This window comes from Rhizobium sp. RHZ01, assembly GCF_014851595.1.
GTDB lineage: Bacteria > Pseudomonadota > Alphaproteobacteria > Rhizobiales > Rhizobiaceae > Rhizobium > Rhizobium altiplani.
The window spans coordinates 111,587-160,915 of sequence record NZ_JACUZZ010000012.1 but is presented as its reverse complement, the minus strand read 5'-3'; the positions used below and the strand labels follow the sequence as shown (position 1 = coordinate 160,915).

Sequence of the window (49,329 nt, the reverse complement as noted above, 5' to 3'; positions counted from 1 at the left end):
GACCCGGCCTGTGGTCGCGGATGGGCTGCTCTCGGCTCAGCCGGACGCCTTGTCGGGCACATCTACATCCACAACGGAGATGATTCAGGCTTCGTTTGCGAACCCGACTGACTTCTTCAACAGCCTGTTAGAAGCGTCCCATCCAACTTCATAGGCAATCGTCGTCTCCCAAGCCCCACTGCCCCAACCCTCTCGCGAAAGCTTAGCGCGTTTCGCCTTCGAGGAAAATCGCCTTGCAGCACCGGTTCTGCGGGACTATGCACTGCGCCATGGATATGATCTTCGACCAGGCCCGGATCGCAGTAAACCGGCATCGCGCCCGTCTCCACCATGACCCTAAGGCGACCTTCCTTCTCGATATCGCCGCGGAAGAACTCGGCGAGCGTCTTGCCGTGGTCGAACGGACCTTCGAACATGCGGTCGAGCTGCATGGCGCCACCGGGGCTGCGGCCCGCGCTGCGATCGCAACCGGCAAGGTCAGGCAACTGACACGGGTCGAAAGCGAGCACGCCTATGCGGAAGCGGGCGAGGCTATCATCGAGGCTGCTCTGGAAGAGGTTCCCCTGGAGCCACAGTCGGCAAACCTCGTGCTGGCCCCGCTCAGCCTTCACTTGACCAACGACACGCCGGGCGTCTTCATCCAGATCCGTCGCGCCTTGAAACCCGATGGGCTCTTTCTTGCCGCGATCCCTGGATCGGGCACATTGCAGGAGCTGCGCGAGATCCTGCTGGCGACAGAAATCGAAATGACCGGAGGTGCGAGCCCACGGGTCATCCCTTTCGCCGACGTGCGCGACATCGGCGGTCTCATGCAGCGCGCCGGTTTCGCCCTGCCCGTGATCGATGCAGAGACCTATACGGTCCGCTACGACTCGATCTTTCCGCTGATGAAAGACCTACGGGCGATGGGAATGACCAATCCGCTTCTTGCGCGCAGCCGCAAACCTCTGACGCGCGCCTTCTTCCTACGGGCGGCTGAAATCTATGCCGAGCGATACGCCGATCCGGACGGCCGGATCAGGGCAACCTTCTCGATCATCTATGTCTCGGGATGGGCACCGCACGAAAGCCAGCAGAAGCCGCTTCGCCCAGGATCGGCGAAGGTGAGGCTCGCCGATGCGTTGAAGGTCGAGGAGCATAAGCTGAAGCAGTAGAAATCGGCTCAGTTCGGGAACTGGTTGGCGATATTGCTCAAGAGGCCGTTGATATCGCCACCAAGCGCCCGCGCTCCACCGATGAGAGCCACGGATATGAGGGCCGCAATCAGGCCGTATTCGATCGCGGCCGCGCCACGGACGTCTGCCAGAAATGCCCTTATTAGTCGCATGCCAACCTCGGCGCTAAAGCGGCAGTCCTTCATCACGTTGCGTCTGCCGCGGCAGCAACGCCAGTATCAGCAACCAGCTCCGCTTCCGTAACCCTGAACCACGCAAACAGAACCCGGCGTTTCCTGAAGCACGCTGCGGCGGATCGTGTAGCGTTTGCCGTTCTCGGTCTTCGGTATCGAGCCCGTTGTCATCGTATCGAATTCCGACGGCGCGCTGGCAAAGACGCTCGACCTGGACTTGTCAGCAAGCATCGGCGTCAAGATCAAAGTCAGGGCAACAACGGCCGTGCCAAACAGCAGCGCAATATTCAGCACTCCCGTTCTGCTCGAGCCAGTCGAGGCCTGTTCTTTCTCTCTAACAGCTTTCCAGAAATCGTCGTCCATGCGTCAAGCCTTCTACACACACGCCAGTTGCTTGATTGAGGCCGATATTTGGCAGAAGGTGTTAAACGATCGATTAATATCCACACCCAAATTCGACGCTTACTGGATAATAATCAGAAGTTCCTAAAGTAAATCCTGCAACATCGGGATCAGGGGCTCGTCAGCGGGCGGCATCGGGTAGTCGCGCAGAGCTTGCGGCTTCACCCATTTCAACGCCTGCCCCTCTTTCCCGTGCGGAATTCCTTCATAGCGCCGGCAGACATAGAGCGGCATCAGCAGATGGAATTTCTCATAGGTATGGCTCGCGAAAGTCAGGGGCGCCAGGCAGGCGACCTTGGTCGTGATCCCGAGCTCCTCGTGAAGCTCGCGCACCAACGATTCCTCCGGCGTCTCGCCCGGCTCCACTTTGCCACCGGGAAACTCCCAAAGCCCCGCAAGCGATTTTCCCTCGGGGCGTTGCGCCAACAGAATTCGCCCGTCGGCATCGATCAGGGCACAAGCGGCAACGAGAAGGATGTTTCGGGCTGCCTCGCTCATCGTGACGGCTCCTGCCGCCAGTAGGAATAGCGGTAGGCTTCACGGAAGCCGAGCCGTTCGTAGAGTGCCAGGGCCGGAGCGTTCGTCGCCTTCACCTGCAACCAGGCGGAACGGGCAGTGCGCATCCTGGCCCAGCGCAGGGCCGATGTCAGGATTTCCATGCCAAGGCCCTCGCGGCGGCGCTCTTTGGCGACGGAGAGCGACATGATGCCGGCGAGGTCGTTGTCCTGAACGCAGAGAACGGTCGCAAGCGGCCCCGTTTCCGCATCTTCGATCATGAACAGGCCCGACGGCGGCTTGATCGCATTGATGATTTCGGCGAGCGCCGGCTTGAGCTTGGACGAGACGCCGTCGGTTGCCAGATTGGCATCCACGAAGCGGCCAATATCGTGAGTCGGCAGATGATCGAGCGTATCCGGCAGTTCCGCATGCGCAAGATCGCAGGTCATGACGATCGTCTCGTCGAAGGATGACCACTGCTGTTCCCGCACGAGGTCGATCAATACCGGCGAGGCGAGCGGCGTCTGACGCAGAACTGCCGGGCGGCCATAGGCTTCGAACTTGCGGCCTGCCTTGGCAAGACGGATTTCGACATCGCGGTGATCCGAAGGATCGAGCGGCACGATCGAATTCAGCCGATTGGACGGATGCCCCGCCGTCAGCCGTATCTGCCAACTGCCGTCGTACTGCACGGATGAGGCTGGCCAAGCCCGGAAGCCGACAGCCTCCAGCCTGCGCACGAGTGGCAGATTTGCCTTCTTGGATAATGCTTCAGTCAATGAAAAATCAGCTCCGGTAGTCACCGTTGATGGCGACATACTCCTTTGTAAGGTCGCACGTCCAGACCGTGGCGGTGCCGTTTCCAAGACCGATGTCGACCTTCACAGGAATATCCTGCTTTTTCATGACGTTGGTTGCAGCTTGCTCGGAATAGACGGCGTCGCGCTCGCCGTTGACGGCAACACGCACATCGCCGAACCAGATAGCCAGCCGATCGCGGTCGGCCATTTCACCGGACTTGCCGACGGCCATGACAATACGGCCCCAGTTGGCGTCCTCGCCGGCGGCCGCGGTCTTGACCAGCGGCGAATTGGCGATCGACAGCGCGATCTTCTTGGCCGCGGCATCGCTTTCGGCCCCAGTCACCGTGATCTCCAGCATCTTCGTCGCACCTTCGCCGTCGCGCACGACCTGCAGGGCAAGATCCTTCAGAAGATCATTGAGCGCAGCGCGGAACGAGGCAAGGCGGGCGTCATCGGCGCTCTCGACCCGAGCCTGACCGTCCTCGGCAGCCGCGCCGGTGGCAAACAGCATCAACGTATCAGAGGTCGAGGTATCGCTGTCGACCGTCATCGAATTGAACGTCGGATCAACGCCCGCGGATAGGAGCGATTGCAGGGCGGCGGGAGCAATATCGGCATCGGTGACCACGAAGGAAAGCATGGTCGCCATATCAGGCGCAATCATGCCGGCGCCCTTGGCAATGCCATTGATCGTCACCTTCACGCCGCCGATCTCGGCACTGCGGGTGGCGACCTTCGGATAGGTGTCTGTGGTCATGATCGCCTTGGCGGCCTCGAACCAGAAGTCACCGGTCGCATCCTTGTGCATCTGGTCGAGAACGCCAGAGAACTTCGTCGCGTCCAGCGGTTCGCCGATGACACCGGTCGACGCGAGGTAGACCTCGTTCTCGCCGCAACCGACGGCAGCCGCTGCCGACTTTGCCGTCAGGGCAGTCGCGTCGCGCCCCTTCAAACCAGTGAAAGCATTCGCATTGCCGGAATTGACGACGACAGCCCGTGCTGTGCCATGCGGCAGGTTTGCGCGGCAGAAATCGACCGGCGCCGAAGGGCACTTCGAGCGCGTAAAAACGCCCGCGACTGCGGCCGGCTTGTCGAACACCATCATCAGTACGTCGGTGCGGTTCTTGTACTTGATGCCGGCTGAGGCAGTGGCCATGCGCACGCCGCGCAGGGCGGGCACATTGGCATAGGATTTCGGAGCGAGCGGAGAAACGGAACCGGACATGGCAATCGACCTGGTGGCTGGAAGGATTTTCAGGGCGAAGTATAAGCCGGCTCGCCCTGCGGAAATACGACAACTGCTATAGTGAAGGGCCCGGAAGAACCGGGCCCTAAACTTTGGATTTTACTGCTGCGGTTGCGCGGCGGGTTCATCACCCGGCTGCGGCTGCTTGTTGGCGTCGTCATAGCCCTTGCGCAGCGCTTCGTCGGTGATCTCGACCTTGGACTTTTCCTTGGCAGAGGCGAGAAGCGCAAGGTACTTGTCGCGCATGACGAGCTGGCGAACCTGGTCCTTGACCTGATCGAAGGCTGGTGGAGCGGCGTCGCGCTTATCTTCGACCAGGATAACGTGATAGCCGAAATCGGTCTTCACGGGGGTCTTGGTGTAGGTGCCCTTGTCAAGGGCGAAGGCGGCCTCTTCGAATTCCTTGACCATGCGGCCCTTGGTGAAATAGCCGAGATCGCCACCGTCAGCCTTGTTCGGATCGGTGGACTTTTCCTTCGCCAGATCCGCGAAGCTCTTGCCGGCGTCCAGCTGCTTGATGACGTCCTTGGCCTCGTCCTCGGTCTTCACGAGAATGTGGCGGGCGTGAACTTCTTCCTGCTTCGGAAGTGCTGCGACTTCCTTGTCGTAGCGCGCCTTGACGTCCGCGTCGGTCACCGTGTCGACGACGTGCTTCTTGAAGTAGGCGTTGTGCAGTTCGCGATCAGCGAGATACTGCATGCGCTTCTTGAATTCGGCGTTCTGGTCGAGCTTTTCGGCCGTTGCGTCCAGCGCCAGCAGCTTGACGTCGATGGCGGCGGACAGGGCGGCGATCTTCTTCTGGTCGTCCGGCAGCTGGGCGAGCTGCGGGTCGAGATTGGCAACGGCCAGATCGAGATCGGACTGATGAATCTCGACATCGCCGACCTTGGCGACGACGGCATCCGGCTTGTCTTCCGCACGGACCGGCGCCTGGAACGCAACGAAGGTTGCGAACGCCATCACAGCGATTTTGTTGTAGTTCAACATCAAATAACCCTTCACAGTTACACCCACCGGCTTCAGCTTCGTGAATTCAGCCTGAAACAGCCATCAACACTGGAATGTGGCCTTTGTATATCAGCCAAATCCGTTGACATCATTCGACCCCCCTCTTATCTGTCACGCAACCTCGCGTCCAGAACAGTTTCCTGGCGTTTCGAGACGTGTGCCTGAAATTCGGCCGGGCAGCGGATAAGAAAAGCCGGGGAATATTATTGAGAAAGGACCAGTCATATGGTCAGCTTTGGCGGTATAGCCCGCAAAATATTTGGCTCTGCCAATGATCGCCGCGTGCGGTCCTTCCAGCCGAAAGTCGCAGCCATCAACGCCATCGAAGAAAAGACGAAGGCTTTGAGCGACGAGCAGCTGGCTGCCCAGACCGTCGAATTCCGCAAGATGCTGGCAGACGGCAAGACGCTCGACGACATCCTTGTGCCTGCGTTCGCCGTTGTGCGCGAGGCTTCGCGCCGCGTTCTCGGCCTGCGACCTTTTGACGTACAGCTGATCGGCGGCATGATCCTTCATGACGGCGACATCGCGGAAATGAAGACCGGTGAGGGCAAGACGCTTGTTGCCACGTTGCCGGTCTACTTGAACGCACTCGCCGGCAAGGGCGTCCACGTTGTCACCGTGAACGACTACCTCGCCCGCCGCGACGCCGCGACCATGGGCAAGATCTATGGCTTCCTCGGCCTGACCACGGGCGTCATCGTCCACGGCCTGTCGGACGAGGAGCGTGCTGCCGCCTATAACTGCGACATCACTTACGCGACCAACAACGAACTCGGCTTCGACTATCTGCGCGATAACATGAAGTACGAGAAGAACCAGATGGTCCAGCGCGGCCACAACTTCGCGATCGTCGACGAAGTGGACTCGATCCTCGTCGACGAAGCGCGCACGCCGCTGATCATTTCCGGTCCGCTGGACGACCGCTCCGACCTCTACAACACGATCGACGCCTTCATTCCGCAACTGAGCGAAGGCGACTACGAGATCGACGAAAAGCAGCGCTCAGCCAACTTCTCCGAAGAAGGCACCGAGAAGCTGGAAAACCTGTTGCGCCAGGCTGGCCTGCTGAAGGGCCAGTCGCTCTACGACATCGAGAACGTGGCGATCGTCCACCACGTCAACAACGCGCTCAAGGCCCACAAGCTGTTCCAGCGCGACAAGGACTACATTGTCCGCAACGACGAGATCGTCATCATCGACGAGTTCACCGGCCGCATGATGCCGGGCCGCCGCTACTCGGAAGGCCAGCACCAGGCTCTGGAAGCCAAGGAAAGGGTGACCATCCAGCCGGAAAACCAGACGCTGGCGCAGATCACTTTCCAGAATTACTTCCGTATGTACGGCAAACTCGCCGGCATGACCGGTACGGCGCAGACGGAAGCGGAAGAATTCGGCAACATCTACGGCCTCGAGGTTGTCGAAGTGCCGACCAACCTGCCGATCAAGCGTACCGACGAAGACGACGAGGTCTATCGGACCTTTGAAGAGAAATACAAGGCTATCATTGCCGAGATCGCGGACGCTCAGAAGCGCGGCCAGCCGGTTCTCGTCGGCACGACCTCGATCGAAAAGTCGGAACTGCTCGCCGAGATGATGCGCAAGCAGGGCTTCAAGGACTTCCAGGTCCTGAACGCCCGCTACCACGAGCAGGAAGCGTATATTGTCGCGCAGGCCGGCGTGCCGGGTGCGGTAACGATCGCCACCAACATGGCGGGCCGCGGTACGGACATTCAGCTCGGCGGCAACCTTGAAATGCGTGTCGAACGCGATCTTGGCGAGATCGAGCCCGGCCCCGAGCGCGACGCAAAGATCGAAGGGATCCGCGAAGAGATCAAGCAGCTCAAGGAGCAGGCACTTGCCGCCGGTGGCCTTTATGTCATCGCGACCGAGCGCCACGAGAGCCGCCGCATCGACAACCAGCTGCGCGGCCGTTCCGGCCGTCAGGGCGACCCTGGCCGTTCCAAGTTCTACCTGTCGCTTCAGGACGACCTGATGCGCATCTTCGGTTCCGACCGCATGGATAGCATGCTGCAGAAGCTCGGTCTCAAGGAGGGCGAAGCCATCGTTCATCCCTGGATCAACAAGGCTCTGGAGCGCGCGCAGAAGAAGGTCGAAGCCCGCAACTTCGACATCCGCAAAAACCTCCTGAAATACGACGACGTTCTGAACGATCAGCGCAAGGTGATCTTCGAACAGCGCCTCGAGTTGATGGAAGCGGCCAATATTTCCGAGACCGTCTCCGACATGCGCCGCGAGGTCATCGACGATCTCGTCGAGAAGCACATCCCCGAGCGCGCCTATGCCGAGAAGTGGGATGCCGTTGGCCTGAAGGAGCGGACAGCAGCCTTGCTCAACCTCGATCTGCCGGTTGAGGACTGGGTTAAGGAGGAAGGTATCGGCGAGGACAGCATTCGCGACCGCCTGACGGAAGCATCCAATGCGGCTTTCACGGAAAAGGCCGAACGCTTTGGCGACGACATCATGCACTATGTCGAGCGCTCGATCGTCATGCAGACGCTCGACCACCTGTGGCGCGAGCATATCGTCAACCTCGACCACCTGCGCTCCGTCATCGGCTTCCGTGGCTACGCACAGCGCGATCCGCTGCAGGAATACAAGTCGGAAGCGTTCGAGCTCTTCACCTCGCTCCTGAACAACCTGCGTGAAGCCGTCACCGCACAGCTGATGCGCGTCGAACTCGTGCAGCAGGCGCCGGCGGAGCCGGAACCTCCGTTCATGCAGGCGCACCACCTCGATCCGAATACGGGCGAAGACGATTTCGCGCCCGCGTTCCTGGCCTCGGAAGTGGTTGTCGCCCCGGAAAACCGCAATCCGACCGACCCGTCGACCTGGGGTCATGTCGGCCGCAACGAGCCTTGCCCCTGTGGCTCCGGCAAGAAGTTCAAGCATTGCCACGGCGCCTTCGCACAGGCTTGAGCCGGCCGGTAAGCTAGAAACAAGGCCCTCGCGACGGAAACGTCGCGAGGTTTTTTTTGTCCGCCCAGTTGTCGCTCGCGCCCAGCCCCTTCACAACTCCTGATTTAATAATCAGCGCACACTTCAGCCACAGAACTGTCGCTTTGTTCGCCGAGTTTGCGACCATATTCGTTTTGATTGCCGAGGAAGAGATGAACGCTTGCGCCCGAGCGGTTCCCTATTTCAGCCAGTGGGAAACGGCGTCGATGACGCTGCCTGTGCTTGAAAGCGGCTCGTCTGCATTATTGAGCGATCCGCTCTGGCACCAGTCTGGCGCCGAGACGGTCGAAGAATATGCCCGCTGGGCGGTCAATATCTGCGGCATGGCATGCCTGAAGATGGCACTTGCCGCACGCGGCGAGATGCACCGGACCATCGACCTGGCACGGGCCTGCACTGCTTTTGGCGGGTACGTCGTCAACGAGGCGGATCAATCGATCAAGGGATTGATCTATGCGCCGTTCGTCACCTTCGTCGGGCGGGCCTTCGGCCTCAAGGCCGAAACGATCACCAATCTGCCGACCACTGATATTCCCGATTTGCTTCGCAGGAACACATTCTTCATCGCCTCTGTCAACAGCCAGATCCGGTGGCCGGATCGCGAGCCGCCGTCGCGCGGCGGCCATCTCGTACTGGTAACGGCGGCATCGCCCGGAACGATCCGTTTCCACAATCCATCCGGCCATGACGCTCAAAGCCAGGCAGACGTCGTACTGCCGCTCCCAACCTTCGACCGCTTCTTCGCCAATCGCGGCGTGGCCATCATTCTCTGACAACCTCAACAGACCCATCCGAGCAGAAAATCATCATGCCGAACACGCGTTCTACGGAAACTGACCGGCCCACAGCCTCGCGCCTGCGGGTCGCTGTCCTCTTCGGCGGGCGTTCGCCCGAGCACGATGTCTCAATCCTGTCGGCAACCAATGTCGTCAATGCGCTCGATCGTGACCGCTACGACGTTCTTCCCATCTACGTGACGAAGGAAGGGCGGTGGTTGCTGATGGCACGGCAGACGGAACTGTCGACCGCAGCAACCGTCGGCGACGCTCCGGAATTGACGCTGCTGCCCGGCGGTCGGGGCCGCCTGCTAGCCATTCCCGCCAATGCAGCTCCATACGAAGTTCCGCCGATCAACATCCTGTTTCCCGTCCTGCATGGCATGCACGGCGAGGACGGATCGGTACAGGGACTGGCCGCCGTCGCCCGCGTGCCGCTCGCAGGCTGTGGCATCCTCGGCTCGGCAACGGCCATCGATAAGGATATCGCCAAGCGCCTGTTGAAGGAGGCTGGTCTACCGGTCGCGAAGGCCGTCTGCATCGAACAAGGCGCGGAGCCGCCCTTCGCTGATGTTGTAAAAAAACTCGGTCTTCCGCTTTTCATCAAGCCCGCGCGCCAGGGCTCTTCCGTCGGCGTCAGTAAGGTAGCCGACGCCGACAGCTACGCCGCCGCCCTCGCCGAAGGCTTCAGGCACGACCGCAAGCTGCTGGCAGAGGAATTCATCACCGGCCGCGAGATTGAATTCAGCGTGCTCGAACACGCCGATGGTTCGCTCTTCGTATCACTGCCCGGCGAGATAGTGCCCGCCGAAACCCACGGCTTTTATAGCTACGAGGCCAAGTATATCGACGAGAATGGCGCAGCGCTCAGAGTTCCCGCGCAACTGCCGAAGGAGATCGGGGAAGAACTGCGCCGCACAGCGACCAATGCCTTCAAAGCGCTCGGCTGCGATGGAATGGCGAGGGTCGATTTCTTTCTCACGCCCGACATGTCCTTCGTCGTCAACGAACTCAACACCATACCCGGCTTCACCAATATTAGCATGTATGCCAAGGCCATGGCCGCCAGTGGCGTCAGCTATGCCGAGGTTCTCGACCGACTGATCGAACGTGCGCTTTGCCATGCAGGCAGCTGATTTCTGGCGTTCCAGCCGTTGGCACGAATGACGGTGTCACAACCGTTTCTTAACGCCGTTCTGCCAAGACTTCGACGACGATTTGCCTGAAGAGTTTTGCGTGTTTGTGATGGCGGTCATTGAGACGGCGGAAAAGATGCTGCCTGCGGGTCTGCGCCCGGCGGGAAGTCGCCTGCTGCGCTCGTTTGTGACCGCTCTGACTGCGCGCGGCGATAAGGCTACAGCTCAGCGCATGGCGCTGACCGCCTTTTCCATCCGCATCGTCAGCGCCGCCCTCGCCTTTCTGTCGCAAATCGTATTGGCCCGCCTCATGGGCGAATATGAGTACGGAATTTTTGTATTCGTCTGGGTGCTGATCGTCCTCTTCGGCGATCTTTCCTGCCTGGGCTTCCACACCGCCGTCGTGCGGTTCCTGCCGCAATACAAGGCGGCCGGCTCTTTTGAGAAGATCCGCGGACTGACCGGCACCGCCCGCATCTTCGGATTGCTCTCCGGCACGGCCGCTCTTGTCATCGGCATGATCGCCCTGCATCTCTTCCGCGACAGGATCGAGGGTTATTATGTCATCCCGATCTTCCTCGGACTGGTCGCCATGCCGATGATCGCCCTCGGTGATATTCTCGAAGGCACGTCGCGGGCCAATCACTGGCCTGTCATGGCGTTGAGTCCTGCCTACATCGTACGGCCGGTCCTCATCATTCTCTTCATGCTCACTGCGATCGGGCTTGGCGCGCCGCGCACCGCGATGACGGCGATGCAGGCCGCACTCATCGCGACCTATGTCACCACCGTCGGCCAATACGTCGCAACGCTCTTGCGACTGCGCCGCCATTACCAAGAGGGTCCGCGCGAGGTCGACTTTCTCGGTTGGCTTGGTGTCGCCTTCCCAATCTTCCTTATCGAGGGGGTCAGCTTCCTGTTGACCAATTCTGATGTGGTCGTGGTCGGCATCTTCCTCGAACCGCACGACGTCGCGATCTATTTCGCCGCCGCCAAGACGATGGCGCTGGTCCACTTCATCAATTTCTCCGTGAAGGCGGCATCCGGTCCGCGCTTTTCAAGCCTCATCGCCGAGGGGACACGCGAGCAGCTCGCGGCTGCTGCGATCGACGCCGCGCGATGGACCTTCTGGCCCGCGCTCGCCATCGGCCTGGCCGTTGTCGCCGCCGGCCATTTTCTGCTCTCGCTCTTTGGCGGCGCTTTCACCGCTGGCTATATCGTGATGGCAATCCTGCTGGCGGGCATCCTCGCCAAAGCCCTGGTCGGACCGGCGGAAACGCTGCTGATGATGGCTGGCAAGCAGAACGTCTGCGTTCTGCTCTATGCCGGAGCGCTGGCAGCGAACATCAGCCTCAACCTGCTCCTCATCCCAAGACTGGGTATCGAGGGTGCGGCGATCGCCACGGCCTCGGCCATGGGCGTCGAAGCCATCCTCCTGCATTTTGCCGTCCGGCGCGCGCTTGGAATTATGCTTTTCGCATTTGCCACGCCTCCGGCCAAAACAGACATGGAAGCCTGATATAATGGTGCGCATTCCTCCAGCTACCGAAACGACCGATGTCACGACGAACCGCATGGTTCACGAGCTAGCGGCTCTCGATTTCGACATGCCACGGCCGGATGCGCGCGTTGAAGTCGGCCGTCCGGGCCGTGAACTCTGCCTCTATTCCGGCAAGCTCGGCTACGAACTGCAGGAAGAGCTCGATTTCCTCTCCAACCGAGCGATGGAGCCGAATGTCTTCTTCACCGGTCGCTTCCTCGCCCCGGCCATGCCGCGGCTGGATGATAGAGAGGTGAACTTCGCCCTGTTGCGGGATCTGAGCGACACGCGAAGCCGGATGCGCTTCCTGATGCCGTTCTCCATCGAAAAACCCGGCTTCGCCGTCGGCCCCTCGATCGTACGGGTCTGGTCGAACGGCTTTGCACCGCTCGGCACGCCGCTGGTCGATACCGAGGATGCAGGCGAAACGCTGGACAATCTCTATGACGGCCTGACCCATCGGGACCTGCGCCTGCCCCCAATTCTCGTGCTGCCGGATGTCAGGCTGAACGGGCTCTTTGCCCGCATGGCAAGGGCGGTCGCCATCGGCCGCAACCTGCCGATCACCATCGCCAATCCCTATCAGCGCGCCATGCTGCAGAGCGACGAGGAAGCAACCGTCTATCTGCGCGACGCAATTTCTTCGTCGCATCTGAAGGAGATGCGGCGGCAATGGCGTCTGCTCGAGGACTTGGGCACGGTGGTTTATAACGTCGCCCGCCAGGCGCGTGAAGTCCACGCGCGTTTCGAAGAGTTCCTTGCGCTCGAGGCCGGCGGCTGGAAGGGCAAGAAGCGCAGTGCGCTGGTGACCGATCGCTACCACACCGCCTTTGCCCGAGAGGCGGTTTCCAACCTCGCCGCCGTCGATGCCGTTCGTGTCCACACGATCGACCTCAACGGCAAGGCAATCGCCTCGATGGTGGTCTTGATGATGGGCGGCGAGGCCTACACCTGGAAGACGGCCTACGACGAAGCCTATGCGCGCTATTCGCCAGGCAAGTTGCTGATGGGCGAGGTGACCGAATGGCACCTTGACGACGCCAACATCGTTCGTTCCGACTCCTGCGCCATCCCCGATCACCCGATGATCAATCGCTTCTGGAAGGAGCGGGAGGAGATGGGCACGATGGTAATCGGGCTGAACCAGAACGGCGACCGGGACGTGCGCCAGGTGGCCGCCCAGCTCCATATGTACAGCAGCACCCGCAACGTCGCGAAGATGCTGCGACAGAAGATCATGTCACTCGCCCGGCGTGGAAAGTCTCCCCAGTGACGTCAGGTCACGCCAAAGCCGTCAGCCGGCAGCGGCCCGCTCCCTGAGCAGGCGCCGGATGACCTTGCCTGTCGTGGTCAGCGGCAGTTCCGGGACAAATTCCACTTCGCGCGGATACTCGTGCATCGAAAGCCGCAACTTCACCCATTCGCTGATCTCGGACGCCAGCTGTTGGCTTGGCTCGAATCCTGGCGCCAGCACGACATAGGCCTTGACGATCTCGGTGCGAACGGGATCGGGCTTGCCGATGGCTGCGGCCAGCTGCACGGCGGGATGGCCGATGAGGCAGTCCTCGATTTCGGCTGGCCCGATCCGATAGCCTGAGGAGGTGATGACATCGTCATCCCGCCCGAAGAAGGTGACGTAGCCGTCCGCATCCTGGCGCCCGATATCGCCTGTCAGAAGCCAATCGCCGACAAACTTCCGGTCGGTCGCCCCGACGTCGTCCCAATAGCCGAGAAACATCACGGGATCCGGGCGGCGGATGGCAATCTGCCCAGCTTCACCAACAGGAAGCTCCTCGCCGGCTTCGCTGACGATGGCCACACGATGCCCGGGCACCGGGCGTCCGATTGCGCCGGGACGACTGATTCCGATCGCGGCGCTCGACGAAAGCACGAAATTGCACTCCGTCTGGCCGTAGAACTCGTTGACCGTAATCCCGAGCGTCCGCTTGACCCACTCCAGCGTTTCGGCACCGAGCGACTCGCCCGCTGCGCCGATGGTGCGCAAGACGAGATCATATTTGGCACGTGGATCTGGCACCGATTTCAGTAGCCGCAAGGCCGTCGGCGGAATGAAACCGTTGCGCACCTTCATTTCGGCCATGATGCGATAAGCCATGTCGGCATCGAATTTCTGCGCCGGCGAGGAGACGACGGGAACACCGAGCAACAGGCTGGGCAGCAGCGCATTCAGCAAACCGCCAGCCCAGGCCCAGTCCGAAGGTGTCCAGACCTTGTCTCCGGCCTGCGGAAATCCCTCATGGGCAAACTGCATGCCCGGTATGTGCCCCGCCAGCACCTGATGACCGTGAAGCGCGCCCTTCGGCGGACCGGTCGTTCCCGACGTGAAGATCATCAGCGCCGGATCGTGGGGCGCGGTTTTCGCGACCTCGAACACCGGGGGATGGCTTTCGACCAGCGCTGAAAAGTATCGCACGCCCTGTCGATCGCCGTCGACGCAGATCACTTCGGAAAGGTCAGGTAGTCGCTCGCGGATATGGCTGATGCGGTCGAGCCCGAATGTGTTGGTGATGACGACGAAAGCGCCCGCGGTCCGCAGCCGGTATTCCAGCGCCTCGACGCCGAAGAGCAAGGCCAACGGCAGTGCGATCGCGCCGATCTTGTAGATCGCAACATGGGCGATAACGGTCTCGAACGACTGCGGCAGGAGCAGGGCGACCCGATCACCTTTCGTTACCCCCAAAGACACCAGCGCATTGGCGAGCGACGCCGACCGGTCGGCCAGCTCGCGGTAGGTCATGGAGAGATGATTGCCGTCAGGGCTGAAGTGCTCAAGGCAAACGCGATCAGGCGTCCGCGCCGCCCATTCGTCGCTCACCGCGCGGCCGATATTGAAATCCTCCGGTATTTCCCAGGCGAAATCACGGTAAAGGTCTTCGTAGCGATCGCGCTGCGGTAGTCTCATCGGCGAAAATCCAGTCAAATGCTGCAGCAGCTAACACCGAGAGCCCGGAACACGCAAGCGCGAGACCTTGCGATGGCTTCTCGATGGTCACAAAACTTTTGTGTGAGGAGCAGACACTTTCAAGCTTGCCGCGCTAGATCAAAGGGCGCTGGGTAGCGACTCGTTTGGAGCAATTTCATGGATTACGTCAAATTTGGCGGCACTGGCTTGGAAGTGTCGAAGATCTGCCTGGGTTGCATGACCTTCGGCGAACCTGGCCGTGGCAACCACAGTTGGACACTCGGCGAAGAAGACAGCCGGGCATTGATCAGACAGGCGCTCGATCTCGGCATCAACTTCCTCGACACCGCCAACACCTATTCGGACGGCTCCTCGGAGGAGATCGTCGGGCGCGCGATCCAGGACTTTTCAAAGCGGGACGAGATCGTGCTCGCGACCAAGGTCTTTAACCGCATGCGTCCGGGGCCGAACGGCGCCGGCCTGTCGCGCAAGGCGATCTTCGACGAGATCGACAACAGCCTGCGTCGCCTTGGCACCGACTATGTCGACCTCTATCAGATCCACCGGTTCGATTATACGACGCCGATCGAAGAAACGCTGGAAGCCCTGCATGATGTCGTGAAGGCAGGCAAGGCGCGCTATATCGGCGCCTCCTCCATGTATGCCTGGCAATTCGCCAAGATGCTCTATACCTCGCGCGCCAATGGCTGGACGCCATTCGTCAGCATGCAAGATCATCTGAACCTGCTCTACCGGGAGGAAGAGCGCGAAATGCTGCCCTTCTGCCAGGATCAGAAGATCGCCGTCATTCCCTGGAGCCCGCTCGCCCGCGGTCGGCTGACGCGCGACTGGGATGAGAAGACGACCCGCAGCGAGACGGACGAATTCGGCAAGACGCTCTACAAGCAGGCGGAAGACGCCGATCGTACCATCATCGGCGTTGTCGGAAAGCTGGCCGAAAAACATGGTGTCTCCCGTGCCCAGATTGCGACCGCCTGGATCCTGCAGAAAAGCGCCGTCACGGCGCCGATCATCGGTGCGTCGAAAGCCAAGCACTTGGCCGACGCCGTCGCCGCACTGTCCGTAAAGCTGGCCCCAGAGGACGTCGCCGCGCTCGAGGAACCCTATGTTCCCCACAGGGTCGAAGGTTTCAAATAACGCGACAGTTTGGAGTGTTGCCGGTCGCGGACGTTGAGCCGGCGACCGCGGCCACTTCCGTTCAAGGATATTGCCATGACGACGATCCCCTTCGAAGCGCGCCGCTTTCAATCCACGGCCGCCTACTACACGCGCTATCGCGTTCCCTATCCCGATCAACTCATCGGGCAGGTTGCCAAGCGCGCCGGCCTCGTGGCCGGCGAGCGTGTGCTTGACCTTGGTTGCGGCCCCGGTCAGCTCGGCATTGCCTTCGCGCGGCTGGCCGGAGCAACGGTCACTGGCCTCGATCCGGAACCGGAAATGCTGGAGGCGGCGCGGACGGATGCAGCCGCCGTCGGTGTCAACGTCACCTTCATCAAGGGCTCTTCATACGATCTCGGCCCGCGCTTTGCGCCGCTCAACATGACGGTCATGGGGCGTTCGTTTCACTGGATGGACCGCCTGGAGACGCTGAAGGCTCTCGATGAAATCACCGTGACTGACGGTTGCGTGGTGCTGTTCGGCGATCGCCACATCTCCTCGACGCCCGACTGGCGGCAGGCCGTCAACGAGATCGCCGAGAGCTTCGCACCGGAGCGCAATGCCAATCGCGAACGGCGGAAAAGCCCGGATTGGATTGAGCATGAAAGCATCCTCCTTCGCTCGCCCTTCGGTGATCTGGAGCGGATCTCCGTTGTGAGGGAGCGCAAGCTCTGCCTCGACGATATCGTTGGCCGCGCCTTCTCGACCTCGGTGACATCGCCACAGGCGCTTGGCGCAAAGACGGCAGCCTTCGAGGCCGAGCTTCGCGCCACCCTCCTCAAGCTTTCGCCCGAGGGCAGCTTCCTGGAGGTGGTGGAGATCGGCGGCCTGATCGCACGCCGCGGCTAGCCCTCGGTCCTGTTCTCAAGGGAAAGTGCATCGCGAGTCGCATAGAGAAAGCTGTCGGAGAGTTCACGGCTCTCGACGGCTCGCGCCAGGATCACCGCACCCATCATCGCTGCAAGTGTCGTAAAGCCCTTCTCGCGCCGTTCGTCTGGCGTTTTACCGGACACAATCTCGGACAGAATATCAACGAGCATCGAAAGCCCATCGTTGAATGTCTCGCGCATCGCACCGTGACTGCGACTGACTTCCTGGGCAAGCGAAGCGAAAACGCAGCTGCCGCCTGGGTCGTCGACGCTGCAGCGCGACAGATAGTGATTGAGCAGCGCATCGAACGGCCGCTCCGGCGCCGACGCGATGATCTCGTTCCAGCGAATCTTCACCTTCTCGATCAATGCGCGGCTCACTTCCAGCGCCAGCTCTTCCTTGGATTCGAAATGGCCGTAGAACCCGCCATGCGTCATCCCGGCAGCCTTCATGATCTCGGCGACGCCTATGCCGTCGAAACCCTTTTCGCGAAACAGCACCCCGGCAACCGTCAGGATCTTCTCGCGATTCTCGGCAAATTTTTCTCGGCTGACCCGCATTCGGTTCTCCGCAATTGGCAGCTTGACAATTTATATGACGTCCATCATCAATACGCAACAATTATGATGACCATCATCTAAAAGCTTCCGATAGTCTCCGGCAACCTCAAAACGGAACGGCCACATGGTATCGACTGCACTTGCTTCATCTCTGGCGCGACGCAACATCCACTATGGATGGGTGGTCGTTGCAGCAACCTTCCTGACCATGCTGGTGACCGCTGGCGCAATGGGCGCCCCCGGCGTCCTCATCAAGCCGCTCCAGGACGAGTTCGGTTGGGAAACTTCGCAGATATCTTCCGCGCTCGCCGTCCGGCTGATTCTGTTCGGGCTTATGGGACCGTTCTCGGCCGCTTTCATGAACTATTTCGGCATCCGCAAGGTTATCGTCTTCGCCATGGTCCTGATCGGCGGCGGCTTCGTCGGCTCGCTCTTCATGAGCGAACTCTGGCAGTTGCTCCTGCTCTGGGGAATCGTCGTCGGCTTCGGCACCGGGCTGACCGCAATGGTGCTCGCCGCAACCGTATCCGCCCGCTGGTTCACCAAGCATCGCGGCCTCGTGGTAGGCATGCTGTCGGCGAGTTCTGCGACGGGACAGCTGGTCTTCCTGCCACTGATGGCGGAGTTGACGGAACGCTACGGTTGGCGCGCAACAGTCTTTCTGGTCTGCGGCATGATCATGTTCGCCGCACTCATCGTACTGGCCTTCATGCGCGACCGCCCTTCCGACCTCAACCTGCCCGCCTTCGGCGAGGCACATATCACGCCACCGCCGCCAACCGAATCCGGGCTGCTGGCGATGCTGGCAACGCCGGTCACGGTTCTCAAGGAAATCTCCGGTACCTCGACCTTCTGGATCCTGTTCGCCACCTTCTTCATCTGCGGTCTCAGCACCAACGGCCTGATCCAGACGCATTTCGTCACGCTCTGCGGTGACTTCGGTATCATGCCGGTGGCTGCCGCCAGCGTTCTTGCCGTGATGGGCATTTTCGATTTCTTCGGCACGATCGGCTCCGGCTGGCTGTCGGACCGCTTCGACAATCGCTGGCTGCTCTTCTGGTATTACGGTCTGCGTGGCCTGTCGCTGCTGTTCCTGCCCTTCAGCAATTTCAGCTTCTACGGACTGTCGATCTTCGCGATCTTCTATGGCCTCGACTGGATCGCCACCGTGCCGCCGACCGTCAAGCTCGCCGCCGACCGTTTCGGTCGCGAAAAGGCGGGCCTCGTCTTCGGCTGGGTTTTCACAGGCCATCAGCTGGGAGCAGCGACCGCCGCCTACGGCGCCGGCTGGTCGCGCACTGAACTGCAGAGCTATCTGCCCGCCTTCTTCATTGCCGGCGCCTTCTGCCTTCTCGCTTCCGTCCTCGCGATCACGCTGAAGAAGTCCGCCCTCCATCAACCCGCCGCCGCCGTCGCGCATTGATACCGTTTCCGGCCGAACGTCGCGAGCCGGAAACTCCAACAAATCAAGCCGAGAACTTCGCCCGCCGTCTTGCGCGCGCGGGCGAACGCATGCTAGACAGCCGCCTCGTCGGTATCCGTTGCCCCATTGGCGGAATTGGTAGACGCGCTCGACTCAAAATCGAGTTTCGAAAGAAGTGCTGGTTCGACCCCGGCATGGGGCACCATCCCGACAATACGCCAGTGATTTGACTTCATATTTTTGGTGTTTTGTCTCAAGCACGCAAAACCTCGAAATCAGTCTCACAAGGCGGACAGCCCTTTGGCTTGCGCATTGATCTTCCCGCAGGCATCCTCGAACGGATCACGCATTGGCACCAGAGGCGAGGCGCCGAGGAGAAGAAGGGCTTTCAGATGTTGCCATCCGCCTTCCTCGCCCAGAACCGTCGCATAGGGTGTCATCGGCTCGCGTAGCTCACCAGCATACAGGCGTTCGTATTCCGCGAAATTTCCGAAATTATCGCGATTGCTGTCAGAGGGGTGGAAGGTTTCTGCCGCAGCGCCTTCAGCAAGGATTACTTGGTGTGTCGCGAGCAGGACGGCGTAATACTCAATCGTCATATCGTCGCGCGGTGCGATCGGCGCGATTGTTGTGCCGTTTACGAGATCCTTCACCCGGATAAGTACGCCATTCAGGAACAGAGCATGGCCGGGTGACAGGTAGAGATCGGAATGTGGCGTGCCATCGCCCAGTGCATCACGTGCCACTCGAATCGGTACGACGCCTTCCTGCCAGCACGCGCCTCGCTTCGTAAATACCTGCCGACCGACCCACTTGATAGGGCTGGTTTCTCCTTCCAGAAGAACAACGCGATCCCCCGTCTGCAGGTCCTCGACACGCTTTTCGCCGCAATCCGTAAGGATTGACGTCCCACGCAGAAAGCACTGTGCACCCCCCGACTTGCCATTCCCGCCGGAGTTCCCGTTCCCGTTACCCCATCCCAAATGCAGGCCCTCGGCTCTCACCGGCAAAGACGACGCTGCCATTGCAAGGGCTGCCACGCTTGCAACGCGAGCGCCGGCAGCGGCCGCCACTCCCAGAAACCGTCGGCGCGCGGTATTGCGTGGCAGATTCGGATCTTGGAAATAAGGCATCCTGACGCTCCTTGCTACGAACAGCGTTGGACAATCGATAATACGCCTTCCACCTTTTCTCGCTAAGTCGGTAGAAAGGCTTAGTACGAAACGTGCTCGTCCAGGGACTGGAGCCTCTCGTCCAATGTAGGGGCTGTGAGGCGCGCTTTAGCCGATGAATTCGGGCCCGCGACAGACATCGCGGAGAAGGACATAACGATCCCGTAAGCTATTGCTATGTCTGATAATTTCGAAGGGTCATAATTTCGCGCGCTTGCCACACCCCGGCATGCGGCAGCCACTGGCAGATGCCACGCAAGATCAGCGCTCGATCCGCTCCGCCCGCGTCTCGGCAAGACGAGCGGCATCGCATGACATGCTTTAGTGGAAGCTCCCAACGAAAACGACGCCCAAGGAGATAAAGATCACCGCCCCCACAAGCGCGACAAGCTTCCCGATTGCGCCGGGGACCTGGACACCTGAGGCCTCGACCTTGAATGCCAGATAAAGCGGGAACGCCACGAAGAAGATCGAGATCCACTTCGGACGCATGATCGTCGCATCGACGGCGAGCATGATCCCGTAGACCAGAAACATGCTGATGACGAGCATCCGGCCGATGACCCTCGTCCATTCGCTGCTGGTGCCAAGGATCGTCCGGATATGGCCACGATAGACAATGGCGAGGATAGCGAGCGTCAACGCCGAACATTTGACGATCGCTCCCAACAGCTCCCAGGCCGCAACCACTTGCTCGGGCATCCCGGCGCTAGCGGCTGCCCGCAAATTTTTCAGCGTGTCGCCGGTCGCCAAATCCAGATGGGTCACGATCCAATAAACATGCGGGGCCGCGACGATGAGACCAACCGCGATGGTCACCGCCAGCCGCCAGTTGAAGACCAATCGCCGCAGGCCAGGTTCGAGAAGGAGCGCTGCAACCGTCGCGACCGGGACGATCGCAAAGTTGTACTTGGCAAGGAATCCCAACCCGGCTGCTGCGCCGAGAAGTGCATAATTGCCGGTCGACGGTCGTTCCGCCATCAATGCCAGTACGTAGAGAAAGAACGCGACGACAGCGAAGGCGCCGACGCTGTGAGTTAGATCCCGCTGCGAGAGCAGAAAGACCACAGGCAGGCTCAGGAAGCCGATGGGGGCGATCCATGCAGTTTCGCGCTTGCCCATCACCTTGCGGGCCGCGAGACAGAGAAAGATGCAACTCAGCAGCAGCGTCCCGTTCTTTACGAAAGCCAGCGTGTCGACAGAGGCGCCGAAGATCTTGGCGAAATAGTAGAATAGCCAGTCGTAGAGCGGCGGCTGGTCGCCGTAGCCCAGTTGCAAGGCATGCGAGAGCCTGATCTGCTCTGCCTCGTCGGACGCCAGATCGCCGCCACGCAAGAGTCGAAGAACGAAGCTGGCGCTAAAGTATGTGGCGAGCAGGAGCACGGGCAGGAGTGTGCTTAGACGCGTGGCACGCCGGGTGGAAAGGTATGAACTATCAACAGTATCAGTCAACTTCTGCCCCGTATGCGCCCGGTCTAAACGAGTATTCAGGACGAAGATATGCAACTACTCTAATGGAGAGTATAGCGCTTCACCTGCAATTTCAGGGGTTCTCCAGCATCGTTCAGAAGCTGGGTGTTGCCGCAGGGCAACGCTTTCTCATCTCGTCGTTTGCAACATTGCTGCCTCAATCGGGCTCTACCCAGCAATTGGCCCGACGCGGCAAATCAACTGTTTAATTTCTTCGGCGTTTCGGCCACACTGCGCCCGCCAAGAGGGAAAGCGCACGCGTGCATCAGGAAGTATCGCTTATTGCAACAGTTGCCGTGAGTTTCGTCTGCGCGGCGATACTCGGCTATCTCGCCGATCGAGTGCGTCTGCCGCCGCTTGTCGGATACTTGTTTGCAGGCATCGTGATGGGCCCTTTGACGCCCGGCTTCGTCGCTAATGCCGAGCTTGCCAGCCAGTTGGCGGAGATGGGCGTCATCCTGTTGATGTTCGGCGTTGGCTTGCATTTTTCGACCGCCGACCTGCTTGCCGTGCGCGGGATTGCCGTGCCGGGCGCAATCGCGCGGATCGTCGTCGTTACCCTGCTCGGTATCGGGCTCGCCAGCTGGTGGGGCTGGAACCTTGGGGCGGGAATCGTCCTTGGACTCAGCCTGTCAGTAGCAAGTACGGTTGTGCTGTTGAAAGCCCTGGAGGAGCGGAACCTGCTCAACTCCGCCAGCGGCCGCGTCGCCGTCGGCTGGCTGATCGTCGAAGACCTTGCCACGGTCCTGGCACTGGTGCTTCTGCCTGCCGTCGCCGAATTGCTCGGTGGTCATGCGACCGCGGGCGGCCTTGCACACAACGCCGGGCTGCCGCTTCCGCTGACGATAGCGCTGACGCTGGTGAAGGTTGGTGCCTTTGCGGTCATGGCAATCTTTCTAGGGCCGAAGATCGTCCCTTGGCTCCTGACGCTCGTGGCGAGAACCGGTTCGCGCGAACTTTTCACCCTGACGGTCCTCGCAATAGCGCTTGGCATCGCGTTCGGCTCGGCGAAAGTCTTCGGCGTTTCGTTTGCGCTCGGCGCCTTCTTCGCAGGCGTGGTGATGAGCGAGTCCAACCTCAGCCATCGGGCCGCAGCCGATTCGCTGCCGCTTCAGAACGCCTTTTCGGTGCTGTTCTTCGTCTCGGTCGGCATGCTGTTCGATCCGTCGATCCTGGTGCGGCAGCCGATGGCTGTCATCAGCGCGCTGGCGTTGATTGTCGTCGGCAAGACCATCGTCTCCTTCCTCATCGTCGTCATGCTTCGCTATCCGATCGGCATGGCACTGACCGTGTCAGGCGGACTGGCGCAGATCGGCGAATTCTCGTTCATTCTCGCCAGCCTCGGCGTTTCTCTCGGGCTGCTGCCAAGTGACGGGCAGGACATCATCCTCGCATCCGCCATCATTTCGATCACGCTCAATCCGCTCGTCTGCTTGGGTGCCGAAGCGCTGCATACCCATGTGCACACCAGATGGCCGGTGCTCAGCAATCGCTTCGGTCGCCGCCGGCACGAGGCACTCGGCCGCGAGCTTGAAAAAATCCGAGCGATCAACGAGGCCCGCGAGCACAAGCATCAGCTCGAGATGGAAGAACTTATCGAAACCTTCCCGCTGTTTGCCAAGGTCGATGAAGATTCGCAGGAGGAGTTGCTGCTCCTCTTTCGGCCGAAATCGGCCTTGCCGGGCGAACGCGTGGTGCGCAAGGGCGACCGAGGCGATGGCATGTATTTCCTGTCATCGGGCGCAGTGGAAGTACAGCTACCGGGCGAGCCGATCCGGCTGGAGCCGGGCGCGTTCTTCGGCGAGATGGCGCTGCTCAGCGGCGGACGACGCACCGCGGACGTCGTTGCCGTGGATTTCTGCCAGTTCTTTGTGCTCGAAAGACGTGATTTCAACATGTTCACGGCAAAGCATCCCGTTCTGCGTCAGGCCGTCAGCGAAATGGCGCGCGAACGAACCGAAATGAACGTCATGCGGCAGAAGACAGATCAGCCCTCCAGCGTCGACTCCTGAGCTCATCGCCGCCGTTTGATCACGAAGATTTTTGGCACGTCACCCTACGAACGACACAGCAAGCATTTACAGCGGCGCAGACGCCCCATAAAGCTCATGCGCTCGAAGCGAAAGGATCGGAATGCTCCGCAGACTCTACGACTGGACCATGTCACTCGCGGGCCGGAAATCGGCCGAAGTCTGGCTCGCCGTTATAGCCTTCGTCGAAAGTTCTGTCTTTCTGGTTCCTGCCGACGTTCTCTACCTGCCGATGGGGCTCGCAAAGCCGGAACGCGCCTATCGCTACGCGCTGGTCGCAACCGTTGCATCCGTCCTGGGCGGCATCGCCGGCTGGGCGCTCGGCTACTATGCCTATGATGCGATCGCTCGCCCGGTTCTGGAATTCTACGGAAAGCTTGGCGCCTTCGAGCAGCTCAGGCTCTATATCCACGATGAGTGGGAAATCCTGCTGTTGCTGCTCGTCACCTCCGGCCTGGCGCATCTGCCGCCGATCAAGGTCGTGACGATCCTTGCCGGCGTCATTCACATGAACCTCGGCTTCTTCGTTATTTCCGCGATCATCGCACGCGGTGCCCGCTTCTTCTTCCTCGCCTGGCTGCTGCGCCGCTATGGCGAGCCGATCCGCCACTTCATCGAGAAGCGCCTTGCGCAGGTTACAGGCATTGTTGCCGCCGTCGCCATCGCCCTCGGGATTGCCTATAAACTACTTGCCCACTGAGCTATTCGCGCGGAGTCCGTTCATGCCTGCCTCGTTTTCCCTTGCTCGCCCGGTCGTCGGCTACTCGCTGGTGCTCGCACTAGGCATGGCGGTCGTCGTCGGAACTGCGCTTGGTTTTCAATATATCGGCGGCTACATCCCCTGCGCGCTCTGCCTGCTGCAGCGCCAGCCCTACTATTACGGCATTCCGGTCGCGATCCTCGGCGCGGTTGCCTCCGCAGTCGGCCTTCCGAGCTGGATCGGCCGGGCATTCCTGCTTGCCGCCGGCATGCTTATGATTGTCGGCGCCGGCATGGGCGTTTATCACTCCGGTGTCGAGTGGCAGTTCTGGGAAGGACCGGCGACCTGCTCCACGACGGCAGGCAGCATGACGCAGAATGCCGGCGACCTGCTGGGCGAGCTGAACAGCATCAAGGGCCCCTCCTGCACAGACGCCGCGTTGCGCGTCCTCGGCCTCTCCTTCGCAGGCTGGAACGTGATCACAAGCCTTGTCCTGGCGGCTTTCGCCTTCGTCGGCGTCCGTAAGACGGCCTGAGCCTGTCTGAGTAGAGACTGATCAGGGCTGCAGTTCGCTATCCCAGTAGAGGTAGTCGAGCCAGCTGTCGTGCAGGTAGTTCGGCGGGAAAAGCCTGCCGTTATTGTGCAGGTCTTGCACCGTCGGCTGGTACGGCTTCTGATTCGGGAACATGCCTGCCTGCTTCGGCAGCTTGCTGCCTTTTCTCAGATTGCAGGGGGAGCAGGCAGCAACGACATTTTGCCATGTCGTTTCGCCGCCATGGGCACGCGGGATGACGTGGTCGAAGGTCAGGTCATCGTGCTCGCCGCAATACTGGCATTCGAACTTGTCGCGCAGGAACACGTTGAAGCGCGTAAAGGCCGGGTTGCGGGAAGGCTGGACATAGGTCTTGAGGCAGACGACGCTCGGAAGCCGCATCGAAAAACTCGGCGAAGATACCGAATGCTCATATTCTGCAATGATATTCACACGGTCGAGAAATACCGCCTTGATCGCGTCCTGCCAGGACCAAAGCGACAAGGGGTAATAACTCAGGGGCCTGTAGTCAGCGTTCAGGACGAGCGCTGGCAGGGCCTGGGGGGAGACTGCAATCGTCAAGGGACTCTCCTGATCGATTCGGCATCTGCCCTCTTATATTAGGCCGGTTGTGACGGCATTGTGAAGTCTAATAAATTCAGGCATCAATCCTTGTATTTACTGCACGGTCACTCAGTCGACCGGCAGCATACCGCGACCGAGCTTGACGGCGTAATAGGCCCAGAATAGCCTCGCCGCGATCGATCGCCACGGTGACCATCCACCCGCCATGAACGCCAGCTCGCGAGCAGCTGGGCGAGCGCCGAGATCGAATGCCGCAGCCACGGCGTTCTGCAGGGCGACGTCGCCGGACGGAAAAACGTCCGCATGGCCGCCGCAGAACATCAGATAGACCTCGGCGGTCCAGGGACCGACGCCTTTGAGAGCCGTAAGCTTGGCCAGCGCCTGGTCGGGCGGCAGCGCAGAAAGCGCTGCAAGGTCGAGACGGCCCGAGGCAACCGCCACGGCAATGCGCGACAGCGTTTCGGCCTTGGCGCGCGAAAGACCGAACTCCCGCCAGGCCTCCGGATGGAGAAGCACATAATTATCAGCCGTCAGCACGCCTTCGCTCGGCCGCATCCGTTTCCAGATCGCTTCGGCGCTGGCTCTCGACACCATTTGCGAGACAATAATGTGCGCGAGCCCCTCGAATCCCGGTTCGCGCAGCCGCAAAGGAAGCGGGCCAGTCTCGGCCGCAATGGCAGCAAGTCTCGGATCCAGGTGAAGCAGCTTCTCCAGCCCTTCTCTCACGTCATCGTCGCTGCGAATGATCAACACGCTTCCTCGCGATCCCATCGAATCCGTGGCAGAAGAAAGCATGACCGCGATTCCCCGTCAAAAGCCTGTCTTTCGTTTTGCGCCAAGCCCCAATGGCCCGCTGCATCTTGGCCATGCACTTTCTGCCTTTCTGAACAGAGACATGGCGGCGTCCGCAGGCGCACGCTTTCTGCTGCGTATAGAAGACATCGACCTGACCCGCTGCACACCCGAATTCGAGGCCGGCATTTACGCCGACCTCGAATGGCTCGCCATAGACTGGGAACGACCCGTGCGGCGGCAGTCGGAGCATTTCGCCGAATACCAGTCGGCGCTTGACCGGCTGGTCGACCTCGGCCTCGCCTATCCCGCCTTCATGACGCGGGGAGAGATCAAGACGCGCGTTGCCGCCGCCGAAGCCAATGGCACCCCCTGGCCGCGAGACCCCGACGGCTCGCCGCTCTATCCCCCCGACGATCGTCAACGCGCCGATTTCGACCGACGGCAGCTTCTCGCATCAGGCGTGAAACACGCCTGGCGGCTCGACATGAGCAAGGCTTTGGAGGCTGCCGGCGAGGCTCTTTTCTGGGAGGAAACAGGATACGGCGACCGTGGCACCATCGCCGCAAATCCAGGCGCGTGGGGAGACGTTGTCCTGTCGCGGTCGGATGCGCCGTCGAGCTACCATGTCTCGGTCGTCCTCGATGACGCGCTGCAGGGGATCACCCATGTGGTCCGTGGGCTCGATCTCTTTCACTCAACCTCGGTGCATAGATTGCTGCAGACGCTGCTCGGCCTGCCGGCGCCTGTCTACCATCACCATCGCCTGATCACCGATGAGGACGGACGCAAGCTTTCGAAGAGCCGAAGCGACACGGGGCTTTCCGAACTTCGCGACCGCGGCCTGTCACCGGCCGATATCCGTCACCTTGTCGGGCTTTGACGCCTTGGCCTGACCTCTGCCCAGGAAATTGTTCTTGAAGATCGCACGCACGCGGAACTTCAGGAGGGCGGCATTGATCTCGGCGCCGACAATGAAGATGACGCCGACCATATAAAGAAAGATCAGCACGATCATCACCGATGCCAGGCCGGCATAGGTCGCCGTATAATTGGCGAACGTCGCGAGGTAGTACGCGAAGATCAGGGCTCCCACCAGCCAGAGCAGCAGCGTTACCAACACGCCTGGCGCCACGTCGAATACCCGGCGCCGGCCCGCCGGCAGCCATAGGTGAACGACGAAAAGGCCGATAGTCAGCATGAACAGCGTGCCGTAGACGCGCCAGCTGAAAACAACCTCGAGCGTGTCGGCAAACAGCGGAAACCAATAGCGCGCGTAGTTCAGGGCAATCGGCACCGCCACCAGCAGGACGCTGACGGCGGCGAAAATGACCACGGCGATCATGACAAAACCAAGGCTTGCCAGGCGGGTGAGATACCACGGCCGCGTTTCCTGGACACGATAAGCGCGATTGAGCGAGATGCGCAGCGCCTCGACTCCGTTCGAAGCGAAGTAGGCCGCCGCCAGCACGGACACGGTCAGCAGGCCGCCGCGCGGTATCGTCAGAACCTGGATTACCTGATCGACAAGCGGCTTGGCGATCGCCTCGGGCCAGGTGTCGAAGATGAGATGTATCGCCCTGTCCGAGAACTGGTCAGCGCCCAGGAAGGTCGCCAGTGTCGTCCCAAAGATTAGAAATGGAAAAACGGCGAGAAGCGTCGACAACGCGACATGGCTCGCCATCGCGAAGCCGTCATCCTCTATAAGGTGGCAGATAGCGTCGTAGACCACATCATAGAAGATGCGCATTATCTTCGGCATTCCGTCTCCCGGCTTTGATCGTTGTGTCGCCCGTTCGAATATGGGAAACCACTCCTATTTTGTACAGGAATCATTCCATGTCGGATCAGCGCACCATCATCGTGACCGGATGCTCTTCCGGGATCGGCGCGTACTGCGCCCGCGCGCTGAAGGCCGATGGCTGGCGGGTCTTCGCCACCGTGCGCAAGTTCGATGATCTGGCCGCCCTCCAAGCCGACGGCATCGAGGCCCTCCGCATGGACTATACGCGGCCCGATACGATCTCGGATCTCGTGCGCGACGTCAGCGAGCTGACGGGCGGACGCATCGACGCGCTGTTCAACAACGGCGCCTACGGGCAGCCCGGCGCCGTCGAGGACCTGCCGACCGAGGCTCTGCGCGCCCAATTCGAAACGAACGTCTTCGGCTGGCACGAGTTGACACGTCAGGTCGTGCCGCTAATGCGCAAGCGTGATCAGGGGCGGATCGTCCAGTGCTCGTCGATTCTCGGTGTCGTGCCGTACCGCTTCCGCGGCGCCTATACCGCCTCCAAATTCGCTCTCGAAGGCCTCAGCATCAGTCTTCGCATGGAACTGCAGGGTAGTGGCATTCACGTGAGCCTGATCGAGCCGGGCCCGATTGCGTCTCGCTTTACGGCAAATGCGCTCGTAAAAATCCACGAGCACATAGACGTCAGGAACTCGGTCCATGCGGCAGATTACCGCCGCCAGCTTGCGCGTCTTGACGGCTCGGGGCGCCCCAATCGACATAAGCTTGGTCCGGAAGCCGTTTATACCGTACTGAAGCACGCATTGAACTCGAACAATCCGAAACCACATTACCCCGTAACCACGCCGGCAAAGCAGGGCATGGTGTTGAAAAGGCTGCTGCCTGCAGACCTTTTCTATCGCCTGATGCGCTGGGTGGACTAATCAGGAAAGCCAAAGCCAGCATGTCCACGGTCACCTATATTCTCGCGATTATTGTCATGGGCATTGTCGCCATCGTACTGATTCGCGGTCTTTTCAACATGATGAAGGGCGGCAATCCGAACCTTTCCAACAAGCTGATGCAGCTGCGCGTGCTCCTGCAGGCGATCGCAGTGCTCCTCATCATGCTGACACTCTGGCTGACCGGCGGCGGCCGCCCTAGCTAAGGCGGAGAAAAAGAAGGGGGTAGACATGGTAAGGCTCAACAAGATCTACACGAAGACCGGCGACGACGGCACGACGGCCCTGGTTTCCGGGCCGCGTCGGCTGAAATACGATCTGCGTGTCGAAGCCTACGGCACCATCGATGAAGCCAACTCCGCGATCGGCGTCGCGCGGCTTCACATGCAGGGCATGCCGGTCCTGGACCGAATGCTGACACTGATCCAGAACGATCTCTTCGATCTCGGCGCCGATCTTGCAACGCCGGACGATGGCAAACCGCCCGCACACGAGCCGCTGCGTATCGTTGAAAGCCAGGTCTCGCGGATCGAGAACGACATCGACGAATTGAACGCTGACCTGCAACCTTTGAGATCTTTCGTGCTGCCGGGCGGTCACTCGGCTGCCGCTCATCTTCACCTCGCCCGCACGATCGCGCGCCGCGCCGAGCGGCTGATGGTCGAGCTTGCCCGCACGGATGGCGAGGTCGTCAGCGATGCCGCGTTGAAATACGTCAACCGCGTTTCGGACTTCCTGTTTGTCGCGGCCCGCCACGCCAATGACCGCGGCCATGCGGATGTGCTTTGGGTTCCGGGAAAAAACAGGTAGGCTCCTTCCCGACTATGTGGCGCGAACGCCGGGGCAGGCTTCATGTTCATACCGCTGCACGATGCCAATACGCTGAAGCATATCAAGGTCCAATGGGTGACGATGGCGCTGATCGCGGTGGATTTCGCGGTTTGGCTATTCACCGGGGTGGTCGCCAACGAGTCCGCGTCGCAGGCAACGATTGTCGGCCTGGGCTACATTCCCGCGGTTGCGTTTAACCACGCCAGGCTGGCGCCGGCGCTGGCCCTTATCCCGGAACCGCTAACCTACATCACCTATTCCTTCGTGCATTCCGGCTTCTGGCACCTTGCGCCGAACATGGTTTTCCTGTGGGTCTTTGGCGACAATGTCGAAGATGCGATGGGGCACTTCCGCTTTCTTATTTTTTATCTGCTCTGCGCGGCCGCCGGCGCTCTCGTCCATGGCCTTGTGGGGCCGACATCGGAAGCGCCGCTCGTGGGCGCCTCGGGCGCGATCTCAGGCGTGGTCACCGCCTACGTCGTCTTGCATCCCCGCGTGAAGGTCTGGGTGCTGGTGCTGATGCGCGTCCCGCTGCCCTTGCCGGCCTTCGTGCCGCTCCTTCTCTGGATCGGCCAGCAATTCGTGATGCTGGTCTTGGAACCCGACGGCAGCATCTCCTGGGGCGCCCATGTCGGCGGCATCGTCGCCGGCGGCCTGTTGGTCCTTCTGATGCGTCGCCGCGGCGTCCCGTTATTCGATCGGGAGGTCGTCACGCCCAGGGCTGTCAAAAACCGGCCAGCCGCCAACCCGACGATGGTCGTGACGCCCGGCCAACAGCTGCGCCCGCGCCTGCCTTGGGACAAGCAATAACTCCAATATTGACGTGAACGTAAGCGTAATATATCCACGGGATCAATTTGCCTATCTGCGCCATGGAAGCGTTGTGTTTGGAGGAAAAACGCGTATCCATGTCGCCATTCGACAATCGGAGCAGCGCCGAAACGCGCATTTTCTTGGCGAAAGAGTTGAAGGAAGGACCCCATGAAAATTCTCGTCCCCGTGAAGCGGGTGGTTGATTACAACGTGAAGATCCGCGTGAAGCCGGATGGCACAGGCGTCGAACTCGCGAATGTGAAGATGTCGATGAACCCGTTCGACGAGATCTCGGTCGAGGAAGCGCTGCGGCTGAAGGAAGCCGGCAAGGCCGAGGAGGTGATCGTCGTCTCGATCGGCCCGGCCAAGGCCGAAGAGACGCTGCGCACAGCACTTGCCATGGGTGCCGACCGCGCCATCCTGGTGGAGACCGACGATGCCGTCGAGCCGCTCACTGTGGCCAAGATCCTCAAGGGCGTCGTCGACGCCGAACAGCCGGGCCTGATCATCACAGGCAAGCAGGCGATCGATGACGACAGCAACCAGACCGGCCAGATGCTGGCGGCGCTGCTCGGCGCGGCGCAGGCGACCTTCGCCTCGAAGATCGAGATCGAAGTTGCTGGCCCTGGGGGCAAGGCCCAGGTGACCCGCGAGGTCGATGGCGGCCTGCAGACGATCGAGGTCAAGCTGCCGGCCGTCGTCACATCAGATCTGCGCTTGAACGAGCCGCGCTACGCCTCGCTGCCGAACATCATGAAGGCGAAGAAGAAGCCGCTCGACAAGAAGACGCCGGCCGACTTCGGCGTCTCCACCGCGCCGCGTCTGAAGGTATTGAAGACCGAGGAGCCGTCCGGCCGCAAGGCAGGCGTCAAGGTCAAGTCGGTCGCCGAGCTGGTCGAGAAGCTTAAAGTCGAAGCCGGCGTGCTTTAAAGGTTCGAGAAAGGGAGATATATCCATGGCCATTCTTCTTCTGGCTGATCACGACGGCAGCCACCTTTCAGACCAGACCGCCAAGACGCTGACGGCTGCCGCCAAGATCGGCGGCGAAGTGACCGTGCTTGTCGCCGGCGCCGGCGCCAAGGCCGCGGCCGAACAGGCTGCCAAGCTCTCGGGCGTGTCCAAGGTGCTGGTTGCCGAGGACGCAAGCCTTGCCAACAATCTGGCCGAGCCGCTGGCCGCCCTGATCGTTTCGCTGGCCGCAAGCTATGATACGATCATCGCCGCCGCCACCTCGACCGGCAAGAACGTCATGCCGCGCGTCGCCGCCCTGCTCGATGTCGCGCAGGTCTCCGAGATCATCGAGGTGGTTTCGGCTGACACCTTCAAGCGGCCGATCTATGCCGGCAACGCCATCCAGACGGTGCAGGCGACCGACGCCAGACGAGTCATCACCGTGCGTACCGCGTCGTTCGCCGCCGCTGCCGAAGGCGGTTCTGCCCCGGTCGAAGCTATTGCGGCCGCGGCCAACCCTGGCCTGTCGAGCTTCGTCAAGGACGCGCTGTCGGCCTCCGACCGTCCGGAACTGACGTCTGCGAAGATCATCATCTCCGGTGGCCGTGCCCTCGGCTCTGCCGAGAAGTTCAAGGAAGTCATCCTGCCGGTCGCCGACAAGCTCGGTGCTGCCGTCGGCGCCTCGCGCGCTGCCGTCGATGCCGGATACGCCCCGAACGACTGGCAGGTCGGCCAGACCGGCAAGGTCGTCGCTCCTGATCTCTACATCGCCTGCGGCATCTCAGGCGCCATCCAGCACCTCGCAGGCATGAAGGATTCGAAGGTCATCGTTGCCATCAACAAGGACGAGGAGGCGCCGATCTTCCAGGTTGCCGACTACGGTCTCGTCGCCGATCTCTTCGAAGCACTGCCGGAACTGCAGAAGGCGCTCTGATGCGTGCAGATGCCCTTATTTCGCACTTGCGAATGACTGGAAAATTATCTTTTTAAGGGCTACTACTTCTGCCGGGCGATCATTTGCCCGGCAGTTTTGTTAGAAAAATGCGGCAGCGCGGCGGCGCATGCCGAGCGGGGGTTTGGAGATGAACGCGGTGTTGAAGACGATTGGCATTATCGGCGCAGGCCAGATGGGTTGCGGCATCGCGCAGGTTTCGGCAGATGCAGGCTATAAGGTCCAGCTCTACGATCTCTCCGAGGAACGCGTCCAGCACGGCCTGGCCACCATCAACGGCAACCTCGCCCGCCATGTGACGAGCGGCAAGATGACGGACGAAGAGCGTTCCGCCACCCTCGCCCTGATTTCCGGCTCCTCCGACATTAACGATCTTGCCGCGTCCGATCTCGTGATCGAAGCCGCGACCGAAGACGAAAACGTCAAGCGCAAGATCTACGCCCAAGTGTGTCCGGTCCTGAAGCCGGAAGCAATCCTTGCCACCAACACGTCCTCGCTCTCGATCACCCGGCTCGCTTCCGCCACCGACCGCCCCGAGCACTTCATGGGCATCCATTTCATGAATCCGGTGCCGGTCATGAAACTCGTGGAACTGGTTCGCGGCATCGCGACGGACGAAGTGACCTTCGCAACCGCCAAGGACTTCGTCGCCTCGCTGGAGAAAACGGTGACGGTCGCCGAGGATTTCCCGGCCTTCATCGTCAACCGCATCCTGTTGCCGATGATCAACGAAGCCATCTACACGCTCTACGAAGGCGTCGGCAACGTCGACGCCATCGACACCGCCATGAAACTAGGCGCCAATCATCCGATGGGGCCGCTGCAGCTTGCCGATTTCATTGGCCTCGACACCTGCCTGTCGATCATGCAGGTGCTGCACGACGGCCTGGCTGACTCGAAGTATCGCCCCTGCCCGCTGCTGGTGAAATATGTCGAAGCCGGCTGGCTCGGCCGCAAGTCCGGGCGCGGCTTCTACGATTATCGCGGCGATACGCCGATCCCGACCCGCTGACGCCAACCGATCTCGACGATCCGCACGGTCTCGTTTCATTCTTGCCGTTCGAAGGTTGTCCGCCGAAACTGATGAGCTGGCGAAACCAGAACCTATGCGCCGCGAGCATCGCGCTTCGCCTGCGAAACGGCGCTCGCCTTCCGCAGTCTACCGCGCTCCATGGGGCGGATGAGATCTTTGCGCTTTGTGCTTTCGATCGAGTGCATGCCTGCGTGGGCCTGCCGCGTGTTAAATGACTCGTCCTTCTCGCTTTTCGCTTCTTTCCTTCGTGCCAACGCGGCGCGCATGTTCTCGACCATCTGAATTTTAGCAAGCATTCGACGCCGGCGGGCCTGTTCCGCGTTCACGCTGCGCACGCCCATGGCCAGAACTTCGAGTTTGCCTCTCGTGCCTGTATCCTTGCGTGCCGGTGTCGCCCCTTTGGGTTGCGCCTTGCCTCTCATTTCCCTGCGCTGTCTGTTCGCCTCGCTTTGCGCACGATCGCGCCTTTCACGGATTCGCTTGGCGAGATCAGAGAGATCTGTATCCGACAAATCCTGCATTGCCGGATGGTGAGTCTTTTGAACGAGCTGCCATTCGTCCGCCGTTAGCAAACGCTCTGCCTGCTTGCGCGAAATTGCCATCTACGCCTCCTACGCTATCGCATCAGTACACCGACTTGGTTCGAGAGGGCTCGCTGCGCACCAGCAAAGCGAGCTAGAGCTTCGAAAGCTTGGTTCGGTCGCGGGTCCAACTTATCCGCGCGACTGTGTCCGATTCACAAACCTAGCGCTGACGGCAAGGTCGGCAATAGACTTTCAGTGTCGCTAGTCGCACGGTCACTGCGATAGAAGTACTCCAGGTTGCCGGCGTTCGCGACCCGGCCACGGCTTCCGGTCGGCGGTGCGCCAACCGCAATTATCGCAACGCCGGGATGGAAAGTAGCGCGATGATGGAAAGCACGCCTAAAGCAGCGGCCGTGCCGAGTGACTGTGTGATGCCGAAGTTCTCCATCGCAAAAGCCAGGACGAACGGCGCAAGCGCCGACAGGATCAGCCGCGCTGCCATCATTCTCCCTTGCAGCTTGCCGTAACCGTCGCTGCCGAAGAGATGCAGAGGCAGCGTACCGCTGACGATGCTCAGCAGGCCATTGCCCATGCCGAAGATCACGGCGAAAGCCATCGCACCCGGCACGGACGGAGCCGTGAACAGCAGCACCAACACGCCGCCCGGAATCAGCATGGCCGCGATCACCGCCAGATGGATTGCCGGCAGGTTCTTACCGAAGACGATGTTGATCAGCCGGCTACTGACCTGCGATGGGCCGAAGAGTGTCCCCACGAGGGCAGCGGCTCCGCCGAGTCCAAGGCCGGACAGTAGTGGCACCAGATGCACCAGCGTGGCCGAACTGACGAGCGACATCAGTGATAAGCCGCTGACCATGATGGCAAAGCCGAGCCGGCGGCGAGCAGGTGGCAAGATCCCCTCCACTCGCTGGGCGGCGACCAATGCCGCCGTCGTCCGTTGCGTGCTCCTGCTGCGCGACAGCCATGCATGGATCGGCAGGCAGATGGCCAGGTTGAGAACGGCGAAGATCAGATAAACGTTCTGCCACGTAAGATGCGCATTCAGCGCCGCGGTGATTGGCCAGAAAATCGTCGAGGCAAAACCGGCAATCAGCGTCAGATAGGTGATGCTGCGGGATGCAACCTGTGGCCGGATCTGCACAAGCAGCGCGAAGGCTGCGCCGTACTGAACAAGGTTTGCGGCAACTTCGACGGCGATGAGCGCGGCAACAAACACGGCCTTGTCGGGCGCGAGAGCGCAGGCGGCCAGAGAGACAGCAGCAATAAAAGAGCCCGTAGCCATCACCCGGCCGGCGCCGATCCGGTCAAACAGCGCTCCCAACCACGGAGCCGTCAGGCCGCCGACCAGAAGCGCCGCAGAGAGAGCGCCGAAGACCCATTCCTTCGACCAGGCAAACTGCGCGGCCATATCGGGAGCAAGAATGCTGAAACTGTAATAGAGGGTGCCGTAGCCGATGATCTGTGTCACACCGAGCGCCAGCACGGCCAGAAGCGGCACGCGTTCAGACAAGGCGTTTACCTTGGACATCGAGAACCTGCTGCCCGTCTTCCTTGGCGAACGGACCTTTGTGGGTGCCGGGCAGGATAACCAGGACGACCTCCGAAGGCCGGGCGAGGCGCGTGCCCAGCGGGCTGATGACGAAGGGACGGTTTATCAGGATCGGGTCCTTCAACATGGCATCGAGCAACTCGTCATCGGCCAGGTCAGGGTTGTCGAGTCCGAGTTCGGCGTAGGGCGTATCTTTCTCGCGGATCGCGGCACGGACGGTCAGGCCTGCATCCGCGATCATCTTGATGAGTTGTTCACGGCCCGGCGGATCTTTCAAGTATTCGACGACCACAGGTTCGATGCCCGCATTGCGGATCATTGCCAGCGTATTACGCGAGGTGCCGCATTTCGGATTGTGATAGATCGTGACGTCGATTGTCATGGCGCAGGTTCCGTTTCAGTCAGTGATTGAGGATTGCGAGCTTCCATCAGCAGCCAACTCGCCAGCAACAGCGCCAGCAATGCGCCGAGGATTTCCGCGACAATAAAACCCGGCAGATCGACCGGGCGGATGCCGGAAAAGGTGTTCGTCAGCGAGCGGGCGATAGCGACCGCAGGATTGGCGAATGAAGTCGAAGCGGTGAACCAGTAGGCCGCCGTGATGTAGAGGCCGACCAGCCATGCCACCGCATCGGCACGAAAGCGCAGACCGGCGAGGATGACGAAGACGAGGCCGAACGTGGCAGTCACTTCGGCCAGCCACTGCGCGCTGCCGGTGCGGATGGTGGTCGAGACCTGCAGCAGAGGCAGTCCGAACATGGCATGCGCGAGCAGCGTTCCGGCAACGCCGCCAAGGATTTGTGCACCGATATAGGCCAGAGTAGACATGGCAGTCAGCTCACGGCGCAGCGCGAAAACCAGCGACACGACCGGATTGAAGTGAGCGCCGGAAATCGGCCCGAGGATGGTGATCAGCACAACGAGGATCGCCCCCGTTGCCAGCGTGTTGGCGAGCAGCGCAAGCGCCGTGTCCGTCGTCAGTCTGTCCGCCATGGTGCCCGAGCCGACCACGGTTGCGACCAGAAGAGCTGTGCCCAACGCCTCCGAGGCAAGGCGACTGGAGAGCGGAAAAGATGTCATGGCCTCAGGTCCCGGACTAGATCAGGACGTTCATTGAATTTTTCCCTTGCCGGGCGGGCAGCAGGCAGCGATTTCCGCAGCCGGCGCACAGATTTCCAGATGGCCGGCGCAGCAGTCTTCCATCAGGAAGCGCACGAGGCCGCCGAGCGCATCGTAATTGGCGGTGTAGATGATCGAGCGGGCTTCGCGCTGCTGGCTGACAAGGCCTGCCCGGTCCAACTCCTTCAGATGGAAGGAAATGTTCGAGGGCGATAGTTCGAGCTTCTCCGCAATCGTCCCGGCGGCCATGCCCTCGGGGCCGGCAACGACGAGCATGCGGACGATCTGGAGGCGGGTCTCCTGAGACAGCGCGCCGAACGAAGCGAGGGCTTGACGTTCATCCATAATTCAATAATCCTTGAAATGTTGAAACAAGGAGTACCTCAGATGAATGCGATCGACAAGGCCCTGTCTTCAGATATCAGCCTCGGCCTTCTGCTTGAGGCCCTGGCAACGTCTCCAGATCTGCCTCTGGCGTTCCGCTACGACGGTCGGTTGGCGAAGCCGGGCTATCACGTCACCGAGGTCAAGGCCGGACAGTTTTCGGCACTCGACTGCGGAGCCAACCCGGAAGCTTGGGCGGAGACTTTCGTTCAGCTCTGGGATATCGAGGAGGGCGACCGCACCCACATGCCGGCCGGCAAGTTCGCCGCCATCATTCGCAAGGTTTCCGAACATGTGCAGCTTGATGGCTCGGCGAAGCTGACCTTTGAGGTAAGCGATGGTGTGCAGCCGATGCAGCTCTATTGCGCCTCGATCCCGGTCATCAGCAACGGTGTGGTGCAGGTTGAACTCCTTCCCCGCGCGGCAAGCTGCAAGCCGCGTGACCGGTGGCTGGCGAAGCAAGCCCAAGAGACGGCCTGCCGCGGGCCGGCGAATGCTGCTACCAAGTGCTGTGGCTAAATCCACCACTGACTGCTTGCGACGGATAGGAGACGCTGACGGATGATCGGAGCGGCAACGGCGTCACCCGTCACCCGAAGACTGAAAATCGCGGCCTTTGCCGGCGAAACCGTCGAGCGTCGGCGGTTGCCGTCTTCGCCCTTGGAGGAAAGCCAGCGATCAGCTTGCGACCCAAAGAATGCAAGCCAGCCCGGCGAAGAAGACCGCAAGAACGAGTGCAAGCCTGGCGAAGATCCAGCAATCGTCTGCTCGATCGAAGGCAACCTCGTGCTTATCGGTGTGCCCAGATGATTGCGCTTGAGCCGCCTGACGCGATTGCACCGCGACGTAAAGTAACCACCAGCGACCGTACATCGCCTCATCCTTCCAGCAAAACTGCATGACTGTTCAAGCGGCCAGATGATCGACCGCACCGGCTAAGATTATCGGTGCGGGCATATCTTTTCGATTGGATGGACGGGCACCCGATGTAAGCATCGCATAAAGGACGGTGATGGACTTCGCTGGCGCGATCCTGCTTTGGCCCGCTTGGCGCCGGCTTGCCTTTAAATGGGGAACCCCAACTCCGAGACCGTCGTCACGATCAGCGATCGCATCCACAGATGCGCTCGATCCTGGTCGTAGCGGGAGTGCCAGTAGAGGTTCACGTGCGGCGCGGGAACATCGATTGGCGGTTCGAAGACCATCAGGTCGAGCTGCGCCTTGACCGCTCTCGCAAACTGCACGGGCACCGCCGCGACATGCGAGCCGGCGGCAACGGCGAGCGCCACGCCCTGAAAATGCGGGAGCGCAAGCGTCACGTTACGACGAAGCCCGTGCGACTTCAGAGCCTCGTCCACCATGCCGGAAAGCGTCCCATCGATCGAACGTATAGCATGGGGCAAGCGGGAAAAGAGATCGAGCGGAATCTGTCCGCCGTCCGGAATCGCTGCAATGGCCTCGTTGTTTCGTGATGCGATGATGACGAAGGGCGATTGAAAAAGCAGCGCGCTTGATACCCAATCCGGTAACTCGAGCGGACGCTCGAGGGCCATATCGACCGCATTCTCTTGAAGCAGCCTTGCGACGTCGCCCCTGGCGCTATCAAGCAAACGCAGGCGCACATTCGGCGCTTGTTCGTGCACCTTTCGCGCCAGCTGGGGCATCAACAGCATGGAAAAGAAGTCGGCCCCCAACAGCGTGTAGGTCCGATCGAGTTCGCCTAGTTCCAGGCCGCGGACCGAGCGGATCATTCCCTCGATTTCCGCGAGCGCCAGGCGGGCCCTTTCACCAAGTTCGACTGCCCTGGGCGTGGGCAGCATTTCGTTTCCCTGCCGCACGAAAAGATTGTCGTTGAAGAGGTGGCGAAGCCTGTTCAACGCCGCACTCACGGCCGGCTGACTGAGACCGATACGATCCCCGGCACGCGTGACGCTTCACTCCCGCATCAAGGCATCGAAGACGCGCACGAGGTCAAGTCGAGACCATTGAAATTCATGGCGTGGATTCAGTCCATACGATCATTGGATTGGATCGGAGTCAGGCTCCGACGCTAAAAACCGCTCATTCGTAAGCACTTCAAATCCTGGAAGGATCAGAGATGAACATGAACACCCATCCGCGATCAAATGGCGAGCTTCGCTGCTTTGGCAATACGCTCGTCGCCATCCGGTTTTCATCCCTGGCAAGCGATGACAAGATCAGCGTCATCGAGCATTGGATGCCATGGGGAGAGACGCCGCCTCTGCACGTTCACCATCGCGAAGATGAAGTTTTCCATTTGCTCGAAGGCGAGATGCGCTTCCAAATCGGGCAGCGAGAGGTTCGCGCCAGCGCGAGGCAGACACTGGTTGCTCCGAAGGGTATCCCGCACAGCTTTCGGGTCGAAAGTGTCGCCGGCGCCCATTGCCTGACGATCACGTGGCGATGACTTCGAGACAATGCTGCGGCAGGCAAGCCAGGTCGCCGACAAGGCCGAACTTCCCGCCGCGACCGCCCCGTCTCCCGAGATGATCGACGCGCTCACGCGCTGCTGCGCCGAAAACCATATCGCGATCGTCGGGCCGCCGCTCTCCTAAGGCGACGTCCCCACCTACCTTTGATCAGCGCCTTCTCGTCGCTATCCCAGGCGGCGGGCCGTTCATGTGGAGATCTGGCCGCCCTCGCCGCCGTCCAACAGGCGCCCCGCAGAGCTAGACCAGTTTTGCTGTTTAGCGCTTGCTCGTCGGCCAATGTGGGGCCATTCTCAGGATCGATCCTGGCGGTTCGCCAAGACGAGAGGTCAGGCCTGCAACGCTGAATCTCGACCTCGGCAGCGCCCAACGCGGGCTCGACTTCAAAGCACTTGTCGTGGTGCCTTTCTGATCCCCGCGGCGAGGAGGTTGTTTATGTCTGTGTGCCATGTCGAACATCTGTTGCAACCGGGCGACCAAGCTCCGAACTTTGTGCTGGATGCAATCTCACGCGAAGGGAAGATCGCACTTGATGACTTTCGCGGCCGCAGCCCGCTATTGATCGGTCTGTTTCGGGGCCTGCACTGTCCGTTCTGCCGTCGCCATGTCGCAGCTATGGCACAGCTCAGCTCGGCGCTGCGCGAGAAAGGCATCGAATCCCTGGTCGTTGTAAGCACCCCGGTAGAACGCGCGCGACTCTATTTCCGTTACCAGCCGATACCCAATCTTTTTGCGGCATCCGACCCGGAACGGGATTTGCATCGCGCCTTCGGCTTGCCCGTCCTCGAGTTCACCCACAATGAGACCGACTGGCCATACAAGGTTGGAATGGACGTGGTCATGGCAATGCGGGTCGATCGACCGGGAGAGTTGCCGGAACCAATGGCCCCGCCCACAGCAGGTGATCTTCTCAACAAAAAGGACCGGTACGAATTTACGGAAGCCGATCGGCAGGTGAGCCTCGCCGGACATATGCAGCTTGTCGGTCACTTCTTGCTCGATCGAGAAAGTGTGGTGCGTTGGAGCTTCACGGAGGTCGAAGACGAGGGGCGAAATGTGTGCCAGGCGCTCAATCCCGAAGAGCTTCTGTCGGCAGCTTCTCAAATCGCAGATTAACAACGAAGAATTCAGAGTGGTGTAGCAGATGCCACCTAGCCCATCCGCTGTTCTGCACGCAAGCGGCCATAAGCCGCCTTGCCTACGACCCTATCGCTCCCTTGATCAGCGCCTTGGCATCGTCGCTGTCCCAAGCGGCGGGGGCCGTTCATGGCGGAGATCAAGCAGCCCTTGCCGTCGATCAAAAGCGTGACGGGGAGGCCTTCCTTCTTCAGGCTGTTGAAGACCTCGCCGCGGCTTCGACGGCCACCGCGACGAGCTTCTGGTTGTGTCCGCTAAATAAAGTCGCTCAAAAGCATATACGATTGCTGAAGGTTTATTGATTAGCCTTGGATCGAGCCGAGGGACATCGATGAACAGCACGAGCAAGAAAAGCGCTTCGAACGACATGCTGAAAAGGCTGGCGCAGCCAAATACATGGCTTCTTGCACTGGTGGCAGTGGTCGTGCCGAATTTGATCTTCCTGCTCGCAACTCCGTACTTTCTTGTCTACCGGCTGGTTTCGCCTCCCCTTTATTTCCTGGCAGCGATGATTTCCCTTTGGCTGCGGCCACCGTTTGTTTATGTCCTTTTCGGGCTCGTGGCGATTATCGACTTAAGCTTGGTGGTCGCAGTCATGTTCTACTTACCCCTGGCAACCGCCTTTCATACGATTCGCTATCTTGCATCGATCGATGTCGCCGCATCTGCTTTTTACATCGGCGCAATTTCTCTTTTTCTTTTCAACGCGCTTGGAACAGCTTGGCTCGTAAACCGGCATAGAAAGGCGCTTTGCGCTGCCTCGCCATTGCCCGCGGCCATCCTGGCCGCTGCGCTGCCCGTGGCAGATGGCTACGTCAATCGCTTATACGTAAAACAGCCTGCCTCACATTTTGAAAGTGCGATGGCACTGAACGGCCTTGATGCCGAAAGCATAACCAAGCGCGGACGGAACCTGCTGATCGTCATAGTGGAAGGGCTTGGCTCGTTTTCCGACCCCGGGATGAAAGCCCTCTTGGCCAGCAAATTTGAAAGTGCAGCAGTTAAAGCGGGCTACAGCGTACTCTCCGGCAGAAGCAACTTTGAGGGCTCAACCACCTCTGCCGAGTCACGCGAACTATGCGGGCGATGGGGGAATTTCACCGACTATCTGCGCGCCGAACAATACGACTGCCTTCCTTTGCCGAAAGGGGTTTCGCTACAATCTCCTACCACGGCTATTCCAGCGAAATGTTCGATCGAGATGTCTGGTACCCCCGGATTGGCATAAAAGAATCCCATTTCCTCGACGACCTTGCACGCGATCGGCAGCTCTTCCCATCCCGATGCGGCAGCGTCTTCAACGGCCTTTGTGATGGCGAAGTTGGTGACGCAGTTCATCTCCGTCTTCTGGCCAAGAGCGCGCAGCCGATGATAGTCTACTGGTTGACGCTTAACTCGCACATACCCTACGTCGCGAAACCTGGCGGCCAGCTTCATTGCAGGACCAACGAAGCAATCATCAAGAACCAGCGCGTTTGCGAATTGACCGAGATCTGGGCAGAGGTTTTCGACAAGATTTCCGAGATTGCAGCCGATCCAAAGCTACCATCGACGGATATCCTCGTTGTCGGTGACCATACAACACCATTGTGGGAAAAGCGGGCGGCTGTCGCGTTTACGCCAGGCAAGGTCGACTGGTATTTTCTTCAAACGCGTCAAAGTGCTCAGACACAGCTTACGAACCTATCGCGCCCTTGATCAGCGCCTTGGCATCGTCGCTGTCCCAGGCGGCGGGGCCGTTCATCGCAGAGATCAGGCAGCCTTTGCCGTCGATCAAAAGCGTGACCGGCAGGCCGAAGGCGAGGCCTTCCTTCTTCAGGCTGTTGAAGACCTCGATCGTGTTGTCGCGGTAAAGCTGCAGCGCGTTTACGCCGATCTCGCTGAGAAAGGCCTTCGGCTTCTCGTCGTCGCCGGTGTCGATGTTGACGGGCACGACCTGGAACCTGTCGCTGCCCAGCTCCTTCTCGAGCGCGTTCAGCGCCGGCATTTCCTCGCGGCAGGGTACGCACCACGTCGCCCAGAGATTGAAGAGCACGGTCTTGCCGGCGAAATTGTCGAGCGTCATCGATTTGCCGTCCGCGCCCTTGAAGGAAACGGTGGTAAGCCTGCGGTGCTCGTCAGGAGCGACCATCGCCGCCACCTGTCCCTTGAGCAGCGGCGCGATTCTCGCGGCGATCTCCTTTGTCGCCGCGCATTCGCCCGAGGCCGTTTGCGTCCTGCCATTGCCAGACCCGGCTTCCCTGATGTAAACCGCTGCCGCACCGGCAATAATGCCTGCGACGGCCGCGATCCCGATCAGCTTCAGGGATGGCAGGCGCAGGGACTTTCTTGTCGTCATTTCATTCTCCGAGACACGCGTTCTTCAAGGCAGGCATCGTCATGGCCGACAGCACGGATACCAAATCTTCCAACCAGATGTGGGGCGGCCGTTTCGCCTCCGGTCCCGATGCGATCATGGAGGAGATAAATGCCTCGATCGGTTTCGACAAGAAGCTGTTTGCCCAGGACATCCGCGGTTCTATCGCCCATGCCACCATGCTTGCCCACCAGGGCATCATTTCGGCAGACGATAAAGACAAGATCGTCGAAGGGCTAAACACGATCCTGTCAGAGATCGAGAGCGGCAGTTTCGAATTCTCCCGCAAGCTCGAAGACATTCATATGAACGTCGAGGCACGCCTCGCCACGCTGATAGGCCCGGCCGCCGGTCGCCTGCACACAGCCCGCTCCCGCAACGACCAGGTCGCGCTCGATTTCCGCCTCTGGGTCAAGGAAGAGCTGCAGAAGACCGAGCAGCTACTGACCAACCTGATCGCCGCCTTCCTCGACCGCGCCGAAGAGCACGCCGAGACCGTCATGCCGGGCTTCACGCATCTGCAGACCGCCCAACCCGTCACCTTTGGCCACCATTGCATGGCCTATGTCGAAATGTTCGGCCGCGACCGCTCGCGCGTGCGCCATGCAATTGAGCATCTGGACGAGAGCCCGATCGGCGCGGCAGCGCTTGCCGGCACCGGCTATCCGATCGACCGCCACATGACGGCAAAGGCGCTGGGCTTCCGCGAGCCGACACGCAACTCGATTGACACGGTTTCGGACCGCGACTTCGCCATCGAGTTCCTGTCGATCGCCGCCATCGCAGGCATGCACCTGTCGCGTCTGGCGGAAGAAATCGTCATCTGGTCGACGCCGCAATTCGGCTTCGTGCGCCTGTCGGATGCCTTCTCCACCGGTTCGTCGATCATGCCGCAGAAGAAGAACCCTGACGCCGCTGAGCTGGTGCGCGCCAAGACCGGCCGCATCAACGGTTCGCTGATCGCACTTCTGACAATCATGAAGGGCCTGCCCCTCGCCTATTCAAAGGACATGCAGGAAGACAAGGAACAGGTCTTCGACGCTGCCGAAAGCCTGGAGCTGGCAGTATCAGCCATGACCGGCATGGTTCGCGACATGGCCGTCAACAGCGCGCGCATGAAGGCCGCTGCCGGTTCCGGGTATTCGACCGCGACCGACCTTGCCGACTGGCTGGTGCGCGAAGCCGGCCTGCCGTTCCGTGACGCGCATCACGTGACCGGCCGTGCGGTGGCGCTGGCCGAGAGCAAGGGCTGCGACTTGGCCGAGCTGTCGCTTGCCGATCTGCAGGCGATCAATGCCGGTATCACCGACAAGGTTTACGACGTGCTGACGGTCGAGGCATCGGTTGCAAGCCGCAAGAGCTTCGGCGGCACGGCGCCGTCGGAAGTGCGCAAGCAGATCGCCTATTGGCGAGCCCGCAACTGACCTCAACAATCAGGGTGCACAAGCTGGATAAACTTCGCTATGAAGGTGTCCACCAGTGCCGCTTCCCAAGAGGAATTCCATGCAGAAGAGCTTGCCGCAGATCGTCCGCCTGACGGTTGTTTTCGCCGTGATCGGCCTTGCCGTCGCCGGGTGCGGGCGAAAGGGCGATCTCGACCCGCCGAGCGCGAACGCAACGAAGACCGGTGACTCGTCCAAGCCGACGCCGCAGCCGGGCAGGGTCGACAGGCCCTTCATCCTCGATCCGCTTCTCTAAGGCACGCGGCGATCTTTCGGATTCGCCAGCAGCGCTTTAGCCTTTGTATTTATGCATGTCCTGATCCCGAAACCGGTTCCCACGTCGGGAGACATGCTTTGAGAGGCCACTGACGTGAACCATTTCGACTACCGCGACGGCGTTCTCTACGCCGAAAACGTTCCCGTTCCCGAGATCGCCAAGGCCGTCGGCACGCCTTTTTATGTCTATTCCACGGCCACTCTCGAGCGCCACTACCGCGTCTTCTCGGAAGCCTTCAGCGATGTCGACGCGATGGTCTGCTACGCCATGAAGGCGAATTCCAATCAGGCAGTGCTAAAGACGCTGGGCAATCTCGGCGCCGGCATCGACGTCGTATCCGAGGGAGAGCTGCGTCGCGCACTGGCCGCCGGCATCCCGGCATCGCGCATCATGTTCTCCGGCGTCGGCAAGACAGCGCGGGAGATGGACCTGGCCCTCGAGGCCGGCATCTATTGCTTCAACGTCGAGTCCGAGCCGGAACTCGAGATCCTCAACCAGCGCGCCGTCAGGGCAGGCAAGAAGGCCCCTGTCTCCTTCCGCATCAATCCCGATGTCGACGCCAGGACGCATGCGAAGATCTCGACTGGCAAGAAGGAAAACAAGTTCGGCATTTCCTGGGAGCGCGCCCGCGCCGTCTATGCCCGCGCAGCAAGCCTGCCCGGCATCGAAGTGACCGGCATCGACATGCATATCGGCAGCCAGATCACCGACCTGCAGCCATTCGAAGACGCCTTCAAGCTGCTGCGCGAACTGGTCGGCACGCTACGCGCAGAGGGCCACGATATCCATCACGTCGATGTGGGCGGCGGCCTTGGCATCCCCTACCGGGACGACAACAACCCGCCCCCATCGCCGGAAGCCTATGCTGCGATCGTCACGAACACTCTGCGCGACCTCAACTGCAAGATCGTCACTGAGCCCGGCCGCCTGATCGTCGGCAATGCCGGCATCCTGGTCACCGAAGTGATCTACGTGAAGGACGGCGGCGAGAAAACCTTCGTGATCGTCGATGGCGCGATGAACGACCTCATCCGTCCGACTCTCTATGAGGCCCATCACGAGATCCGCCCCGTAGTGATCTCGGCAGCGAACGCGCCGCGCATCAAGGCGGATATCGTCGGCCCCGTATGCGAAACCGGCGACTATCTGGCGCTCGACCGCGAAATGGCGATGCCGAAGTCCGGCGATCTCTTCGCCATCAGCACCGCCGGCGCCTATGGCGCGGTTCAGGCCGGCACCTATAACAGCCGCCTTCTGGTTCCTGAAGTGATCGTCAAGGGCAACGATTTCCACGTGATTCGCCCGCGCGGCACCTACGAAGAGCTCATCGCCCTCGATTCCATCCCGGCCTGGCTGGACTGATCACCGCCTGGCGGGGGCATCACTTTTTGGCGAAGAACCGTGAAAAACCGGCATTGGCTGGGGCTTGCCCTCGCCTTCGCCACAAAGAATGCTATCCTTGATCGAGAGCGAATTGCCCCGGCAATCGCCGGAAACGCCCTCCTGCTTTGAACGCCAGCGCGCGGAGAACGGATTGAACAAGAGCTCCAGCAAGGAGAAAACCGGAGCATTTGCCCTGAGGCCTTCCTTGGCGCGCCTGGTCGCGGCCAAGCGCTTTCTGGCGCGCCTGGTCCTGCTCTTCGAACAGATCCTACCTCTCCTGCTGCCGATTCTGTCGGTTGTGGCGCTCTACCTCACAGCGTCTTGGTTCGGTGTCTTCCGCTACGCGCCCGAATGGATTCGCGTGGCGCTACTGATCATTTTTGCGGTTGCCACCCTCGTCACCCTCCTTCCGCTGCGCCGGCTTCATTGGCCCGATGTGGCTGCTGCCGATCGGTTGCTCGAGCAGCGCAACGGCCTGCAGCATCAGCCTGTTGCCGTTCAGGAAGACGAACCCGCCACCGACACGCCTTTCGCCCGCGCCCTTTGGCGCGAACATCAGACGCGGATGGCGGAGAAGATCGCGGCGCTCGATACCGGCTTCCCACGCCCCGACATCGCCTCCCACGACCGGCTGGCCTTGCGTGCCATCCCGGCATTGCTTGTGGTAATGGCTTTCGCCTATTCGCTATCGACGAGCGGCGGTTCGATCTCGGATGCGCTGCAGCCGCGGCCCGCGCCGCAGGCAGTTGATCCTGCCGTGCGTATCGACGCCTGGGTCACGCCCCCCTCCTACACCGGTCGCGCGCCGATCTATCTGACGGCAAACGGTACCGAGCAGACGGCGATCCGCGTCCCCGAACTCTCGAGCCTGACGGTCCGCGTCAGCGGCGGAAAGACGGCGGAGAAGGTTGTCTTCCGGCACGAGAATGGCGAGGCCGAGGACATCACGCCTCAGGAAGCCGCCAAGCCCCCTGTTACGCCAGTGGCCACTCAGCAGGCCGACGGCACGGCTCCCATCAATCCCGCGCTGTCCGCCACGACGCATCTGATGAAGCTCGAGGAAAACGGCAGGCTCGAGGTCAACGGTCGCGCGTGGAGCTTCGACGTTATTCCTGACAAGGCGCCCGAGATCGCCTTCAATGGAATACCGAAGCCGACCGTCAACGGCGCTCTCGAAATCGGCTTCACGGTCAAGGACGATTACGGCGTGCAGGAAGCGCGCGCGGAGATCGTTCCTGTCGACTCCGACCCGGCCGCAACGCCGCTTTATCCGCTGCCGGACTTCCGCCTGGAGATCCCCCGCCGCAATTCGCGTGACTCCAAGGGATTGACCAGCAAGAACCTGACCGAGCATCCGCTGTCGGGCAAGCGGGTCCGCATCACCCTTATTGCCAAGGACGCCGCCGGCCAGACGGGTCGCAGCTCGCCCTACGAGATGACGATGCCGGCCCGCCCGTTCCACGAGCCGCTGGCCGCCGCCGTCGCCGAAGAGCGGCAGGTCTTTTCGCTCGACACGCGCAAGATGCTGGAAGCGATCACGCTGAACGAGGCGCTGACGCTGCGCCCGGAAGAGACGATCCCGAAGCTGACCAACTACCTGCTGCTGCAATCCGCTCTGACGCGGATGAAGCTCGCCAAGGGCGAGGAGGCGCTGAAGGATACCGCCGACCACCTCTGGGATATCGCTGTAGGCATGGAGGATGGCGATCTGTCGCAGGCAGAACGCAATCTGCGCAACGCCCAGCAGAACCTGGCCGACGCTCTCCAGCGCAACGCCCCTGATGCCGAGATCAAGAAGCTCATGGACGAGCTGCGCAAGGCGATGCAGGACTACATGAAGGAGCTTGCGCAGCGCATGCAGAATGCGCCGATGCAGCCGAACCAGAATGCTCAGAACATCCTTCGCCAGCAGGATCTGGAGCGGATGATGGACCAGATCGAGAATCTGGCGCGCTCCGGCAACCGCGACGCTGCCCAGCAGATGCTCTCCGAGCTGCAGCGAATGATGAACAACCTGCAGGCCGGCAGGCCACAGCAGGGGCAGCAGGGTCAGGACAACAGCCAGATGCGCCAGCAGATGGACAAGCTTGGCCAGATCCTGCGTGACCAGCAGAAGCTGATGGAAGAGACCTTCAAGCTGGACCAGCAGTTGAAGGATCGCATGCAGCGCGGCGATCCGAACATGGGGATGAACGATCCGCTGCTGGACGAGATGCCGATGGACAATGACGGCATGCAGCAGGATCAACAACAGGGACAGCAAGACCAGAGTCAGGACCCGAACCAGAACCAACAGCAGAGCCAGAACCAGCAGGGCCAGTCGCCTTCCGACCAGATGACGGCTGAGCAGCTGCGCGAAGCCTTGAAGCAGCTGCGTTCGCGCCAGGACGAACTTGGCAACCAGCTTGGCGAGCTGCAGAAGGGTCTCGGCGACATGGGCATCAAGCCCGGTCCGGGCTTCGGCCAGGCCCAGCGCGAAATGGAAGGCGCCGGACGCGAACTCGGTCAGGGTCACGGCGAACCGGCCATCCAGGGCCAGGGACGCGCGCTCGAGGCGCTCCGTCAGGGCGCGCGCGACATGATGAACCAGATGATGCAGGCCATGCAGGGCCAACAGGGACAAGGCCAGCAGGGCCAGGTCGGGCAAGGCAATCAGAACGGCCGCGACCCGCTTGGACGTCCACGCCGCGCCGAAGGCCCCGATTTCGGCGATCAGGTGAAGGTCCCGGACGAGATCGACGTGCAGCGCGCCCGCGAAATCCTGGATGCCATTCGCGAGAAGCTCGGCAACAACCCGCCGCAGGAAATCGAACGGCGCTACCTGGAACGGCTTCTGGACATTCAATAGCTCGGCTGTGCCAATTCAGGTCACAATAGCGTGAGATTCGCCACCTCCACGCCAGCACCCCCTATGTCTATTTTGACGCAGATCGCGCGTCGTTTGGGCACGAGTTGAGGGTATTTCCATGAAAACGGAATGGAAGCTGATCGCAGCTGTCGCTCTTGGATTCGGCATGGCTGCAAGCACGGCAAGTGCAATGGATATTGGTGGTTTCGCAACGACCAACAGCGGCGGCAGGACCCTTGCTGCCGACGGCTACGAATCGAGCCGAAGCTGGGGCGGATCGAACAGCTACCGACCGGCTCCCTACAGCATGGAGACAACGGGGAGCATTTCGTCCAGCCGCTCCAGGGCACGGCAACCCGTCAACTGTCCGCCGAGGCCGATTCCCGGCACGCTGCAGACGCAGGGCGGAAACAGCGGAACGACCATAAATCCCGCCTGCCCCGACTATTGAGAAGCTACGGGTTGGATCTTGCCAACGAGGCCATCGTCTCCATGTGGCGCGGCGAAGGCACGATCTGTGCGTGACTGGATGACAAACTTCAAGTTCCGCCACCGAGGCGAGTCCCGCCTGGCGAAAGCTTCGTCTTGTCACGCTG

General features: G+C 60.8%; 52 protein-coding genes, 1 tRNA gene and 1 pseudogene. 33 read left to right on the top strand and 21 right to left on the bottom strand.

Annotated elements, in window-relative coordinates; translation table 11 throughout:
* Positions 1 to 269: 269 nt before the first annotated feature.
* The gene (locus tag IB248_RS14975) at positions 270 to 1,154 is read left to right on the top strand and encodes a methyltransferase domain-containing protein (protein WP_192241143.1); all 885 of its coding nucleotides are present in this window, start codon (positions 270 to 272) and stop codon (positions 1,152 to 1,154) included.
* 8 nt (positions 1,155 to 1,162) lie between these two features.
* Here the strand turns inward: IB248_RS14975 and IB248_RS14970 are convergent, their stop codons facing one another.
* The 6 genes from IB248_RS14970 to IB248_RS14945 all read right to left on the bottom strand — a co-directional run bounded on the left by IB248_RS14970 (position 1,163) and on the right by IB248_RS14945 (position 5,284).
* Complete coding sequence (locus IB248_RS14970; protein ID WP_025661651.1) at positions 1,163 to 1,327, bottom strand: Flp family type IVb pilin; 165 nt, start codon at positions 1,325 to 1,327, stop codon at positions 1,163 to 1,165.
* A 66-nt stretch (positions 1,328 to 1,393) separates the two neighbouring features.
* On the bottom strand, positions 1,394 to 1,711 hold the full coding sequence (locus IB248_RS14965) for a hypothetical protein (RefSeq protein ID WP_018857849.1): 318 nt from the start codon (positions 1,709 to 1,711) through the stop codon (positions 1,394 to 1,396).
* A gap of 123 nt (positions 1,712 to 1,834) precedes the next feature.
* Complete coding sequence (gene mutT / locus IB248_RS14960) at positions 1,835 to 2,248, bottom strand: 8-oxo-dGTP diphosphatase MutT (protein WP_018857848.1); 414 nt, start codon at positions 2,246 to 2,248, stop codon at positions 1,835 to 1,837.
* Positions 2,245 to 3,027, bottom strand: a complete 783-nt coding sequence (locus tag IB248_RS14955) for a GNAT family N-acetyltransferase (protein WP_018857847.1) — start codon at positions 3,025 to 3,027, stop codon at positions 2,245 to 2,247. The genes mutT and IB248_RS14955 overlap by 4 nt, the downstream gene beginning before the upstream one ends.
* Positions 3,028 to 3,034: 7 nt before the next feature.
* Positions 3,035 to 4,276, bottom strand: a complete 1,242-nt coding sequence (argJ, locus tag IB248_RS14950; RefSeq protein ID WP_018857846.1) for a bifunctional glutamate N-acetyltransferase/amino-acid acetyltransferase ArgJ — start codon at positions 4,274 to 4,276, stop codon at positions 3,035 to 3,037.
* 120 nt (positions 4,277 to 4,396) lie between these two features.
* Positions 4,397 to 5,284, bottom strand: coding sequence for a peptidylprolyl isomerase (locus tag IB248_RS14945; RefSeq protein ID WP_018857845.1), 888 nt, complete (start codon positions 5,282 to 5,284; stop codon positions 4,397 to 4,399).
* Positions 5,285 to 5,530: 246 nt separating this feature from the next.
* On the opposite strand from IB248_RS14945, the gene secA reads away from it, so the two are divergent.
* The 5 genes from secA (at position 5,531) to IB248_RS14920 (ending at position 13,009) form a co-directional block, all read left to right on the top strand.
* A complete protein-coding gene (gene secA, locus IB248_RS14940) occupies positions 5,531 to 8,245 on the top strand; it encodes a preprotein translocase subunit SecA (RefSeq protein ID WP_192241142.1) in 2,715 nt (904 codons plus the stop codon).
* Positions 8,246 to 8,436: 191 nt separating this feature from the next.
* Positions 8,437 to 9,057, top strand: coding sequence for a C39 family peptidase (locus IB248_RS14935; protein ID WP_025661646.1), 621 nt, complete (start codon positions 8,437 to 8,439; stop codon positions 9,055 to 9,057).
* Positions 9,058 to 9,092: 35 nt separating this feature from the next.
* A complete protein-coding gene (locus tag IB248_RS14930) occupies positions 9,093 to 10,196 on the top strand; it encodes a D-alanine--D-alanine ligase family protein (protein WP_192241141.1) in 1,104 nt (367 codons plus the stop codon).
* A gap of 109 nt (positions 10,197 to 10,305) precedes the next feature.
* Positions 10,306 to 11,715, top strand: a complete 1,410-nt coding sequence (locus IB248_RS14925; protein WP_018857841.1) for an oligosaccharide flippase family protein — start codon at positions 10,306 to 10,308, stop codon at positions 11,713 to 11,715.
* 4 nt (positions 11,716 to 11,719) lie between these two features.
* Positions 11,720 to 13,009: a GNAT family N-acetyltransferase gene (locus IB248_RS14920; protein ID WP_018857840.1), complete on the top strand. Its 1,290-nt coding sequence runs from the start codon at positions 11,720 to 11,722 to the stop codon at positions 13,007 to 13,009.
* Between the two features lie 21 nt (positions 13,010 to 13,030).
* Here IB248_RS14920 and IB248_RS14915 read toward each other — a convergent pair whose 3' ends face one another.
* Positions 13,031 to 14,659: an AMP-binding protein gene (locus IB248_RS14915; RefSeq protein ID WP_192241140.1), complete on the bottom strand. Its 1,629-nt coding sequence runs from the start codon at positions 14,657 to 14,659 to the stop codon at positions 13,031 to 13,033.
* Positions 14,660 to 14,836: 177 nt separating this feature from the next.
* On the opposite strand from IB248_RS14915, the gene IB248_RS14910 reads away from it, so the two are divergent.
* Both IB248_RS14910 and IB248_RS14905 read left to right on the top strand, forming a co-directional pair.
* Positions 14,837 to 15,817 (top strand): aldo/keto reductase, encoded by a 981-nt coding sequence (locus tag IB248_RS14910; RefSeq protein WP_192241139.1) that lies wholly within the window; start codon positions 14,837 to 14,839, stop codon positions 15,815 to 15,817.
* 75 nt (positions 15,818 to 15,892) lie between these two features.
* Positions 15,893 to 16,687: a class I SAM-dependent methyltransferase gene (locus IB248_RS14905; protein ID WP_192241138.1), complete on the top strand. Its 795-nt coding sequence runs from the start codon at positions 15,893 to 15,895 to the stop codon at positions 16,685 to 16,687.
* Here IB248_RS14905 and IB248_RS14900 read toward each other — a convergent pair.
* Positions 16,684 to 17,268 carry a TetR/AcrR family transcriptional regulator gene (locus tag IB248_RS14900; RefSeq protein ID WP_192241137.1) on the bottom strand — a complete coding sequence of 195 codons (585 nt, stop codon included), beginning with the start codon at positions 17,266 to 17,268 and terminating at the stop codon, positions 16,684 to 16,686. The genes IB248_RS14905 and IB248_RS14900 overlap by 4 nt on opposite strands.
* A 124-nt stretch (positions 17,269 to 17,392) precedes the next feature.
* Between IB248_RS14900 and IB248_RS14895 the strand changes: the two genes are divergently transcribed.
* Positions 17,393 to 18,691: an MFS transporter gene (locus IB248_RS14895; protein ID WP_192241136.1), complete on the top strand. Its 1,299-nt coding sequence runs from the start codon at positions 17,393 to 17,395 to the stop codon at positions 18,689 to 18,691.
* Between the two features lie 120 nt (positions 18,692 to 18,811).
* A tRNA-Leu gene (locus IB248_RS14890) sits at positions 18,812 to 18,896 on the top strand.
* Positions 18,897 to 18,972: 76 nt separating this feature from the next.
* On the opposite strand, the gene IB248_RS14885 is transcribed toward IB248_RS14890, so the two are convergent.
* Together IB248_RS14885 and IB248_RS14880 are read right to left on the bottom strand one after the other, a co-directional pair.
* On the bottom strand, positions 18,973 to 19,824 hold the full coding sequence (locus tag IB248_RS14885; RefSeq protein WP_192241135.1) for a Hint domain-containing protein: 852 nt from the start codon (positions 19,822 to 19,824) through the stop codon (positions 18,973 to 18,975).
* Positions 19,825 to 20,184: 360 nt separating this feature from the next.
* Positions 20,185 to 21,315 carry a glycosyltransferase family 39 protein gene (locus IB248_RS14880; protein ID WP_246779247.1) on the bottom strand — a complete coding sequence of 377 codons (1,131 nt, stop codon included), beginning with the start codon at positions 21,313 to 21,315 and terminating at the stop codon, positions 20,185 to 20,187.
* Positions 21,316 to 21,593: 278 nt separating this feature from the next.
* On the opposite strand from IB248_RS14880, the gene IB248_RS14875 reads away from it, so the two are divergent.
* The 3 genes from IB248_RS14875 (at position 21,594) to IB248_RS14865 (ending at position 24,598) form a co-directional block, all read left to right on the top strand.
* A complete protein-coding gene (locus IB248_RS14875) occupies positions 21,594 to 23,345 on the top strand; it encodes a cation:proton antiporter (protein ID WP_169681341.1) in 1,752 nt (583 codons plus the stop codon).
* 121 nt (positions 23,346 to 23,466) lie between these two features.
* Positions 23,467 to 24,063, top strand: coding sequence for a YqaA family protein (locus IB248_RS14870; protein ID WP_018857816.1), 597 nt, complete (start codon positions 23,467 to 23,469; stop codon positions 24,061 to 24,063).
* 22 nt (positions 24,064 to 24,085) lie between these two features.
* Positions 24,086 to 24,598, top strand: coding sequence for a disulfide bond formation protein B (locus IB248_RS14865; RefSeq protein WP_018857815.1), 513 nt, complete (start codon positions 24,086 to 24,088; stop codon positions 24,596 to 24,598).
* Positions 24,599 to 24,619: 21 nt separating this feature from the next.
* Here the strand turns inward: IB248_RS14865 and IB248_RS14860 are convergent, their stop codons facing one another.
* Together IB248_RS14860 and IB248_RS14855 are read right to left on the bottom strand one after the other, a co-directional pair.
* Complete coding sequence (locus IB248_RS14860) at positions 24,620 to 25,177, bottom strand: HNH endonuclease (protein WP_007790722.1); 558 nt, start codon at positions 25,175 to 25,177, stop codon at positions 24,620 to 24,622.
* A 111-nt stretch (positions 25,178 to 25,288) separates the two neighbouring features.
* Positions 25,289 to 25,975 (bottom strand): DNA-3-methyladenine glycosylase, encoded by a 687-nt coding sequence (locus tag IB248_RS14855; RefSeq protein WP_113472148.1) that lies wholly within the window; start codon positions 25,973 to 25,975, stop codon positions 25,289 to 25,291.
* Here IB248_RS14855 and gluQRS point away from each other — a divergent pair.
* A complete protein-coding gene (gluQRS, locus tag IB248_RS14850) occupies positions 25,974 to 26,855 on the top strand; it encodes a tRNA glutamyl-Q(34) synthetase GluQRS (RefSeq protein ID WP_018857813.1) in 882 nt (293 codons plus the stop codon). The two genes, IB248_RS14855 and gluQRS, sit on opposite strands and share 2 nt — an antisense overlap.
* Here the strand turns inward: gluQRS and IB248_RS14845 are convergent.
* Positions 26,820 to 27,734 (bottom strand): YihY/virulence factor BrkB family protein, encoded by a 915-nt coding sequence (locus tag IB248_RS14845; protein WP_018857812.1) that lies wholly within the window; start codon positions 27,732 to 27,734, stop codon positions 26,820 to 26,822. The genes gluQRS and IB248_RS14845 overlap by 36 nt on opposite strands.
* Before the next feature lie 77 nt (positions 27,735 to 27,811).
* Here IB248_RS14845 and IB248_RS14840 point away from each other — a divergent pair, with 77 nt between their 5' ends.
* The 7 genes from IB248_RS14840 (at position 27,812) to IB248_RS14810 (ending at position 33,222) form a co-directional block, all read left to right on the top strand.
* Entirely contained in the window at positions 27,812 to 28,645 is an 834-nt protein-coding gene (locus IB248_RS14840) for an SDR family oxidoreductase (protein ID WP_018857811.1), read from the top strand.
* A 20-nt stretch (positions 28,646 to 28,665) separates the two neighbouring features.
* Entirely contained in the window at positions 28,666 to 28,869 is a 204-nt protein-coding gene (locus IB248_RS14835) for a twin transmembrane helix small protein (RefSeq protein WP_018857810.1), read from the top strand.
* 25 nt (positions 28,870 to 28,894) lie between these two features.
* Positions 28,895 to 29,473 carry a cob(I)yrinic acid a,c-diamide adenosyltransferase gene (locus IB248_RS14830; RefSeq protein WP_018857809.1) on the top strand — a complete coding sequence of 193 codons (579 nt, stop codon included), beginning with the start codon at positions 28,895 to 28,897 and terminating at the stop codon, positions 29,471 to 29,473.
* Positions 29,474 to 29,515: 42 nt separating this feature from the next.
* Positions 29,516 to 30,304, top strand: a complete 789-nt coding sequence (locus IB248_RS14825) for a rhomboid family intramembrane serine protease (protein WP_062373575.1) — start codon at positions 29,516 to 29,518, stop codon at positions 30,302 to 30,304.
* Positions 30,305 to 30,475: 171 nt separating this feature from the next.
* Positions 30,476 to 31,237 (top strand): electron transfer flavoprotein subunit beta/FixA family protein, encoded by a 762-nt coding sequence (locus IB248_RS14820; RefSeq protein ID WP_192241134.1) that lies wholly within the window; start codon positions 30,476 to 30,478, stop codon positions 31,235 to 31,237.
* A gap of 25 nt (positions 31,238 to 31,262) precedes the next feature.
* The gene (locus tag IB248_RS14815; protein ID WP_169681345.1) at positions 31,263 to 32,192 is read left to right on the top strand and encodes an electron transfer flavoprotein subunit alpha/FixB family protein; all 930 of its coding nucleotides are present in this window, start codon (positions 31,263 to 31,265) and stop codon (positions 32,190 to 32,192) included.
* 148 nt (positions 32,193 to 32,340) lie between these two features.
* Positions 32,341 to 33,222, top strand: coding sequence for a 3-hydroxybutyryl-CoA dehydrogenase (locus IB248_RS14810; protein WP_113470294.1), 882 nt, complete (start codon positions 32,341 to 32,343; stop codon positions 33,220 to 33,222).
* Between the two features lie 92 nt (positions 33,223 to 33,314).
* Here the strand turns inward: IB248_RS14810 and IB248_RS14805 are convergent, their stop codons facing one another.
* The 5 genes from IB248_RS14805 to IB248_RS14785 form a co-directional block, all read right to left on the bottom strand.
* Positions 33,315 to 33,845: a hypothetical protein gene (locus IB248_RS14805; protein ID WP_018857804.1), complete on the bottom strand. Its 531-nt coding sequence runs from the start codon at positions 33,843 to 33,845 to the stop codon at positions 33,315 to 33,317.
* A 274-nt stretch (positions 33,846 to 34,119) separates the two neighbouring features.
* On the bottom strand, positions 34,120 to 35,316 hold the full coding sequence (arsK, locus tag IB248_RS14800; protein WP_192241133.1) for an arsenite efflux MFS transporter ArsK: 1,197 nt from the start codon (positions 35,314 to 35,316) through the stop codon (positions 34,120 to 34,122).
* Complete coding sequence (arsC, locus tag IB248_RS14795; protein WP_192241132.1) at positions 35,291 to 35,719, bottom strand: arsenate reductase (glutaredoxin); 429 nt, start codon at positions 35,717 to 35,719, stop codon at positions 35,291 to 35,293. Before arsC ends, arsK begins: the two co-directional genes overlap by 26 nt.
* On the bottom strand, positions 35,716 to 36,417 hold the full coding sequence (locus IB248_RS14790) for an MIP/aquaporin family protein (protein WP_113470291.1): 702 nt from the start codon (positions 36,415 to 36,417) through the stop codon (positions 35,716 to 35,718). The genes arsC and IB248_RS14790 overlap by 4 nt, the downstream gene beginning before the upstream one ends.
* Before the next feature lie 30 nt (positions 36,418 to 36,447).
* The gene (locus IB248_RS14785) at positions 36,448 to 36,801 is read right to left on the bottom strand and encodes a metalloregulator ArsR/SmtB family transcription factor (RefSeq protein WP_018857800.1); all 354 of its coding nucleotides are present in this window, start codon (positions 36,799 to 36,801) and stop codon (positions 36,448 to 36,450) included.
* Between the two features lie 42 nt (positions 36,802 to 36,843).
* Between IB248_RS14785 and IB248_RS14780 the strand changes: the two genes are divergently transcribed.
* The gene (locus IB248_RS14780; RefSeq protein WP_018857799.1) at positions 36,844 to 37,359 is read left to right on the top strand and encodes a DUF6428 family protein; all 516 of its coding nucleotides are present in this window, start codon (positions 36,844 to 36,846) and stop codon (positions 37,357 to 37,359) included.
* A 42-nt stretch (positions 37,360 to 37,401) separates the two neighbouring features.
* Complete coding sequence (locus tag IB248_RS14775) at positions 37,402 to 37,650, top strand: hypothetical protein (RefSeq protein ID WP_113470289.1); 249 nt, start codon at positions 37,402 to 37,404, stop codon at positions 37,648 to 37,650.
* Between the two features lie 254 nt (positions 37,651 to 37,904).
* Here the strand turns inward: IB248_RS14775 and IB248_RS14770 are convergent, their stop codons facing one another.
* Complete coding sequence (locus IB248_RS14770; RefSeq protein ID WP_312867203.1) at positions 37,905 to 38,729, bottom strand: LysR substrate-binding domain-containing protein; 825 nt, start codon at positions 38,727 to 38,729, stop codon at positions 37,905 to 37,907.
* Between the two features lie 209 nt (positions 38,730 to 38,938).
* Between IB248_RS14770 and IB248_RS14765 the strand changes: the two genes are divergently transcribed.
* From IB248_RS14765 to IB248_RS14760, 3 genes are all read left to right on the top strand, one after another.
* Positions 38,939 to 39,268, top strand: coding sequence for a cupin domain-containing protein (locus IB248_RS14765; RefSeq protein WP_246733630.1), 330 nt, complete (start codon positions 38,939 to 38,941; stop codon positions 39,266 to 39,268).
* 10 nt (positions 39,269 to 39,278) lie between these two features.
* Positions 39,279 to 39,416 carry a hypothetical protein gene (locus tag IB248_RS31760; protein ID WP_246733631.1) on the top strand — a complete coding sequence of 46 codons (138 nt, stop codon included), beginning with the start codon at positions 39,279 to 39,281 and terminating at the stop codon, positions 39,414 to 39,416.
* A 309-nt stretch (positions 39,417 to 39,725) separates the two neighbouring features.
* The gene (locus IB248_RS14760) at positions 39,726 to 40,406 is read left to right on the top strand and encodes a redoxin family protein (protein ID WP_112649036.1); all 681 of its coding nucleotides are present in this window, start codon (positions 39,726 to 39,728) and stop codon (positions 40,404 to 40,406) included.
* Positions 40,407 to 40,488: 82 nt separating this feature from the next.
* On the opposite strand, the pseudogene IB248_RS14755 reads toward IB248_RS14760, so the two are convergent.
* A pseudogene (locus IB248_RS14755) lies at positions 40,489 to 40,633 on the bottom strand (TlpA family protein disulfide reductase); the annotation flags it as partial.
* Between the two features lie 125 nt (positions 40,634 to 40,758).
* Between IB248_RS14755 and IB248_RS14750 the strand changes: the two are divergent.
* Positions 40,759 to 41,655 (top strand): hypothetical protein, encoded by an 897-nt coding sequence (locus tag IB248_RS14750; protein ID WP_192241131.1) that lies wholly within the window; start codon positions 40,759 to 40,761, stop codon positions 41,653 to 41,655.
* Between the two features lie 140 nt (positions 41,656 to 41,795).
* On the top strand, positions 41,796 to 42,125 hold the full coding sequence (locus tag IB248_RS14745) for a hypothetical protein (RefSeq protein ID WP_192241130.1): 330 nt from the start codon (positions 41,796 to 41,798) through the stop codon (positions 42,123 to 42,125).
* Here IB248_RS14745 and IB248_RS14740 read toward each other — a convergent pair.
* Positions 42,103 to 42,765, bottom strand: a complete 663-nt coding sequence (locus IB248_RS14740; protein WP_113470286.1) for a TlpA disulfide reductase family protein — start codon at positions 42,763 to 42,765, stop codon at positions 42,103 to 42,105. The two genes, IB248_RS14745 and IB248_RS14740, sit on opposite strands and share 23 nt — an antisense overlap.
* 41 nt (positions 42,766 to 42,806) lie before the next feature.
* Here IB248_RS14740 and argH point away from each other — a divergent pair, with 41 nt between their 5' ends.
* From argH to IB248_RS14715, 5 genes are all read left to right on the top strand, one after another.
* Entirely contained in the window at positions 42,807 to 44,207 is a 1,401-nt protein-coding gene (gene argH / locus IB248_RS14735; RefSeq protein ID WP_113470285.1) for an argininosuccinate lyase, read from the top strand.
* A gap of 79 nt (positions 44,208 to 44,286) precedes the next feature.
* Positions 44,287 to 44,481 carry a lipoprotein gene (locus IB248_RS14730; RefSeq protein ID WP_018857791.1) on the top strand — a complete coding sequence of 65 codons (195 nt, stop codon included), beginning with the start codon at positions 44,287 to 44,289 and terminating at the stop codon, positions 44,479 to 44,481.
* 114 nt (positions 44,482 to 44,595) lie between these two features.
* The gene (gene lysA, locus IB248_RS14725) at positions 44,596 to 45,864 is read left to right on the top strand and encodes a diaminopimelate decarboxylase (RefSeq protein ID WP_018857790.1); all 1,269 of its coding nucleotides are present in this window, start codon (positions 44,596 to 44,598) and stop codon (positions 45,862 to 45,864) included.
* A 226-nt stretch (positions 45,865 to 46,090) separates the two neighbouring features.
* Positions 46,091 to 48,733, top strand: a complete 2,643-nt coding sequence (locus IB248_RS14720) for a TIGR02302 family protein (RefSeq protein ID WP_246733634.1) — start codon at positions 46,091 to 46,093, stop codon at positions 48,731 to 48,733.
* Positions 48,734 to 48,851: 118 nt separating this feature from the next.
* Positions 48,852 to 49,184 carry a hypothetical protein gene (locus IB248_RS14715; RefSeq protein WP_018857787.1) on the top strand — a complete coding sequence of 111 codons (333 nt, stop codon included), beginning with the start codon at positions 48,852 to 48,854 and terminating at the stop codon, positions 49,182 to 49,184.
* The last annotated feature ends 145 nt before the right edge of the window (positions 49,185 to 49,329 follow it).

Excerpts from the sequence above, each read along its gene's own strand:
- IB248_RS14975 (WP_192241143.1), top strand. The coding sequence starts at position 270 with ATGGATATGATCTTCGACCAGGCCCGGATCGCAGTAAACCGGCATCGC.
- IB248_RS14970 (WP_025661651.1), bottom strand. The coding sequence starts at position 1,327 with ATGCGACTAATAAGGGCATTTCTGGCAGACGTCCGTGGCGCGGCCGCG.
- IB248_RS14965 (WP_018857849.1), bottom strand. The coding sequence starts at position 1,711 with ATGGACGACGATTTCTGGAAAGCTGTTAGAGAGAAAGAACAGGCCTCG.
- mutT (WP_018857848.1), bottom strand. The coding sequence starts at position 2,248 with ATGAGCGAGGCAGCCCGAAACATCCTTCTCGTTGCCGCTTGTGCCCTG.
- argJ (WP_018857846.1), bottom strand. The coding sequence starts at position 4,276 with ATGTCCGGTTCCGTTTCTCCGCTCGCTCCGAAATCCTATGCCAATGTG.
- IB248_RS14945 (WP_018857845.1), bottom strand. The coding sequence starts at position 5,284 with ATGTTGAACTACAACAAAATCGCTGTGATGGCGTTCGCAACCTTCGTT.
- secA (WP_192241142.1), top strand. The coding sequence starts at position 5,531 with ATGGTCAGCTTTGGCGGTATAGCCCGCAAAATATTTGGCTCTGCCAAT.
- IB248_RS14935 (WP_025661646.1), top strand. The coding sequence starts at position 8,437 with ATGAACGCTTGCGCCCGAGCGGTTCCCTATTTCAGCCAGTGGGAAACG.
- IB248_RS14930 (WP_192241141.1), top strand. The coding sequence starts at position 9,093 with ATGCCGAACACGCGTTCTACGGAAACTGACCGGCCCACAGCCTCGCGC.
- IB248_RS14925 (WP_018857841.1), top strand. The coding sequence starts at position 10,306 with ATGGCGGTCATTGAGACGGCGGAAAAGATGCTGCCTGCGGGTCTGCGC.
- IB248_RS14920 (WP_018857840.1), top strand. The coding sequence starts at position 11,720 with ATGGTGCGCATTCCTCCAGCTACCGAAACGACCGATGTCACGACGAAC.
- IB248_RS14915 (WP_192241140.1), bottom strand. The coding sequence starts at position 14,659 with ATGAGACTACCGCAGCGCGATCGCTACGAAGACCTTTACCGTGATTTC.
- IB248_RS14910 (WP_192241139.1), top strand. The coding sequence starts at position 14,837 with ATGGATTACGTCAAATTTGGCGGCACTGGCTTGGAAGTGTCGAAGATC.
- IB248_RS14905 (WP_192241138.1), top strand. The coding sequence starts at position 15,893 with ATGACGACGATCCCCTTCGAAGCGCGCCGCTTTCAATCCACGGCCGCC.
- IB248_RS14900 (WP_192241137.1), bottom strand. The coding sequence starts at position 17,268 with ATGCGGGTCAGCCGAGAAAAATTTGCCGAGAATCGCGAGAAGATCCTG.
- IB248_RS14895 (WP_192241136.1), top strand. The coding sequence starts at position 17,393 with ATGGTATCGACTGCACTTGCTTCATCTCTGGCGCGACGCAACATCCAC.
- IB248_RS14885 (WP_192241135.1), bottom strand. The coding sequence starts at position 19,824 with ATGCCTTATTTCCAAGATCCGAATCTGCCACGCAATACCGCGCGCCGA.
- IB248_RS14870 (WP_018857816.1), top strand. The coding sequence starts at position 23,467 with ATGCTCCGCAGACTCTACGACTGGACCATGTCACTCGCGGGCCGGAAA.
- IB248_RS14865 (WP_018857815.1), top strand. The coding sequence starts at position 24,086 with ATGCCTGCCTCGTTTTCCCTTGCTCGCCCGGTCGTCGGCTACTCGCTG.
- gluQRS (WP_018857813.1), top strand. The coding sequence starts at position 25,974 with ATGACCGCGATTCCCCGTCAAAAGCCTGTCTTTCGTTTTGCGCCAAGC.
- IB248_RS14855 (WP_113472148.1), bottom strand. The coding sequence starts at position 25,975 with ATGCTTTCTTCTGCCACGGATTCGATGGGATCGCGAGGAAGCGTGTTG.
- IB248_RS14845 (WP_018857812.1), bottom strand. The coding sequence starts at position 27,734 with ATGCCGAAGATAATGCGCATCTTCTATGATGTGGTCTACGACGCTATC.
- IB248_RS14840 (WP_018857811.1), top strand. The coding sequence starts at position 27,812 with ATGTCGGATCAGCGCACCATCATCGTGACCGGATGCTCTTCCGGGATC.
- IB248_RS14835 (WP_018857810.1), top strand. The coding sequence starts at position 28,666 with ATGTCCACGGTCACCTATATTCTCGCGATTATTGTCATGGGCATTGTC.
- IB248_RS14830 (WP_018857809.1), top strand. The coding sequence starts at position 28,895 with ATGGTAAGGCTCAACAAGATCTACACGAAGACCGGCGACGACGGCACG.
- IB248_RS14825 (WP_062373575.1), top strand. The coding sequence starts at position 29,516 with ATGTTCATACCGCTGCACGATGCCAATACGCTGAAGCATATCAAGGTC.
- IB248_RS14820 (WP_192241134.1), top strand. The coding sequence starts at position 30,476 with ATGAAAATTCTCGTCCCCGTGAAGCGGGTGGTTGATTACAACGTGAAG.
- IB248_RS14815 (WP_169681345.1), top strand. The coding sequence starts at position 31,263 with ATGGCCATTCTTCTTCTGGCTGATCACGACGGCAGCCACCTTTCAGAC.
- IB248_RS14810 (WP_113470294.1), top strand. The coding sequence starts at position 32,341 with ATGAACGCGGTGTTGAAGACGATTGGCATTATCGGCGCAGGCCAGATG.
- IB248_RS14805 (WP_018857804.1), bottom strand. The coding sequence starts at position 33,845 with ATGGCAATTTCGCGCAAGCAGGCAGAGCGTTTGCTAACGGCGGACGAA.
- arsK (WP_192241133.1), bottom strand. The coding sequence starts at position 35,316 with ATGTCCAAGGTAAACGCCTTGTCTGAACGCGTGCCGCTTCTGGCCGTG.
- arsC (WP_192241132.1), bottom strand. The coding sequence starts at position 35,719 with ATGACAATCGACGTCACGATCTATCACAATCCGAAATGCGGCACCTCG.
- IB248_RS14790 (WP_113470291.1), bottom strand. The coding sequence starts at position 36,417 with ATGACATCTTTTCCGCTCTCCAGTCGCCTTGCCTCGGAGGCGTTGGGC.
- IB248_RS14785 (WP_018857800.1), bottom strand. The coding sequence starts at position 36,801 with ATGGATGAACGTCAAGCCCTCGCTTCGTTCGGCGCGCTGTCTCAGGAG.
- IB248_RS14780 (WP_018857799.1), top strand. The coding sequence starts at position 36,844 with ATGAATGCGATCGACAAGGCCCTGTCTTCAGATATCAGCCTCGGCCTT.
- IB248_RS14775 (WP_113470289.1), top strand. The coding sequence starts at position 37,402 with ATGATCGGAGCGGCAACGGCGTCACCCGTCACCCGAAGACTGAAAATC.
- IB248_RS14765 (WP_246733630.1), top strand. The coding sequence starts at position 38,939 with ATGAACATGAACACCCATCCGCGATCAAATGGCGAGCTTCGCTGCTTT.
- IB248_RS31760 (WP_246733631.1), top strand. The coding sequence starts at position 39,279 with ATGCTGCGGCAGGCAAGCCAGGTCGCCGACAAGGCCGAACTTCCCGCC.
- IB248_RS14760 (WP_112649036.1), top strand. The coding sequence starts at position 39,726 with ATGTCTGTGTGCCATGTCGAACATCTGTTGCAACCGGGCGACCAAGCT.
- IB248_RS14750 (WP_192241131.1), top strand. The coding sequence starts at position 40,759 with ATGAACAGCACGAGCAAGAAAAGCGCTTCGAACGACATGCTGAAAAGG.
- IB248_RS14745 (WP_192241130.1), top strand. The coding sequence starts at position 41,796 with ATGATAGTCTACTGGTTGACGCTTAACTCGCACATACCCTACGTCGCG.
- IB248_RS14740 (WP_113470286.1), bottom strand. The coding sequence starts at position 42,765 with ATGACGACAAGAAAGTCCCTGCGCCTGCCATCCCTGAAGCTGATCGGG.
- argH (WP_113470285.1), top strand. The coding sequence starts at position 42,807 with ATGGCCGACAGCACGGATACCAAATCTTCCAACCAGATGTGGGGCGGC.
- IB248_RS14730 (WP_018857791.1), top strand. The coding sequence starts at position 44,287 with ATGCAGAAGAGCTTGCCGCAGATCGTCCGCCTGACGGTTGTTTTCGCC.
- IB248_RS14715 (WP_018857787.1), top strand. The coding sequence starts at position 48,852 with ATGAAAACGGAATGGAAGCTGATCGCAGCTGTCGCTCTTGGATTCGGC.